This window comes from Streptomyces sp. NPDC050448, from assembly GCF_040655295.1.
Classification (GTDB): Bacteria; Actinomycetota; Actinomycetes; order Streptomycetales; family Streptomycetaceae; genus Streptomyces.
This window is the reverse complement of record NZ_JBFAJR010000004.1, coordinates 1-57671: the sequence shown is the minus strand read 5'-3', so window position 1 is coordinate 57671 and position 57671 is coordinate 1. Positions and strand designations below refer to the sequence as shown.

Sequence of the window (57671 nt, the reverse complement as noted above, 5' to 3'; positions counted from 1 at the left end):
GGCGCAGGCGTTGCGCACCCGGGACACCGCCGCAGGCTCGGGGGGCACGTCCCACTCGGCGATCCGCGCGGGGTCCAGCCGGCGGGTGCGGGCCACCAGCAGCGCGATGTCGTCGCTGGGCCTGGTGGGCAGCATCGCGTCGATCACCGCGGTGCAGGTCTCCTCCGGGGTGCGGGCGGGCCCGGCCAGGGCGGCGCGCAGCGCTGCCAGTCCCGCGTCCGGATCGCGGTCGCGGCTCTCGATCAGCCCGTCGGTGAAGAGCGCCAGCAGGGAGCCCTCGGGCAGGGTCAGCTCCGCGGTCTCCATGGGCAGACCCGCGCCCAGGCCCAGCGGCGGGGAGACCGGCACCTCGGGGAAGGACACGGTGCCGTCGGGGTGGACCAGAGCGGGGCCCGGATGACCGGCGGTGGCGGCCGTCACCCGCCCCGAGACGGGATCGTAGATGGCGCACAGGCAGGTGGCCCCGGTGATCCCCTGCCACTCCTGCTCGTCGGCGTCGATGTGGGCGACCAGCTCGTCCAAGTGGCTCAGGAGCTCGTCAGGAGGCAGGTCGAGGGTGGAGAAGTTGTACACGGCGGTGCGCAGGCGGCCCATGGTGGCGGCGGCGTGCAGACCGTGGCCGACGACGTCGCCGACCACCAGGGCCACCCGGGCGCCGGGCAGCGGGATGACATCGAACCAGTCTCCACCCACCCCGGCTGCCTGCGCCGCCAGATAGCGGTGCGCGACGTCGACGGCGGACTGCTCCGGCACGCCCCGGGGCAGCAGGCTGCGCTGCAGGGTGACGGCCATGGTGTGCTCGCGGGTGTAGCGGCGGGCATTGTCGACGGACAGTGCCGCCCGGGCGGTCAGCTCCTCGGCGAAGGAGACGTCCTCCTCGTCGAACGGCGGAGAGTCCTGCCCCCGCCAGTAGCCGGCCATCCCCAGCACCACGCCCCGGGCCCGCAGGGGCACGGCGATCAGGGAGTGGATGCCGCGGTCCAGGATCCGCAGGGCATTGTCCGGGTCCTGGGTCCGCCAGCGGTGGGCGGTGCGCAGGTCCGCCTCCAGCACCGCATGGCCGCCGGCCAGCCCTGCGGCCATGGGACTGGTGGGAACGAACCGGACGAGCCGGCCGACGGGGTAGAGCGGGTGGTCGCCCTGAAGGCCGACGGCGGCGGTGCGGCGCATCTCGGTGCTCGCTTCGGGCGGCTCCTCGCCGCGCAGCACCGGGTCCAGCAGGTCGACCGTGACCACGTCGGCGAACCGCGGGACCGCCACCTCCGCCAGTTCCTCCGCGGTGCGCTCCACGTTCAGCGTCGTTCCCACCCGCCCCCCCGCGTCGTAGAGCAGCTTCAGCCGCTCGCGGGCCACCTCGGCTCTGCCGGAGAGTGCCCGCAGCTCGGTGGTGTCCCGCAGCGTGACGACGGTCCCGGCCTGCCCGTAGGGGGCGGTGGGCCGGATGTTCACAGCCAGCAGCCGATCGGCCGCCATGTGCAGCTCGTCGGTCGCGGAACGGCCCGACGCGATCGGCCCGGCGATCCCCTCCTCCAGGCCCAGGTCCGTGACGGGGAGCCCTTCCGCGCCCGCCGGCAGATCCAGCAGCCGCCGCGCCTCGTCATTGGCCAGCAGCAGCCGTCCGCCGCCGCCGACGATCAGCACGCCCTCCCGCACCGCGTGCAGCACCGCGTCGTGGTGCTCGTACATCCTCGTCATCTCGGCCGGTCCCAGGCCGTGGGTCCGGCGCAGCAGCCGACCGCTCACCAGAGCGGTTCCGCCCGCGGACAGGGCGAGCACCGCGGCTGCGCTGCCGAGGACGACCGGCAGCTGCCGGTTCACCATGCCCTGGACGTTCTGGACCGTGACCGGGGAGGACACGATGGCGATGACGCGACCGCCGGCGTCCTTGACGGGGACCACCGAGACCACGGACTGCCCCAGGGACCCTTGGAACGTCTCGGTGAAGGACTTGCCGGCCGCCGCCTTGGAGAAGGGGCCGATGACGCGCTTCCCGATCTGTCGCGGGTCGCTGTGGGCGAGGGTGACCCCGTCGAGTGCGTACACGTTGATGCCGTCGACCCCGGCGATCTTCCGGGCCGCCTCGGCGCTCGGCTGCAGCACCGCGCTCGGATGGGAGCTGCGCAGGGCCGCGACGATTCCCGGAGATTCCGCGAACGTACCGGCAGCCGCGAGCGTACGGTGCCGGGCGTCCAGCATGCCGGCGCTCCGGGCCTGCACCACGAGCGCCGCCACCGCGGCGGCGACGAGAAGCACCACGACGGCCAGCTGCAGGAGGAACACCTCGCCGGCCACGCTGCGCACGCTCAGCAGGGAGGACAGGCGCTGCGGCCGCCGCGCGCCTCCGCTGCTTCCGTCGGGGGGCCGGGCGTGCTCCTGACGCTCCTGGTGGCGTCCTGAGCGGGGACGCCGGGGGGGAGGGGAAGAGCTCGTGGTAGAGCCGAGCAGCCGACGCCGGAAGGTTCCCAGGTAGTTGCTCATAATCCATCTTCCAACCTCTGCGGCCCGTCGGCAGCGGGAGCGAAGGTCGCCGAGCGGCCGGCACCGGCACCTGCGCCCCCGCACCCGGCGCGCCCGGAGGCCGTGACGGCGTCGCTCCGCCAGGCCCCGGACCGGCTGGACACCGTGGTGGGGGAGCGGGGCTACCGGCTCTCGGGCGGCGAGCGCCAGCGTCTCGCCCTTGCGAGGCCCCCGGTCGGCTCCGCAGAGCTGATGCGGCTCGGCCGTGCGATACCGCCGTGCTGGTCCAGGAGGGCCATCAGCCTCCGTTTGCGCTTCTGGCCGGCGGTGGCGGAGAGCAGCTCCAGGCGGCGCCGTGGACCGCGATCCTGGTCGGCTGCTCCCGTACCAGGGGCGATCCGGCTCCGGACACCGCCCTTGACCTGTAGAAAGCAGGCAGGGTAGCCCCCGGTCCGCCCTCGATCTCATCCCCGGCTCCGGGCGCACGGACTTCGTCGGGGCTGCACGCGCTGCCATCCGGCCTGCCGGCGGTCCGTTAGGCTCGGACCATGCCGGACCTGGTGATCCTTCGGCACGCCAAGAGCGCCTGGCCGCAGGGCGTGCCCGACCGTGAGCGTCCCCTCGGCCCGCGCGGACTGCGGGACGCCCCCGCCGCCGGGCGGCTGCTGGCTCAGGCCGCCCTGCTGCCGGACCTCGTCCTGTGCTCCCCGGCCCGGCGCACCCGCCAGACCTGGGAGCTGGCCGCCGCGGCACTCCCCGCTCAGCCGCCCGTACGCTTCGCGCCGCAGCTGTACGGGGCCGACGCCGAGGAGCTCCTCGACGTCGTACGGGACACGCCGGCCGAGGTCGCGCGTCTGCTTCTCGTCGGCCACAACCCGGGCCTGCAGGAGCTGATCCTGCTCCTGGCCGGCGAAGCCCCCGACCGGGATCTGGACCGCATCGAGACCAAGTTCCCGACCTCGGCCGTCGCCGCCCTCGGTTGCCCCGCGCCGTGGCCCGCCCTCAACCCGGCCACCGCGGTGCTCACGTACTTCGCGATCCCGCGCGGTTGACCCTTGAAGGACCGGGTCGCTCCAGCGGCCCGGCCCTTCACGCCATCGGTGCGGCTGCATCCGGGCCTGGCCGACCGCGGCGGGCCGCATCACGGTGAGGTGTCCCGGGTGAGGGTGAGGGTGAGCAGGACAGCCCTTGGGCCCGGATCCGGTTGGTGCCCGGTTCGGCGCGGGCTCAGAGAGAGCACCTTCGTGGGGCCGGTTCAAGCGCATCACGCTCCCGCAGCCACCGGTCGCCATGACGAATCACGTCCCTGTGCCCGAAATTCACAGGCGAGCGGGAGGCCCTCCGTGCGCCCCGGGCTGCTTCAGCCGGGATGCGAGCTCCCCGGGCAGGGCGTCCCGGTTGGCCGGCGTGAGGTGGACGACCTCGATGTCGGTGCGTCGCTTGAGGGCGTCGGTGAACGGGTCGTGGTGTGCGTGGACCGTGGCGACGACGTCGATCTCTGCGGCGAACAGCGCGTCGACCGCGTCCCGGAACGCCCTGCACGCCAGTTCCATCCGTCCCAGTTCGTCGATGAGCACCAGCCGGCCTGTCGCCTCCCCGGTTGCCGCCGGCCGCAGCGACGGCAGCGCCAGCCGTTCCATGACGCCCAGGTCGACTCCGTACTTGCCCACCCGCGGTGGACCGGGCAGGTCGACATGGGCGAGCACCTGCCGTCGGCCCGCCAGTGTCTCCAGGGCGAAGCCGACGCGGGCGCCGGACTGCCGGATCTCCTCCGTGGTGAAGCCGGTGGCCGCGCCGGTGGGCAGCAGCGCGGCCAGTCGGCGCACGGCGGTCGTCTTGCCCGCGCCGGGGCGGCCTTCGAGCAGGATCCTTGTCGGCACACGGCCATCCTCGCCCTGCCTGGCGGAGGGGGCCCGATGGGGCTCGGCCGAACGGGGCGTTTACGTTCCGGATCGGTGGTTGTGTCGCCGTTGCGGGTAGGGCGGCGGGTGTGAGCAGAATTGAACTCAGCAGCACCGCGTTCGACGACAATGCGGAGATCCCCCGTCGGTACAGCGGGGAGGGAGAGAACATCTCGCCGCCCCTGACCTGGTCGGGGGTCCCCCACGAGGCCACGGAGCTGGTGCTCCTGTGCGAGGATCCGGACGCACCGGGGCCGACCTTCCTGCACTGGCTGGTGACGGGCATCGATCCGGGGACCACCGGAGCGGCCGAGGGGCAGAAGCCCCACGGCGGCCTGCCGTGGCCCAACGGGTTCGGGCGCGTGGGCTGGGGCGGGCCGATGCCGCCACCGGGGCACGGGCCGCACCGCTACTTCTTCCGCCTGTACGCCCTGTCCGAGCCGTTGCCGCTGCACGCCCGCCCGGGAACCGAGGACGTGCACCGTGCCCTGAAGGGCAGAGAGCTGGCCTCCGGCACCCTCGTCGGGACCTACGAGCGCTGAGCGCGTCAGCAGGTGATCCGGCCGGCGGAGCCCGTCGGCGTCAGGGCGGGGTGGCACCGTCGGCAAGGCCCTGGTCGCGGGGCACTACGGGACGTCGACGTCCTGCCGGCCGGACTCGCCTGGGGACCGGCCCTGGCGGGTCACCTGGTCCTCGAGGCTTCCGCCTGACCGGGCCGAGCCCTGCGGTCGTACGGGTGAACGCGCTGGGGCAGCGGGCTCGGGAAGCCGGTGCGGTGGGGGGCGGCTCGTATAACGGGGTGGATGTCAGCACGCGAGGAAGGCGACGGTGATGGGCGATGACCTGGGAAGTCTGCTGGGCGGACTGCTCGGAGGCGGGCAGGGCGGCAAGGGCGGTGCGCTGCTGGGGGCGCTGCTCACCTCGCTCGGCGGGGCCGGCACGCACGGCGCTGGCAGCAACCCGCTGGGCGCGCTGCTGGACACGCTGAAGGAGGGCGGGCTCGGCGCACAGGCCGACTCGTGGATCGGCAGGGGGCGGAACCAGGCGGTCACTGGCCCCGAAGTCGCGCAGGCGCTCCCGTACCAGGCGCTGGAGCACGTGGCCCAGCAGGCGGGCGTTTCTCCCGAGGAAGCCGCCGACCAGCTTGCCCAGACCCTGCCCCAGGCCGTCGACAAGCTCACCCCTGACGGCTCCGTGCCCGAGGGCTCGCTGGAGGACCTGATCCGCGAGCAGCTCTGACGGGCCGACCGGTCGTCAGGCTCCCGGGGTGGTGGCCGAGGCTGAGACGAGGGTGCCGATGGGCGCAGCCCGCGGCGGGGTGGCGGGCGGCTGACGCGGGCCGGGCCCGGGGGCGCACAACGGCGTCGCCGGCCAGGTCCGAGGTCGGCGGCACGATCAGGGTCTTCAGCCCGTCGGTGCCGCGTGCCGCGGTGCGGCCCGTGAGCCACGCGCCGAGGGCTACGCCGAGGACGGCGGCCAGGCCACCGGGGCGCCGAGAAAGCCGGGCGGGGGCGGCGCCCACGCGGGATCTGCGCCTGGGCCGGGCGTACGACCGCGACCACGAAGGCGCGGTACGCGGCGCGTAGGCCACCGCAGCGACAGGTTGCACGAGCTGGAGAGCCGCGGTGTCGGCGACGGTCTGGCCAGCGGGGCCTCGCTGGCAAGGCGGGGCGGATGGTCGGACAAGGTGACGCAGAGCGGGCATGGTTGCTGCTCGCAAGGGTGTGGGACGGCACATGGACTGCCATCGACTCAGCGTTCCCAGAGCTCGGACGACACGTGCTTGAGCTGCAGCACGGGCCGTTGAAGTGACGGGTCGACGGAGGAGTAGAGGCTGACTCGGAAGGCCCAGGCCCCGCCCTCGGTTGCGGGCTGCTCGCGCTCGCTCCACTCGTCGAGTGCCTGTGCGAGCGTCGGGACGGTTGCCGTGTCGTACGTGCCCAGGGTCGACTGCACGACCGGCAGCAGCGCCGACACCGGCGGCTCCCCGGCGACGAGGGTGTACTCGTACCGCGCGCCGATCGCGATCGTCCGGTTGGACGGGTCGCCGTCGAAGACCGCGTCGAACATCGGCGCGAGCGGATTGTGGTCGGGCGGATCCCAGGGGCCCATGGCGACGGCGCTGGTGATGTCGATGAACGGCACGACCGGCTGGGGGTGGCCGACCTCCGGCGTCCGGTAGACGAAGGACGGTGCGGTGTCCGGCCAGCCCTCGCCGAGAAGTCGCGCGTTGCGGGTGACCCGGGCACTGGCCGACGCACTCTGGTACGCGGCGATGTGGACGCGCGGGAAGGTGAGCTCGAAGGTGAGCAGTGTGAAGGCCTCGACCGCCCGGAGCGCGAACGCGTAGCACCGGCAGTGGTGGGCGTCGGTGCACCCGCACGCCTTGGGATCGCAAGGCGTGAGCTCGTGGCGCTCACCGGCCGCCGTGACGCAGACGATCTTCTCCGGCCAGCCCGTCTCACCCGGGCCGGACCCCACAGTGCGGGTCAGCCGCAGCGTCGTGTACCAGCCGTGCTCGGCGTCGAGTCCGAGCGCATACCGGTAGACGTCCGGAACCGTCCCACCGGCCGCGAGGGGGACCACCGGCACGGGCGCGGGACCATCTGCCCAGCGCGCGGTCCATGCCTGCGCGACAGTGCCGGCGAGCGTCCGGTACGTGCCCAGCGCGTTCGTCATGGCGGTGCGCTTGTCGGGGTCGGCAGCCTCCCATCCGGGCAGCCCGGCGAGCAGGCCGAGCAGCGGAGTGGAGACCGCGGTGTACTGCGCCAGGGCACCGAACAGGTCGTCTGCCGGTGCGACGGCGGGCGTGCGGGGCGGCTGGTTGTACGTGACCTGGAGTTCGACGGTGTCCTGCTCGGCCGATTGATGCTGCACCGAGCACCGGTACTGCCAGTACAGTGCGTCGCTGAGCCCGGCGGCGGAGGTGGGGACGTCGGCGTGCTGGTCGAGCAGGATCGGCATCGGCGGGTACGAGCGCAGCGGGATCGGCACGCGCGGAGCCCCGAGGTCGAAGTCCAGGGCGGGCGGTGAGCCGGAGGCGAGCGGCGCGATGAAGGTGAGCCAGTCGGACCGGTCGTAGCCTTCGACCTCCCGCGCGATCCCGAACTCCAGCTCGACGCCGCCGAAGTCGAGGGTGAGATCGAGCGCGGCGTGCGCGGCCACGTCGGGGACGGCGATCAGGAAATTGATCTGCGAGTCGCCGTCGGCGAGCGAGACCTTGCCGTTCGACACCGTCGCGGTCCGCAGGTGTGCGGGGACCTTCCGGTAGTCGACGACCGGGTTGCCGGACAGCCGCGCGTACTGGTCGGTCCACGGGGACGCCGCGCTGGTGTCGTACTGGACCACGGCCGAGGTCGCGTAGCCGCGGATCAGTGAGACGAGCAGCTCCTGGCGCAGCCGTTCGACAGCCGCCGCGCGCTTGGGATCGGTTCCGGCGTCCGGCGTCTCCCCGGCGAGGACGTAGTCCAGGCCCGCCGCGACAGCACCGGCGAGTGTCTTCTTGATGCCGATGATCCCGTCGAGCACGTCCCGGCCGAGCTCGTATGCACCTTGGACGTACGCGGCCGACAGCAGAAGCTCCACGTCCGCGAGGAACCCCTGCGCCCAGACCTCAAGGTCGATGCCCTGGTAGTCGCGGGTCTGCCCCTCGGTCAGCAACCCTGTCCGGACGTCGAACCCGGGGGTGTACACGTGCTGCCGTGCGATGAGGGTGGTGGTGAGCGGGCGGATCGCGAAGGTGCGCGGCTGCCTGGTGCCGGCGACCTCGAGCGGGGGCTCGATGCTGACGCTCTCGATGCCACTGGTGTCGAAGACGACTGCCCAGACATCGGTGTCGGACGTCCGGCCCGGCGCCGTGGCCAGCCGCAGGACCGGCACCGCGCGCTGGACCTGCTCGGCGAAGGCCGCCAGGGTGAGCGCATCGTTCTGGGCGGGGTCGGTGCTGCGGCCGGCGGGTACGGCGGTCGCCTCGCGCGTTGCGGTCGCGGCGAGTGCCGGGTCGACCAGTGTGGGCTCGCGGAAGAGGTCCAGCGCCACGGTGACCGGGAAGACGGGCTCGGGGAACGACCACTGGACGCCGTCCGGGGTCGACTTGCCGACCCGGCCGGTGAGGCGGGCGGTGGCCGGCGGGACGACCACGCGCGCGCCGGGTCGCAGGAATCCGGTGTCGGCGTTCGCCGTGACGACGGCCTCGATGCCGGTCGTCACGCCGCGGCGACGGAACCTCGCGACCACGGCGGTCAGCGTGTCGCAGGCCGCGGTGGTTTCGGTGGGCACGGTGCCGTCCGTGCCCGGCTGCTGCCCGCGCAGCACCTGCCCCGGCAGCAGCAGGCCCGGTGTGCCGGCGTTCGCGGCGAGCAGGGCGACCGCGGTGACACCGAACGGCCGGGCGCCCTCCTGCGGTGTCACTCCGATCGCTGCGGACCGCGCGGGGAGCACGCCGGGCGGGCAGACCAGCAGGGCTCCGGCCGCGAGCACGTCGGTCCGCCCGCCGATCGCCGCGGCGAGTGCGGCGAGGCCGACCGGCGGACTGAACAGCGCGCAGACCTCGGCGAACGAGGCGGGCGCCGCCGTCGTCACCGACTCGCTGCCGACCGTGATGGTGACGCCGGACGCAATGGTCTGCGGCATCCCGGCGTTGACCTCGACCAGGCCGGCACCGGGGAAGTGTGCGGCGATGCCGTCGAGCGAGTCGTCCTGGCGCACGGTGTACGGCACCCGCAGAGCGTCGGGGTCCGAAGGCCACGCCCACATACCGGGCACGACCGGGGGAGTGCCGGACGAGAGGGCGACCGAGCCGTTGTGCCGCAGCAGCGCGCCGGGTGTGGTGGCGTTGACGGCGGCGAAGCGCCCGAGCGTGTCGCCCGCAGGCACGGGCGTCGGCGTCGTGGTGAGGAACACCGGGGTGCCGGGGGTGAAGAGGTCGACGGTCGTGGTGTTCAGCGGCGCGAGCTGGTCGGGTGTGAGGCCCGCCCGGTTGTCGTGCAGGGTGTCGCCGCTCTCGACGAGGTAGCCGGTGACCTTCAGGGACGCGCCCGCACGGAACATGCCCGGCTTGTCCGCGTTCAGCGACACCACCTGCGCGGCGTCGAACGGGACACCGAGGTCCCGGAACGCCGACTCGACGCCCGCCAGCGTCGCTTCGCTGGCCGGCCGGTCGAACGAGACCTGGACCTTGACACCGTTGCAGTCGAAGACGAACCCCGGGGTGAGCAGCCCTGGGCGGTCCTGATTGGCCGTCACGAGCGTCCTGAGGGTGCAGCGCAGAGCCGCCGCGAGACGGTCCGCCGGCGGCGAGTCGGTCGGCACCACCGCCTCGCGCGGCGGTGTGACGAGCTCGACGGACGGGTTCAGCGGCAGCACGGTGTTGTCCTCGTCGAGCAGCACCTGTACCGGGTCGAGCGAGGGGTCGACCGCGTCACACAACCCGGAGATCGTGTCCCGGTTGCGGAACGCCGCGCTCACGGGTACCGCGAGTTCATCGGCGTCGAGCATGGCGCTGATGGCCGAGTCCGCGTTCGCCGTGCCCAGCTCGTCGAAGCCGACGCCGTAGGTGGTGCACAGGCCGTCGAGGGTCGCGGCGTCGGCGGCGGGTGCGGAAGCGATCTCTGCGAGCGAGCCGAGCAGGGCGTGGGCACCGATGACGTACCGGGTCAGCACGGCCACGTCGACGAGGAGCGGGGTGGGCTCCGATCCGGGCTTCTGCTGGAGCGAGGTGAGCAGCGCGGCCCGGACGTCGGGCTGGATGACCTGGTAGTAGACCGGCACCAGACGGTCCCGGTCGCGCATCGCCGCGTCGGCGGCCGCGCTGCCGGGGTCGGCCGCGCCCGGCTGGTAGGCGACGGCCTGGAGGCCGACGTCGACGGCGAGGTCCGCCAGGACGCCGGACGGCTCGACGGTGTAGTGGAGCGTGGTCGACGGCCAGGCGCCGACGCCGATGACCGGGTCGGTGTAGCGGACGGGCACGGGGGTCTGGCTCGGACTGCCGGACCGGTTGCCGAACACGTCCTCGAACCACACCGAGACCTGGCTTTCCGCGCCTGCGGTGACGCCGGCGTACGGGTCGCCCTCGGGGGGCGGTGCCGTGGGCAGGGCCGGGGCGTGCTGCAGGGCGAACCGGCTGATGTCGACGATCCGGGTCAGGTCCCAGACCTCTTCGGCAGCCTCGCTCGCCACCAGGAACCCGAGTTCGTCGGTACCGTCCGCCGGCTTCGGTGACACCGCCCGGCCCTCGCCGCTGCCGCGGAAGTCCGTCGTCGGGTCCAACTGGAAACCGAGCAGCCCGTACAGACGGCGCAGCCGGCCCTGCGGGGTGTCGTCGGCCAGCGGGTTGGCGAACCGCGCGGTGAACCCGACCTGACCCGGGTCGACCGAGGCGACGGGCCGCAGCTCGGGCGGGTCCACCGCGCGCGCGGCGAGCGCGACCGACGCCGGATCCACCCCGTCCCCGACCACCGCGACGTTGGTGAAGGCGAACAGGTGCCGGTCCGGTGCGGCACCGCACTGCGACGAGAGCTGGACCAGCAGTGACAACTGGGCGAGCCCGTCCTGGTCGAAGATCGAGTCGGGCACCTCGCCGCGGTACTGCATCCAGTAGCCGCCACCGCCCACGACGCTGCACTCCCACAGCAGCGTCAGGAACCGCTCGCAGTCGGTGAGGGCCGCGAAATGCTGCCCCGCGGTGGCGCTTTGGGCCGTGGGACCGCTGCGCGTCTCGGTGGACAGGTTCGTCTGGACGATGAAGGTCCGGTCGGCGACGAGTGGCGCCGAAGTCAGACCCGGGCTGAGGCCGGGTGACGGCGGCAGCTGCCAGAGCAGGGTGAGCAGCAGGTGCTCGCCGGGCGGCGCCGGCGGGAAGGCGCCGGTCGCCGGCTTCTCGGGGATGCTCCGCAGGTACTCCAGAAGCTGCGCGATCCGCTGCCGGTCGGCGGTGTCCGCGCCGAGCACCTCGACCATCCCCGGGAGGCCCGGAACGCGGCGGACGGTGAACGAGACGAGCGTCGCCCACGCGTAGCAGCCGAGCTCCGTGTAGCGGGCGTCCGCGCCGGTGTGTGGTGTCGTCTGCTCCAGCAGGAACTCCGAGCTGCTGCGGTCGGACCCGGCGCGCGCGATCAGGTCGTTCGGCAGCGGCCACAGCGAGGGCGGGCCGGAGGGCTCGGCGGGCAGTCGGACGGTGGTGGTCGTCTGCCATGGGACCACCTGCGTGACGGTGTGGCGCGCGCCGATCTCGTGCGAAAGCGGCAGGGCCGCGAGCGGGCTCTCGACGACGGGTACCAGTCCCGTCGCCGGGTACTTGTCCCGCAGGTCGGCGGCGGTGATCGAGATGACCGCGCTGTCGGCCTCGGTGGCGTCGAGCCGGATCACGCCGTCGTGCACGGCCGAGTCGGCGAAGGTAAGCCAGTCGGCGGGCACAGCCTTGTCGACGGTGATGGTCACGACCGGGTCCTTGGCCCCGGCCGGGGGTGGCGGCGGGCCGGTGACCTGCTGGCCGATCAGCTCGTGGCCACCGGTCATCGGCCCGGTGGCGTGGTACTCGCCGTCGACCCGGACCGGCGCGGGCAGACGCAACCCGCCGAGCGCGAACCGCGCGACCTGGCCGCTCACGGTGGACATGGCCGGGCCGTCGTGCATCGCGGCGATGAGCTCGTCCATGGCCATCACTGGCACGTCGGGCACGGTGAGTCGCCGCTTGGGCTGGGCTGCCAGCACGCCCGTGTCGAAGGCCATCCGCTCGGCGAGGTCCGCGAGCCCGAGCCCGTACCGCTGGGCCAGCGTCAGCAGGGTGAGGCCGGGGGCCGTCGTGCCGACCGCGCCCGGCACCTCGACGGTGACCAGCGGTACGAGCGCGTCCGCGGCGGCGGCGTGGGTGTCGAACCGGTCCGTGGGCAGCAGCAGCCGGTCCTGGAGCGAGCGGAGCGTGTCGCCCGGCAGGACCACGGCCGCGGCGTCGGCCGGAAGGCGGACGCCCTCCGGGTCCACCGGCTCGTTCGCCGTGCGGACCGCCTCCAGCCAGTCGGCGAACGGCGTGCCGGGCACTACGTTCTGGATCAGCGCGGTGTACGCGGCGACATCGAGGACGGTGTCGCCCGGCAGGGTGGTCCAGGTGATGGTGGCGGTGCTCTGGTAGGCGGCGGGCACCTCGAGGGTCGGGGGCAGCGGTTGCGCCGGGTTGCCGCCCAGCCGGTCGATCGCCTGCTGGTACCAGTCGGCGAGCGGTACCTCGTTCGGCAGCGTCAGGCCGAGCCGGACGTAGAAGACCGCCGCGGTGTTGTCGACGGACAGCCCGGCGTGCACGAACCCGGGCAGCGGGACGGTCGCGCCGGTGCGCAGCAGCGGGGTCGCGTCGCGTAGGCGGTCGAGCAGCGCGGTCGGGGCGGCCTGGTAGGCACGGGCCAGCTGACTGAGCGTCTGGCCCGCGCCGAGCCGCACCGGCAGCGTGCCCAGGGTGACCGGGGCGTCCGCGACGACGGGCCAGTCGGGGTTCGCGATGGCGAGCGACTGCGCCGTGACGCCGAGCGTGACCGTGAACGTGTCGCCCGGCTGCGCGGCGGTCAGCCGGTCCGGCAGGCCGGGGTTCAGCGCCAGCAGCTCGGCCGCCGAGACGCCGAGGGACGAGGCCAGGTGGTCCGCGGTGTCCCGGGCGGCGACCTCGTACGGCGTGGTGGCCGTCCCGAAGCCCGCCGCGATGGAGTGGAGAGAGTCCTTCTCCTTCACCTCGTGGGGGAACGCGGTCAGCAGGTTCACGGCGGCCTGCGCGGTGGCACGGGCGACCATGCGCAGGTAGTCGCGCAGCACGAACGTCGCCATGGACTCTCCGGGCTCGTCCGCCACGGCGGGGGAGGAGGCGCGGTCGCGCGGCGGGGCCGGGTCGAGCTCGGCGAAGTACGCGATCGCCTCGGCCTCGTACGTCGCGTCGATCTGCCGGTAGGTCGCGAAGTCGCGGTCCCGGTCGGCCGGGTCGGGCAGGCCGGTGGAGGTCCACTTCAGTACCGGGATCATCGGGAACGGCGTCCCGCAGACATCGTCGGCCGTGTCACCCGCCGGGGTGCCACTGATCCGGAGGTGGATGTTGTTGGTGAGGAAACCCTGGATGTTGGTCCAGGTGAAGCCGTCGTTCTCGGCCTCGACCAGAGCCAACTGCTGGACAAGCTCCAGCATTTCGTCGAGCGTGACCGTCGGCGAGGAGACGCCGAGCGCGTCGAGGGACCAGCGCAGCAGGCCGTCGGCGAGCTGGTTGAACGACGTGTCGGCGGCTGCGTCCGCGCGCGGGTTGCGCGACACGTCGGGCCGCTCGGTGTGGGCGATGGTGACCGCGTCCACCGGGACGGCGTTGTCGGCGAGCAGCATGACGACGAGGCGGTAGTCGGGTTCGTCGTTCGACGGCGGCGTCCGGCCGGTCCAGTCGACCGGGACGTTGGCGATGGTGTAGGCGGGGACGAGCGTGAGGTCCGCGGTCCGCGGCCGGCCGTCGGGGAAGACGTGTACGTCCGGGTCGAAGTGCAGCCGGTACGGAGGCTGCTCCTCCGCCGCGCGCGCAGCGTGTGCTCTCCGGGCCGTGAGGCCACGGCGGGCGACGCCGGGGGCGAGCCGCCACGGCGGCGTGCTGTCGGAGCCGATCGTGAACGAGGTCTCCAGCGTCAGCGAGAACGAGAACGACACCGTGATGAACAGGATCTTCACGCTGGCGCTGGCCCTCACGGAGAGTTTCAGCGCCACGACGGTCGCCCGGTGCGCGGCCAGTTCGACGGTCGCCATCGCGGAGATCTGCAAGTTGAGGTCGAGCCGGACGACCTTGAAGTCGACCGTCGCGTACAGCTGGCCGACGATGCCGACTGTGCCCCGGCACGCGTAGTAGAGCTCGGTGCTCCCGCCGTCCTCGTCCGGGTGGAACCACGCCAGCACGCCCTCGAAGATCACCACGAGGTTGACGTACATGCTGGCCTGGAGCGGGCCGCGTTGGAAGGTGCGTCCGACGCCGATGGACAGGCCGACACCGAGTTCGAGCACCGGGCTGAACGTCCCGTTGGTGATGCGCGGAACCCGGCTGGAGGTGGCGCCGTTCAGCACGCCGAAGTAGATGCCGCCCCGGCCGTTGAAGATGCCGGCCTCGATCGCGAACGAGTTGGTGAAGTCGCGGTCTGCCGGGAATCCGAGGTCGATCCGGAAGTTGCCGTTGGTGAAGATGTCCACGGTGATCACGCCGAGCGTCACGGACACCGCGCCGAACTGCAACTGCCGGTAGGCGTCGGGGATCTGGAGCCGGGCGTGGAAGACTCCGATGTCGTCGGTGACCTTCTTGTACAGCAGCTCGAAGCTCAGCCCGGCGAGCGAGCCGGCCCGCGGACCGCTCAGCGCCAGCAGGATGCCGTACAGGTCCGGGTCGTGCATCACCAGCTTGACCGCGACCGTGTCCATGAACGTGGCATCGATACCGAACAGCCACTGGCTGGACGCGTCGAACACCATCGTCGCCGGGTTGATCGGGGGCTTGCCGGCGGCGGGATCGACCGGTCGCATCGCCGCGACCATCGCGTCGACCACGGCGGAGATACTGGTGTACCGGGTGAGGTCCTTCGGTGAGACGTGTTGGCCCAGGCCCAGGTAGCGCAGCGAGAACAACTTCTGTCCCAGGCCGGCTGGTTGGGGCGGTGCCTGGGTGACCGGATCCCATGTCAGCGGCTTGGCGGCGCTGTCCCCGAGCAGTTGGGCGTCGAGCGCGATGTTCACGGCGGGGCTTCCGGTCGAACGGTCGTAACTCAGGCCGATGGACTGGATCTTGACGAATCCGAGGTCCAGCTTCAGGTCGTGCTTGACGGCGACCCTCTGCTTGGTCGGGTCGATGGTCAGTTCCAGACCGGTGAGGTCGACGCTGTTGAGGAAGTCCCAGGGCGGGTCGAGCCGGAACGTCGCGTTCGGGTTGGCCAGCGAGACGAGGGACGTGACCAGCTCGCCGAGCGTGCCGGTGAGGCGGAGCGTGAGGATCGAGTGTCGGTCGGTCCCTTCGCCGATCCAGGACGTCGCCGCGCTCAAGGAGAGCTCGCCGTAGGCGACTTGGAAGGTGTAGTCCTTGCCCGCGTCGGTGACCGACACCGAGGCGGTGATCTCCAGCTTGTTCAGCGTGAAGGATCCGGACAGGCTTCCGGTCAGCACCGTCAGCGGGTCCACCAGCGTGGTGCCGCGAAGGGCGATCGCCAGGTGCTCGTCGGCGGGCGTGGCGCGCAGGCTGCGCTCGATGTCGGCAGTCAGCAGCAACCGCAAGGGCATGCCGAGCAGCGTCTCGCCGACCGTCACCCGAAGGGTCCCGGAGGCGGTGTACGGGTAGCCGGGTGCTGTGCTGAACCGGACGCCGAGGTCGGCGAGTTCGATCGCGATCTCGTTCACCCACGGGGCCGGCTTCTGGCCCAGCAGGCCGTAGACCAGACGCGGGAGGTCGACCGCGCCGGCCATCATGGCACTGAAGACCCAGGAACCGTCGCCCGGGTACTCCGCTTGAGCCAGGAGCTCGATCGGCGCAGCGTCCGGAACCGCGATCTCGCCCTTGCCGATCACCAGGCCGGAGACGCTGTTCTGCGACACCTGGACCTGCAGCTGCAACCCGATCAGCGCAAGGGTGACGTTGCCGGCCTTGATGGGCCAGTCGCCGCTGACGGCCAGCGCGGCCGAGTACTCGTGGCGCAGCAGCGAGGCGTAGACGTTCAGTGAATCGCAGGTCAGGCCGGCGCCCACGGGCGGTCCGTCACCGCCGAAGAAGGCGCGGAACACCTCCGAGATCGGGATGTCGAACGGCTCCTTGGTGGTCGCCGTGAACGCCAGCTCGGGCAGCGTCAGTTGGACGGCCACCACGATGTCTTCCAGGCCGGCTCCCGTCAGGCTGCCACGTTCCGCCACCGCAACGTACGGCCCCGCGGCGCCCAGCGAGGAGCGGTTCTTCTCGCCGAACCGCATCGTTCCGAAGACCGCACCGGTGACCAGCGTCCGGCCGGCCGGATCGAAGCTGAACACCCAGCTGGTGCCGACCTGCTCGATGGTCAGGAAGGGCACCGGCGGGTCCCACGGCTCCTTCGACTCGATGCGAACCGTGCTGTACGACAGGCCGGCCGGACCAGCGGGGCCGGGGTTGCCGGAAGACGGCACGATGCCGAAGCCGAGGCTTTTCAGGCCGAACAGGTCGATCGGTGCGATGCCACTGGGCAGTGTGAAGTCCGTGCCCTCTGCGCCGGTCATCGCGATCAGCGCCTGGATTCCCTGTTCCAGACCGAGGGGGGTGGCGAAATCGATGGAGAGCGGCCAGACGTGGTCCCCGAAGACCAGCGGGCCGCTGATGGTGACGATCTCCTGCGGCTCGGTCGGCAAGGTGACGTCGGCGAACAGCAGGACTGCCGAGCGGCGCGCCCCCGCGGCGGGCAGCGGGTACGGGTCCGGGTAGTCCGTGGTCAGCGTCAGACCGACCGCGGAGACGTCCAACTGGGCGAGCCCGAGGCGCACGCCCGGTGCGACGGCACGCAGTTCGAGGAGCGGTGGGCCGTCCGCCAGGAACGTCACGGAACCGTCGACGTAGAGCCGGTCGCCCAGGAAGGCGGCGTACCCGGCGAGGAGGTCGCTGCCGGGCACCGAGACACTGCCGCGCATCAGCAGTGCGCCGGACAACCGCGGTTGCGCGCCGGTCGGTACGTTCGTGGCCGTGACCGCGGGCTGGTCCAGGATGAGCGGGCCGAGCACGCCGGCATCGAGGACCAGTCCGCCGGTGGTGCCCGTGGCGGGGCGGCGGCTGTCCGGCAGTTCGCCGAACGCACCCTTGAACGTCCACGGCGTGGTCGCCGCCGTGCTGCCGAGTTCGAGCTTCAGGGCCGCCACGTCGGTCCCGGCCTGCGGAGTCCCGGTGAGCCGCATGGTCCACGGAGTGTTGAGATACTCCGTGGCGGCCGTCAGCCAGACGCTGTCCGGTCCCATGGACACCTGGCCGTCACGGACCCCGAGCTGGCCGACGCCGAGCGAACCCAGCAGATCGGAGAGCCCGGCCAGTGTGTCGCCGCGGAGCCGGCCGGACGATGCGGCGTTTCGAAACGCGTCGTAGATGCCGTCGAGTGACATGTGTCCTGCCTAGGGTTCCGGAGCCTGGACGACGTCCTCATCCGGCCCGTGCATCCCGAACGTCCCGCACGGGCGGAATTCCACCATCTCCTCCGGCCGCAGGCCCAGAGCACCCGAGAGCCGGTACACGATGTGGCCGACAATGAAATCGGTGCCCGCCGCCGGGGCCGGCGCATCGCGTTTTCTCTTCTTCTGCTTCACATTCAGCTTCTGGATGGTGGTGTCCACCGCGCGATCGATCGTGATGGTGTCCCACTGGACCGTGCTCTTCTTCTGGAAGAAGACGAAGGCCACGTAGGTGTGCGACGCGGCAGTGTCAGTCGTCCCGACGAACACCTCGATCACTTCCTTCACGGGGTGATTGTCGGTGTTCCACGGGCCGGCGCTCGCCCCCACCTTCTTCGGCTTCATCACCCTGGTCGCGAAATCTTCGATGATCGTCCAGGTGAAGTCCGTCTTCTTGCCTTTGGCGGCATAGTTCTCGACCGCCGTGCGCAGCGCGCCGTGGTGCGGGATCTCGAGCGCCAGGACCTGGGGCGTCAACGGCGCCCCGCCCAGTTTGGTGTTGATCGCCAGCATTGTCTGGAAGGTAGCGTCGCCGGGAAGTACGACCGTGTTGACCCCGTTGTCCACGACCACTACTGCGGATGACCCGTTCCTCACGATGTCGTCCGTCACGTTGGGGAGGTTCAGGTTCGAGATCAGGATGCGGAATTTCACGTCCTTGTGTTCCGCGATATGTCCGGGTGCTGTGCCCCCGCCAGGGTAGTCGCTCGCTTCCGGCGCACTGAAATTGACTGCACCCCCGGGGTACTGAACGGCTGTGAGGAACGTGTTTACCGTTGCCTGGTTTCCTGGGAGCCAAGAGAGTCCGCCGATGTGCACGCTACCCACGCGGGCGTCGATTGTCTTCAGTTCTTTACCCAATGCGCCGAGCAGGCCGTTGTGGTCGTCGTCCTGGTGCGAGATGACGACCAGATCGAGCTTCTTGGGTGTCGTCGCCCTCTTCGCGACCTTGTCTTTGATGTGGTTGACGGCATCCTTCCCGTAGGTGGGGCTGCCGCCGCAGTCGATCAGCGCGAGGTAGTCGGCCGCATCCTTCTCGACACCGTCGTCGTAGATCTCGACGAGGGTGGTCATGCCCTGGCCGCACCACAGCAGTTTCACCAGTGTCAGACTCGGCACGGTCAGTCTCCTCTGCCGGAACGCAGCACGGCCCGGACCGGCGGTGGCGGCAGGCGCTTCGGGTCGGCGCCCGACGCGTACGCGAGGTACCAGCCCACCTTCGAGGCGCCGCCCTGGTCCGGGTTGCCGAACAGGATCACGTCGTTGTGCCCGGGCGGGAACGCCAGGCCCAGCAGTCGCACCGCGAAGTCCCGCAGCCGCAGGGTGTACGTCCGCGGCAGCTCCGGCTCCTCGGCGACCAGGAACTCCACCGACTTGAATCCCATGGTCACCACGCCCTGCAGCGGCAGGTTGACCCCGAGCAGCCCATCGGCTCCCGGCAGCCGCACACCCAGGTAGATCCCCGGCTCCGTGTCGGCCGTGCCCGGGCTCCACGCGACGAGCACCTGGATGGCGAACGCCTTGCTCCCGGTGAGCGCGCCGAGCGAGCCGAGGTCCACGGTGTAGTCCAGCCCGTACCACGGCTGGGTGAGCGCCGACTGGTCGAGCGGCGCGGTGACCGAGACGTAGCCCATGTCGGCAGGTGTCTGCGGCGGTGCCGGCGCGCCCGTCGCGAGCTGCGGATCGGGCGTGGCGATGAGTCCGTTCAGCCGGATCGGGAAGCGGGCGACCAGCGACTGCGCACGCGCCCTGCTGTTCGCCTGGTCGAACGAGAGGTTGCCGTCCCTCAGCGTGAACCTGGTGGTCCCGGCCGGATCGCCGAGGTCGAACGACATGGCGATCGCCAGGCCGCCGAAGCGGAGGTAGCCGTCCTTTCCGGCCGCGTCCGCGCCCCAGCAGAACGGGTCGAACTTCTCCGGCTCCTGGAACCGCAGGTTGCCCGCCAGCTGGAAGACGGCCTCGACGGTCGCCTTGCCCGACCCGGGGTCCGACGCCTTCGCCGTGACCAGTTGCGTCGACAGCAACTCCGCACTCTGCAGCACGAGTCCGTCGAGCTGGAAGGTGTTCTGCTCGGCCATCGAGAACACGTACGTGTCGTGCGTCGTGCCGTCGGGCAGCTGCTGCCGCTGGAGCGCGCCGTCGAGGATGATGTTGTTCCCGTGCGTGGTCGGCAGCAGCCGGGCGGGCGCCCCGAACAGGCGGTTGACGAGCAGTTCGGCCTTGCTGGTGAACGTCGTGACGACGGAGTTGTGCACGCCGACCGTCAACTGCAGGACGCGGAAGGCGTAGTGGATGTTCTCGCTGAAGTACTGGTCCTCGGGGTTCTGGTAGTCGATCAGCCCGAACATCGCCGAGCGTTCGAAGACCAACTGCCCGTCCGTGCGCCGGTACGGGGTGAGCGACAGTCCGAAGTGGTGCGCGGCGAACTGCGCCGGGTCGATCCCCGCCGCGAGCACCTGGAGCTCGTCCGGCAGCTCGTCCAGCGGCACCTCCGCCGAAAGGGCCAGCACACCCGTCCAGTTCGGGTCCTGGACGACCTGTAGGAACGACGCGTAGGGCGACCCGGACGGCGCGTTCCGCGCCGCCTTGATGACACCGCGGATCGCTTCCTGGGCGTCCGCCGGCCGGTCGGTACGGGAGGCGGCCTCGGGCCAGGCCCAGGTCGACACGTCCTCCACCAGGTCGGCGATGCAGCGGCCCAGTACGAACTTGACGATGAGGTACGTCGACTCCCGCCAGCTGTCCGGGGAGAGCCGGAACGGCCAGCCCCCGGCGACCGGCGTCAGCCGTCCGCCGTAGCGCAGGAAGACGAGCTGCTCCGCCTCGTTGATCTCGGGGCACGCGTCAACCAGTGCGGCGATGAACGCGGTTCGGGTGTCGTACTCGGTGTCGTGCATCGCGCCGCGTACCGCGTTGAGAACATGCTCGGGCACGCCGCCGTGGTCCACGGGGATGGTGGCGATGACGTCGAGCGTCGCCGTGGTGAGCTCGTATGCGACCGAGCCGAACTGGTTGAACTCCGCCGGGTTGCCGAGGACCAGGAAGAGGTTGTTGGTCTGCATCGCCTTCCGGAACCGGCCGGTGACTGTGGTGAAGCGCAGGTCCGGCTTCGCCGCCGCGCCGCCGTCGTGGCCGATGCCGAGCCAGCTCCAGCTGAAGTCGGATGCCAGTCCGACGGCCAGCCCCTGCGGCGTCACGGCCACGGTCGGTTCGGCGTCCGGCGCCGGTTCGCCGTCCTCGCCGTTCGCGCCGGGCAACAGCACCGCGCGGCGGGTCGGTGCGATTGCCAGCTGCTCGACGGCGACCGCGTCGGGAACCGCGTCGTCGGCGAGCCCGTGGAACGGCGCCATAGGGAACGGAGTCCGGGGCGCGGTCGCGGCCGGCACCTCGAAGAAGTCCAGCAGGTCGACCCCGCCTGCCGCAGCCGCATCGCCGGCCGTGTACAGCGGCGCGTCCTCAGGCTGGCTGTAGTACGTGACGACGCCGGTGTCCGCGGCCGACTCGACCGACACCCATGACGTCGTCCCGTGCGACGTGAGCGAGTCGGAGCCGGTCCGGGCCGGGCCGAGCGGTGCGTAGGCCGGCTGCCCGGGCAGGAACGCCAGCGTGCAGCCCTCGGCGGGCAAACCGAGGTATTCCAGACCGGACATGCCGCAGATGACGCGGGAGCCCGCGCTGGCGGCCTCGACGGCGAACGGCCCGTCCGGGACGAGGTAGTAGCCGGCGTTCGCCTCCTCGTCGGAGAAGTACGGCGCGAGATCGAACACCAGTCGGGCCGGGCGTGCCGTACTCGTTCCGGTGGCGAGCGGACGCAGGTCCACGCCGTGGCCGAGCACCGTGGCGTACCCGGACGGCAGCGCCGGTGGATCGCCCTCGCCCGTCGTGCGCGAGAAGAAGCCCAGCGAGGTGCGCTCGCCGTCCAGTGGCCGCAGCGGATCGATCTGCGTGTGGAACTCCAGGCCGACGTCCTCCGGCTGGCGGGCGACGTCGAACCGGACAGTCTTGACGAGGCCCTCGTCCCCGGGCGTGAAGAAGCGCAGCCCGGCACCGAGCCCGGCGAACGCATCGCCGCTGCCGGCCGGTGCGTCGATGACGAACCGCCACGCACCGGTGTGTCCGGCCGCCATGCACAGCAGCGTGGTCGTGCGCCGCGCGGGGAACCGGGCCGTTGGCGAGTACAGCGTTGCGGCGGACCAGTCGGCCCCGTCGGCGACGGCGAAGCCCCAGCCCGCCGCCGTGTCCGCGGGCGCGACCACCCCGCCTTCGGCCAACGCAAGTCGGTAGTCGGCAAGTTGGAAGGTTGCTCCGTCCACCACCCGGGTCCCGTCCCGGTCTGTCCGGGTGGACAGCACGGTTGTCACCCACGCGGTCGGTGCTGCCGTCGGGTCGGCGACCCAGAGGAAGCGCGGCGGGCCCTGGGGCGCGTAGTAGTCGAGCCAGGTCCGCAGCGCCGCCAGGAACACCGTCGAGTCCGTGGCCGGCATGCCGAGGAAGACGTACCCACCACGGCCGTCCGCCCACGTCCGGGTCAGCGTCGGCCGGTCGCCGAGCGCTCCCGGGTCGGAGGCCAGGAAGGCCGCCACCCGGTCCGCCGGATCCGCCCAGTAGAGCGGTGTGTCTCCGGCACGGGTGAACGTGGGCTCGGTCATCAGCCGAGGCTCGTGGCGAGATCGAGACGGTCACCGTGCAGCAGCGGCAACTTGAGCACGGCCGGGTCGCGCGGCTGCCAGCCCGGGACGACCAGCCAGTCGCCGGCCGGCCCGTCGGCCAGTGCCGCCGCCGTTCTCGGCCGGTGCATCGTCACGCCGCTCAGCGGCACGGGGACGGCCGACGGCCTTCGGCCCTCGCTCGCGAGCACGTTGCCGAGCGTCGTCCCCACCGGCACCAGCCGGGGTGCGCCGTTCACACTGATCCGCACCATCGCGCGGACCATCACGCGACCGCGCAGGTAGGCCGCGGCGACGCCGCCGCCGGGCGGGTCCTGTCGGCGGACGTTCTCGGTTGCCGCGTCCAGCGCACCGAGCGTGGCGGCTGCCAGCAGGACGGCGTTCTGCTGGGGCCACAGCGAACCCGGCGTGGTCGTCGCCAGCAGCGTCCTCGGGTAGACCAGGCGCGCGTACGGCAGCCGTAGTGCCTTCGCGAACAGGTCGAATACGCCTGCACTGCCGTACAGCTGCCCTTGCCCCGTGGGCGGCCCCGACGGATTCGGCACATCGACGCCGTTCTGCCGCGCGAGCTCGGCGAGGAACGCGTCCAGTCCGATCGTCCAGGTGCCCGAGTTGTCGTAGGACGCCACCTCATAGTCGGCGATGCCGGCCGTGACGAACCCGGACAACGGGTTGCCCTGGGCTCCCGGCGCGATCTGGTAGCCCTCGTACTCGACGCGCATCACGATGCCGGGGCGCAGGTCGAAGTAGCCGCGGTCGAACCGCAGCCCGTAGGCAAAGTACAGCGTTTCGTCGAACGTCTGGGGCATCGACCGCGACACCGCCTCGGTCAGCGCCGCGACCCCGTACGGGGTGATGCCGAACGGCTGCAGCTGGGCCAGCAGCGCGGCCCACTTGGCGATCACGTCGGCGCGGTCGGTGAAGTTCCACACGGGGCTGGTCGCCGGGATCAGCAGTGTGTACTGGTACGGCCCGGGGCGGGCCGGCGTCAGGACGAAGCCGAGGGGCAGCTCGATGTCGTCGACCTGCCGGGTCAGGAACAGCTCCGGCAGTCCGAGCGTGATGTCGGTCGCCGTCAGCACCGGACCGAGCTGCGGCGCGACGTACGAAGGGCCGGCGAACAGTGCCTCGGTGAACACCGGGACGGGCTCCGACGGTGCCCCGACCGCCAGAGACGCGAGCGCCCGTACGACGACCGTGGTGGAGGTGTCCTCGATCTCCACCGGCCAGCTGCCCGAGGCCGTCGTCGTGTCGCCGAGCGTGGTCACGGTCTTGTCGACGACCGTGCTGACCCGATATCCGTCCACGAGCGGCGAGGGCAGCGCCTCCCAGGACACGCGCAGGTCGGCGCCGTCGTATGCCACCGTGACGCCGGTCGGTGCGACGGTGAGCAGCGCGGCGGCGTTGCCGGGTGGGCCGACGGCGACGCCGGCCAGTCCCCGCAGGGCGATCGTGGCGGTGTTGGGGATGCCGTCCGGCAGCGTCAGGACGATCGGATCGCCGGTGACCCGCTGGGCCTCGAACTCGACCTCGGTGCCGTCCCAGCGCACCATGGGCAGCACGCCGGTCAACGGCGGCGACTTCGGTGGCGTACACGCCAGCGTCACGCTCCGGCCGGCGCCGACGGCCACGCCGGTGAGTCGTGGACCGGCCGTGACCAGGTCGAGAGACGCCACCGGTCCCCTCGCCACGCCAACGACCTGGGCGACCGTGGCCAGGCCGGCGGTGAGCGGCAGGTCGGCGGACTGGCCCGGTGTCAGGAGTGCGGTGGCGCCGACGGTGACGCGGAACGCCCCGTCCTTCGGCCCGCTCCAGACCAGGGCGGCCCGGCCGCCGTCGGCGCGGGCGAGGGTGAAATCAGCCGGCCTGGTGGGCACCGGGAGCGGCACGGACCACGGCCCGGTCGCCATGCCGTCAACGCCGCGGACGGCGACGGCGACGACGTCGCCGACCGGCACGGTGAACACGGCGATGCCGTCCGGGTCCACCCGTCGAGGCGTGCCCGGAACCCCGTCGACGTACAGCACCGCCTCGATCGGCACCCCCTCGGGCAACTCGCCGGCAGTCGCGGTCACGACGAGGTCCGCGTCGCAGACCACCGACGCGACGGTCGGCGTGGCCGGCACGACCGGGGCCGTCACCGTCGGGCCGATCGAACGCCCGACCCGCCCGCGCACCGACACCGCGTATGCCGCGCCGCGCGGCAGCGGCTCGGGAACGGCGAGCGACAGCGTCGGCGCGGGGCTCACGGTCTCCCGGCGGACCGGCACGCCGTCGCGGAACAGCACGGCGTCGTACGCGGTGGGTGCGAAGTCCGGCGGCACCACGTCGACCGAGACCGTAGCGGCGTCCGACGTCACCCGCGTGACGCCCGGCGGCGTGCGCCGGACCTGGAGCGGTGCCGACGGAGGCCCGGAGCCGGCCCTGTTGACGGCTTGGACGACGACGCGGTACGTGTCACGGTCGACGAACCCGGGCTCCAACTCGAGCGTCGTCGCGGGCGCGTGCACCTCGGCGGCCGGGAAGAACACCCCGTCGTCGTTCAGCACGCTGATCCAGTAGGCGTCCGCGGTGGGGACGGCGGCCCAGGCCACCGAGAGCAGACCGGCATCGAACTCGACGGCGAGAAGTTCGGGCCGCTCGGTCGGCGCCGCGAACCCGGGGCCGTGCGGGCCGATGGACACCATGTCCTTGCCGGTCCGGACCCGGGCCAGAGTGGCCGCCAGGGTGGAGCCCGCCGGTGGTGGCTGCTTGACGACGAAGGATCCGCCGGCGACCGGGACTTCCGGGTCCGACGCGGTGCCGTTGACCACGAGCCGGACCAGGAAGTCGTCGCTGTCCGAGGCCTTCCAGGACAGCGTCAGGGCGCCGGTCATCGGTTCCGTCTCGGCACGCTCGACCGCGAAGGTGTCGGTGACGATCGCGACCTCCGGCGAGAGCTCCGGCCCCGCATTGCCGGTGAACATCCCGATTCGGGCGTGGTAGGCCTGACCAGGCGTCACACCGAGCGGCAGTGCGGCATTGGTCGCCGCCCCTGCCCAGGCCTCTGCGACCGTGCGGTCACCGTTCAACACCTGCACCACGTACATCGGTACGGGATTCGGCCGTCCGGGACCGCTCCAGGAGACGGTCAGGACGTCGCCGTCGTAGCGCACCTGCCTGATCACCGGCGGATCTGGTTGTGCGCCGCTTGGTCCACCCATGAACCGCCTCCACGTGCCGACGAGTGTGCCCATGCCGGCAGCACGTACTCACCGGCTGTGGATCGCGACCGCGAGTCCAGACCCGCACAGCACCCTTGTCGGCATCGTCTGAGATCCGGCCCGAGATCGTTGTAGCAGTCAAACGAATCCAGACCATCGCGAGAGCACGCCGTGTCCCACAACTGGCCGTGCACTCCACTCAGCCGGAGCAGCGGCGAGAGCAAGGGACGGAATCTGTACGCTCTCCGACACGGAATGCCGACCGGACATGCGAATCGTTGTCGTCGAGCAGCGGCCCGCCGAGCCGGACCCGGCCGTGCCCAAGGCGCTCGGAGACCCGGCCGAGTCGACTCCAGAGCGGATCGACGACGCGGATGGCGGCCGGGTCGAGACATGTCCGTAGGGCCCGGGAAGCCGGATTCGGAGGTCGGCTCCCCAACGGCCCCCAAGACAGGCGCAAACGCCGGTCAGGGGCCTGATCCACTTCCGCGGATAAGTCCCCTGACCTGGTCTTATTCTGTCCGGGTGGCGGGATTTGAACCCACGACTTCTTCGCCCCGAATGAGGTTCGGGAAAGAATCGTCGAGTTGTGCTGCGCAGGGACGCCTGTATTCCATGCTGGGCTCGTGGGGCTGGGCGATTGAACCGCCCCGGGTTCGTCGACGACGGTCAGGTCCGAGCGGATCCCCTTCGCCAGAGGCCCACATCACTGCGCGTGTCCGGGTCGGTGAGGCCGGTGAGTTCGGCCTTCGGCCCCGAGGGTCGAACGGCGGGTGTAGCCGGTACTTCCGGCAGTGGTGCCGCATTCCACGGCAGGAGGACACCCTGTCGACGCCGCCGGCACGTAGCCAAACCGCCAAGCCGACACGAGCTCATTCTGGAATGACCGGTTACAGCGGCCCGTGGTTCTTCAGGACGCGGCGGGCCTGGGCGAAGAGCATGCCCACGTTCACGGACTTGCGGCACACGACCACGGCGACCACCTCGTCGGCACTGTCGATCCGAAGGAAGAGATGCGTCAGGTTGTCGCTGTTGACCAGAATCTCCTGGAAGTAGTGGCGGTCGCTGACGACCCCGCGGCGTTCCTTGAAGATCCCTTCGATCATCACGACGTTGCGGCCCTGGAAAAGGTCGAGGGTCGCCGCCGCGAGCATGTCGAGGACTTCCGCCGGGTGCGAGTCGACGGTCTCCACCGCCAGCAGCATGCCCGTGGACATGTCGATGACCCCTGTGGCCACGCAGTCCGGAACTTCCGAGCGCAGGCTCTTGACCAAGCTCGAAACCCGCTCGGACATGCTCTGGGTCACTCGGGTTTCTGCTCCGCTCATCGTGCTCCTTGGTTGTGTGGTGTGCCGGAAGTTGGTCAGTTGCCCGGGGGCGGGGGGTCGGCGGAGGTGAGCAGCGCGGTGAGGCGCTCCACCGAGGCCTGCGTTTCGGCGTGCAGGCGTCCGATGTCCAGGCCCGCATCGCCGAGGACACCGATGAGCGCCATCTCGCCGACCGTCTGGGCGACGAGGTAGCCGTCGGTGAACCGCGAGACGGTGTGGTGAAGCAGACCTCTGCCGGTCATGGAGCCGGCGCGGCGGGAGATGCTGAGGGCCGCCGCAGCGAGTGCGGCCAGGCTCTCCGGATCCGCGTCGTCGTCGGCCTCCGCTGTGATCAGCAGACCGTCGACGGAGGCCACCACTACATCGGTGACGCCGACCACCTTCTCCCGAAGCGTCCGCATCTCGGTGACGAGCTGCGCGTTCTTGGTTGTCACGACTCTCCTGTTGTGTTCGTTCAATGTGCTGCCTGCCGCGGGCACTCACTTGTGTCCGCCGGAGGTCAGGTACTTCGCCACGAGCGCTGGCGGGGGCCGCCAGTGGCCACCCACAGGCCGTAGCGGAAGAACCGTGTTGATGCCGCTCGCACCCGGGAGGCGGTGCGGCAACTGCGTCCGAGAGGGTCGGTCGTCGGCGGGGGACGGGCTGCCACCGCTCTGGGGATGGGCCGTCACCACCGTTTCCATCAGGCCTTCGCCCATCAGCCGTGAGACTTCGACGGTGACGGCGTACAGACTTCGGCCGAGCAGGAAGGCGATGTCCCGGACGCTGCGGCGGCCGTTGGCCCGCAGCAGGATCTCCTGGCGCTCGCCCGTGGCCGGGCTGCTCAGCTGGGCTGAGCCGGCATCCGTCCGGGCCAGCCTGCTGCGGAAGGGGGAGAGAGAGTGCCCGAGGGAACCGAGTACCCGGATCCGCCGCCCGGCTTCATATATCAGCCATTCCGGTTCGATTCCCTCCGGCGCGCCCAGACGGCAGGAGCCCGCGTCCTGGTGGACGGTGAATCCATCGATCCGTCCCATCCCTATGGCCAGGGCTCCGTCCAGTGCGGCCATCACGCATATCAAGTGGAGTTCCGCGCTGCCGATCAGGTCCCGGGCGACCAGTTCGAACTCGATGCGGCCGTCCACGGCTGCCGACCGGGTGACCGATGTCCAGTCGGCCTCGCTGACCCGGCCCGAGCGCAGGAGCAGCGTCTCGACCCCCGGGGCGCCGGGTGAAGCCACCTCGACGAGTGCGCCGCACCGCAGGCGGAAGGCTCCTCCGGGGTCCCCTGTCACCAGCAGCGTTCCGGAGAGCCGCTCGCGTGAGGCATCGGTGAGTGCCCTGGCCAGGTCGAGCGTCGCTCTTGATGGTTTCCGGCGTGCCGGTACATCAATTTCTGACATGCCCCTGCAATCAGTCGCATTCTCCGTGGATGCCCGTGACCGGCAATCGCATATGCCGGCCCGGTAGTCGAACTCTAGTCAGCCAGGCTGATCATTCGATCAAAGGTCGCATATTGCTTGCTAATCGATGCTGGATGAAATGTGCATGCATCATGTGTGGTGCATTGGGTTCGCACTTGTTCGCGTCGCTCGCCGGTGTGTGCGCCTTGGGGGCGGTGAAGCCTCAACGAGGGCCGAAAAAAAGCCTGATGGCCTGACCTGACCTCGATTGGTCAGCGGGGCTGGGTCGCCGATTCGTACTGCTCGGCGAGATTGTCGACGGCCTCCAGGACCACTGTGCGGGAGGCCGCGACGAGAGCCGCGTCGTCCCAGCTCTCCGCCACGACGACGCCGGGCGCGACCTTCAGCGTGACGGTGACGTACTCGGCGTCCGCCTTCATCTCCTTCGGGCACCCGGTGGGGAGCTGGACATCGCTCTGCCGGGGGCTCACCCACCCCGAACGGCCGTCGGCAAGCCGAGTGGCACCCTTTACGGGGGCGTTCAGGGTGTTGGCGGGCCGGGCGTCGACGGTGTACTGGAGCCGGTCCGCGGCGTCGCCTTCTTGTTCATGAGCAGCCGGAGATGCGCGCGAGGTTGACAGCGGTTTCGCGCACCACGGTGGCAGCGTTGCGGACTGCCGTGTCCCGGTCCACGATGCCCTTTTTCTCCGCCTGTGAGGGAGCGCTGAGTGTCACGGTGATGTAGGGCGCCGTCGATCCCATGCGTTGGGCGCAGCCCGTCGGCAGCTGGGCCTCGGCCTTGTCGGGGAGCGCCCAGCCGGTGAGTCCGTCGCCGAGTGGCACTGCGCCCTTAGGCAGCCCGGTGCCGCTCTTGGAGTCCTCCATGATCAGCGAGTAGAAGGTTGTGCTGGCATGCGGGTTGGTGCGCTTGGCGATGCACGAGCGGAAGAAGGCGAGGTCGCCCTGCCCCTTCCGTTCGAACTCGTCGAAGTCCACCCGCCCGCCCTGCCCGTCGTCGATGAGTTCCGCGGTCCGCTCGTCGAGCGTCCCGAAGCACAGGCTCCGCGGCGGTTTCGGCCCTTCACCACCGGGCCACAGGGCGACCGTGACGGCCGCCCCGCAGACGATCAGCGCCGCCGGCAGCACGAGGTGCTTCCTGTTCACCGCTCGCCCATCTTCAGATCGGCATCCTTGATGCCTGCCTGGTACCACTGCTCGGCGGTCGGCTGGAGGCCGTCCTCGTACTCGCCGGGGCTCGCGTCCAGCTCCGAGGGGTGGAGCCCCTTGGCCGTCGCCATCTCGCGCATCATGGTGTACATCTGGTTCTCGCCGTTTGCGTAGTGGTTGACCATGTTGTTGCGGGTTTCGGCGTCGACTTTGGCGTTTAGGTCGTTCATGTACTTGGCCGTGCCGACGTCGACGGAGCGCTGGATCGCGTCGCCGACCACGGGGTGGTCTTCATGGCCGAGGCATCGGTCTTGAGCTGCGCCAGCTTGGCGATCATCGCGGTCCACTGAGTGACCGCGGTGTCCATCGGGCCGAGCTTGGCGTTCAGGAGCTGCTCGAACGTCGGCATGGCTGCGGCTCCTTACCGGAAGAACAGGTCGATCTGGGACGCGGACACAGCACCCTCGTTGCCCGGCACGACGGGTCCGACGATGCGCAGCTGCGCCCCGATCCAGTCGTCATTGGCCTTGCTGGACTTCTTCGTGTAGTCGAGGTGGTTGGAGATGTGCGCGCATGCCTGGAGGAGGGTCTTCACCTGCGTCTCCCAGGTCTTGTTCACCTCCGAGAGCGCGGCACCGGCGTCGAAGCCGTCACCCTTCAGGCTGCTCCCGGCGCTCTCGCTCGCCGCGTTCGCGTGCTTGCCCGCGGGTTCCAGGCCGTCGAAGAGGCCGTGGGCGGCATGGCCGATCTCGCCGGGATCGTCGTCCTCGACGACATGGTCGGCCGAGCCCGGCGCCGGCGTCGAACCGCCCGTACTGTCAGCCTGGTTCAACCTCATGGTGACGGCCGCCGTGTCCGTGGCCCACTCTTCTTCGAAGGACATCGTGGACACCCCCGTGTTCGTGGTCGCAATACTGTCCCCGTCCGCCACGCTACCCACCTGGACAACGACCGGCCACAGTTGATCGATCATTCGTACGGGTTGTTCTTCACGTGCGAGCGCCGCCCGGGGCCGGTCAGGTCGCAAGGCTGCCGACGTCCCCAGAGCGAACCGCCTACGCGGGCTCCGAAGAGTCTCCCGGTCCCGCTGCTGCCGCGGGCCTGGACGGCCACCACGACGCAGCAGGCGCTCCTCATCGGTGCCACCTTCGCGGGAGAACTCGCCGGTGCCCTACTGCTCTCCGGCCTGGCGGACCGCTTCGGCCGCCGCCGGATGTTCCAGGTCAACGTGGTCTCCCATGCCCTGCTGTCCTGTTGGCGGCATGCGCACAGGAAGCCGCGTGGCTCGGCCCACCGACCGACGCCGTCGCACTCGAAGCGGTCTGAGCGGTGAGACTGCGCCGACAGGCCGCCCGGCCGGCATCGGACCGGCGCCGTGAAGAACCGTCAGCTTGCATCAGTGGGCCCGAGGAGCCGGTGGAAGTCGGCGAGGCCGCCCCGCCGGTGCTCGGCGAGCACACGCTCGGCAAGCGCTGCGTCGCCGTCCTCCAGTGCGGTGACGATGCCCTCGTGCTCCTTGAGCACGGCCTCGGCCCGGTCCAGGTCGCCCGCGGCGGCGGCGCGCCGGTAGGACAGGGCCCGGTGCGGCTCCAACGCCTCCCACAGCTGCTTCGTGAAGCGCAGCATCCACTCGTTGTCACAACGCTCGAACAGGGTGAAGTGAAAGCGGCGATTAGCGGCGATGGCGGCCCGCGGATCGCCCGCGGCGGTGGCCGCCCGCTGCTCCTCGAGGGCATCGCGCATCGCGGCGACGTCATCCGGGCGCAGCCGGGCCACAGCGTTCGCCTCCGCGGCGCTCTCCAGAAGCTCTCGTGCCTGGAAGATGCCGTCGACGCTGCCCGGTGTGAGTTGGGTGACGGTGAAGCCGCGCTGCGGGATGTAAGTGACGATGCCCTCGCCGGCCAGCGTCTTCAGCGCCTCGCGAACGGGGATGACGCTGAGCCCCAGCTGCTCGGCAGCCGCGTTCTGGCGGATCGGAGCTCCGGCTGGCAGATCACCGCGGACGATCGCGTCGCGCAGCTCGGCCAGGGCCGCCGCCTCGGCGGTACGCGGAAGTGAGGTTCGTTTCAGGGGCACCTCGGCATCCTAGCGAGCACACGAGCGAATGGAGATGTTATAAATTCTAACGTGCGGTCGCTGGAGCGCGGTCGCTTCCGCCCGTTCCGGGCGTCAATCCCCCTGGAGGTGAGCGCGGTGTCCACACCGACGCTGTCAACCGGCCGGCCCCCCACCGCACCGGCCGGCCCTACCGGGCGACTCGCCACATGGCTGGCCGCCACTTCTCTGGACGACATCCCCGCCGCAGTTCGCGAGCGAGCCGCCCACCTGGTGCTGGACGGGCTGGGCTGTGCACTGATCGGCGCCCAGCTGCCCTGGTCGCAGGTCGCCGTCGAAGCCGTCGCCTCCCTGGAGGGCGCGGGCACGAGCCCGGTCATCGGCTGGGGCCGTACGACGAGCGCGCCCGGCGCAGCGGTGCTCAACGGCACCTTCATCCAGGGATTCGAACTCGACGACTACTTCCCCCGAGCCCCCCTGCACAGCGCCTCGCTCGTGCTGCCCGCCCTGCTGTCCACCGCCTCGCAGATGCGGAAGGTCACAGGTGAGGAGTTCCTGCGCGCCACCGTCCTCGGTTTCGAGGTGGGCCCCCGGGTCGGCTTCGCGCTGCACGGCTCCCAGATGCTCTCGCGCGGCTGGCACTCCGGTTCCGTCTTCGGCACGCACGCCGCAGCGGCCGCCGCCGGCACGCTGCGCGGCCTGGACGCGGCCGCCCTGGAGGACGCCCTCGGCCTGGCGGCCACCCAGTCCGCCGGCCTCATGGCCGCGCAGTACGAGGCGATGTCCAAGCGCATGCACCACGGCTTCGCCTCCCGCAACGGCTTCTACGCCGCCGGCCTTGCGGCGGCGGGCTACACCGGGATCAAGAGGGTCTTCGAGCGTCCCTACGGCGGTTTCCTCTCGACGTTCGGCGAGGGCCACGACCCGGACGCCGCGCAGATCACCAGGGATCTGGGCGAGCGGTGGATGACCGAGCAGATCACAGTGAAGATCCACGCCGCGATGGGAGGACTGCATCCGGCCATCGACGCCGCGCTCGGGCTGGCCTCCGACCACCGGATCACCTCGCAGGACGTCGAGGCGGTCACCATCGCCGTCCCCGAGGCGATCTACCACCACGGGTGGTGGCAGCCTGACCGTCCGCTGACCACCATCGGCGCCCAGATGAATATCGGGTACGCCGTCGCCGTCGCCCTACTGGACGGCCAGGTCCGCCCGGAGCAGTTCCACGACGCCCGCATCGACGCGGACGACGTCTGGGAGCTGATCGCCCGGACCACGGTGGTGCTGGAGAACGAGGCTCAGGACCCCTCCTGGAAGGAACCGGGGTACAACACGCGCGTCACCCTCACGCTGCGCGACGGAACGGTCCTGACCTCCGCGCTCCACCAGCCCCACGGCGGACCCGACGACCCGCTCACCAACACCGAGATCCGCGAGAAGTACCGGGCTCTCACCTCGCGCGTGGTCGACCGGGAGCGCTCCGCCGAGATCGAGCGCATCGTCCTGGGCATTGAGGAACAGACCGACCTCGCTCCACTGATCGAACTGCTCGCCGCGCCCGTTCGCGGCGCCCTCGACTGACCAGCCCAGCCGATCGGGAACCGGCCTCCCCACCAGCCAAGGAAGAACCATGACCCCGAACCCCACCCCGCCGTCCTCGCCCCGCCCGTGCCGGGCGTCACCGCCTGCGACACCGGCCGCCCGGTTGCGCGCACTCCTGAAACAGGACGGCCTGATCACCGCTCCGGGCGTGTACGACGGGCTCAGCGCCGCCCTCGTCGCACGCACCGGATTCACCGCCGCCTACCTCACCGGCGCCGGTGTCGCCGTAGCAGGATTCGGGCTGCCGGACATCGGCCTGCTCACCCAGAGCGAGATGGCCGACCGCGCCCGCACCGTCGTCACCGCCCTCGGTCGCGTACCGCTGATCGCGGACGCCGACACCGGTTACGGCGCCCCCCTCAACGTGGTGCGGACCGTCCAGGAGTACGAGAGGGCCGGCGTCGCCGCGATCCAGCTGGAGGACCAGGCCTTCCCGAAGAGGTGCGGGCACCTGCCCGACAAGGAACTCATCCCGGAGGACGACTTCGTCGCCAAGCTCACCGTGGCGCTGGAGGCCCGCCGCGACTGCGACACGGTGATCATCGCCCGCACCGACGCCCGCGCCCCGTTGGGCCTCGACGCCGCGATCCGCCGGGCCGAGCGGTACGCCCGGGCCGGGGCGGACGTCATCTTCGTCGAGGCGCCCGAAAGCCTCGCCGAGATAGAGCACATCGCCGCGTCCGTCGACGCCCCGCTGCTGATCAACATGGTGCAGGGGGGACTCACTCCCGATACGGCCCCCGACACACTCGCCGCACTCGGCTACCGCGTCGCCATCCACCCCGGTGCGCTCCTCGCCCCGTACGTCCTGCACGGCCTCGAGGCCCTGACCCGCCTCGGCGGCACGCTGCCCGAGGTCACTCCCGGCCCGCAGGGCCTGTTCGAACTCGTCGGCCTGCGCGACTGGTCCGCCGTCGGCGAGCGCTACCGCCGCCACACGAAGGACGGTGCCTGATGGGCATGACCATGATCGAGAAGATCCTCGCCCGGAAGGCGGGTCGGGACCATGTCGCACCGGGCGACACCGTCGTCTGCGACGTCGACATGACCGTCATGATCGACCTGCAGTTCGCCACCAGTTGGGTGCAGCCCCTGAAGATCCACGATCCCGGCAAGGTCGCGGTCGTCATGGACCACGCGGTGCCCGCCCCCAACGTCCACGACGCACTGGGCGGCACCCACGCCCGCGCCTTCGCCCGCGACTTCGGCATCGAGAGGTTCTACGACGTCGGCCGACACGGCATCTGCCACCAGGTGATAGCCGAGAACGGACTGGCCCGCCCTGGCGAGATACTCGCCTGCACCGACTCCCACACCTGCGCGGCCGGCGCCTACAACACCGCCGCCCGCGGCCTGGGCCCGGCGGAGGTCTACGCGATCCTGTGCACCGGGAAGACCTGGTTCCAGGCCGCGCCGACGATCCGCTACGAGCTCGCCGGTACGAAGCCCACGGCCGTCTCCGGGAAGGACGTCTTCCTGCACATCGCCGGAACGTGGGGCGACGCCACCAACCACAACCTCGAGTACGGCGGCTCCGGCCTGGACTCGGTCCCGATGAACGACCGCCGCACCATCGCCACCCAGGGCGCCGAGATCTCCGCGGACTTCTCGACCTTCCCCATCGACGACCTCGCCCGCACCTCCCTCGCCGACCGCGGCGCGCACCCTGACACGTACGAGGCGGCAGACGCCGACCCCGACGCCGCCTACGCCGCCGTACGCACCGTCGACCTGTCCGCGCTGGAGCCGTACGTCGCCCGGCCGGGCACCGTCAGCAACAACGCGTTCCCGGTCTCCGCGATCGAGAAGCGCCCGGTCGACCAGTGCTTCATCGGCTCGTGCGCCAACGGCCAGCTGGAGGACCTCAGGATCGCCGCCGGGATCGTCCGCGGCCGCAAGGTCGCGCCCGGAGTCCGTTTCCTGGTCACGCCGGCCTCCCAGCAGGTCTACCGGGAGGCGATGAAGGCGGGCTATCTCCAGGACCTCGCCGATGCCGGCGCTGTCGTCACCAACTCCACCTGCGGGGCCTGCTTCGGGTACCACATGGGCCTGCTCGCACCCGGCGAGGTCTGCCTGACCTCCTCCACCCGCAACTTCACCGGCCGTATGGGCAGCCCCGAGGCGGAGATCTACATGGCCTCCCCGGCCACCGTCGCCGCCTCGGCGCTGGCCGGTCATGTCACCGACCCCCGAGAGGAGCTCGACTGATGGACACGCGCATCACCGGCAGAGTGTGGGTCGTGGGAGACTCCGTCACCACCGACGCCATGTACCCGGCCTTCGCCATGAAGCTGCCCGTGCCGGAGGCGGCGAGGCACATCTTCTACGAGCTGCGCCCCGGCTGGACCGACCGGGTCGCCGCCGGCGACATCGTGGTCGCCGGACGCAACTTCGGCCTCGGCTCCTCCCGCCCCGTCGCCGCGCTGTTCCGTGAACTCGGTGTGGCCGCACTGGTCGCCGAGGAGTTCAACTCCCTGTTCCTGCGCAACTGCATCAACCACGGACTGCCCGCCCTCACCGTTCCCGGCGTCACCGGTGCCCTCGCCGACGGGGACGCCATGCGGCTGGACTTCGCCGAAGGCTGGGTGGAGAACCAGGGCAGTGGCGCCCGGCTCCAGGGCGGCGCCCTGCCCCCACTGGTCCTGGACATCCTCGCCGCGGGCGGCATCCTGCCCAAGCTCGCCCGCGAGGGCTACGTACCCCTGCGCGGCTGACCGGCCCGCCCCTCGGGGTGGCGGGGCCCACGCACGGGCCCCGCCACCCCCGCCCCTGCGATCCGAAAGTCTCCTCATGCACACCCGCATCGCCCCCGGCATCATCCGCGTCGCCACCAGCCGCCGCGACAACGCCTTCCTCGTCGCCGGCGACGACGGCTACACCCTCGTCGACGTCGGCTGGGCCGGCGCCCCGCGCATCATCCTCGACACCGTCCGCGAGCTGGGCGGCAAGCCCGGCGACATCCGCCGCATCGTGCTCACACACGCCCACCCGGACCACGTCCAGGGCGCCGCCGAACTCCGCCGGCGCACCGGGGCTCAGGTCCTCATCCACGGTGACGACCTGCCGTGGCTCGAAGCGGGCCGGGTATCCCCCGAAGGACGCTCCGGGCTCGCCGGCCGCCTCCTCGACCGGCTGCCCAAGCTTCACTGGACTCCCTTGTCCGCCGACGCGACCGTCACCGACGGCGAGTTCGTCGACGGCGCTGACAGCCTGCGCGTCCTTCACACCCCGGGGCATTCACCGGGGCACATCGTCCTGCTGCACGAACCCAGCCGCACGGCCCTCATGGGCGACGCCGTCTTCAACCGCGGCGAACTCGCCCTCGGCCCCGCAGCCCTGGCGGCCGACCCCGCCCTGCGGGCCCACAGCCTGCAAAGGCTTCCGCACGAACTGCAGGCCGTCGGCTTCGCCCATGGGCCCGCCCTCACCGGAGCCGACGTCGAGGACTTCACCCGGTTCCTGACCGGCCTTCCCGGGAGCGACTGAGCACCAGTCACCCGGAAAGCCACTCCGCCGTCCTTCAAACACCCCGCCGGAGAACGGCTCGCCCTGGGGCAGAATCCCGAGCCCTCCCGCTCTGCGGCTGCAGTCGCGGGCGTCGGCCACGGCGGCGGTGACATCGCCGTCGGTCGACTCCGGGCTCTTGTGGCGCTCAGTGGCCTGCCAATTCGTAAGAGCGCGCGAAGGGAAGGGCGCTACTGCGTGGAAAACCTCGAGGAGTAGGCGCCCAGGACCACGTCACGGGGGCGGACACCGGTGGCGATCGAAACGCCTTGGAGCCGAGAGCAGCGCAGTATCGGGTAGTTAGCCTCACCGAACACACCTCCGGTGTATCCGGTGCCGCCATGGGACGGCAGCCATGGCAGCAGCGAGACGTGGGAGTCGTTGACCTTCAGCAGCCCGCCGTTGAAGGTGCGCGCGACGAAGCGCTCGATGACGGCGGGGTCGGTGGCCCACAGAGAGTTCCGCAGGCCGTAGGGGTTGCTCGTGACGTAGGCGATCGCCTCCTGCAGGAGGGACGTGTCGTCTGCCGGTCCGGGCACGACGACTGGCAGCAGCGGGAAGAACGTCTCCTCACGTACCGCCTCGATGTCCCGGGCGCCAACACACCCGTCGATCCGCAAGACGGTAGGTTCCAGGAACATCCCCGTGTCGGATGGCGCGCCATCGACTTCCAGGCGGCGCCCGCCGAACTCGACGCGGGCCCCCTTGGCCACTGCATCACGCAGGTATGCGAAGAAGCGTTCGCTGCGCAGCACTGGCGTGAGTAGGACGTCGCGGCGGTCGGGGGATCCGGGCCGGATACTGGCGGCCTGCTTACGCAGGTACGTGATGAGTTCGTTGGCGATCGCCGGGTGGGCAATGACCTGGTTTGGAACCATGCAGATCTGGCCCGAGCCGAAGAAGCACTCGGACAGCGCTTGGGCGGCCAGTTCTACGTCCGCGTCCCGCCACACCACGACGCAGTCGTTTCCCGCCAGCTCCAGAATGGGTTTCTTGCCGTGGGCGACGCATTCGCGTTCCAGTTCCAGCCCGCGTTCGACTCCACCGGTGTAAAAGATGTCCGCGACGTGCGGGCTATCCAGCCAGGACCGCAGAGTGGGGCCAGGCCGGGCACAGAACGCGTTCAACGTTCCGGCAGGCGCGCCCAGCTCTTCCAGTACTGGAACCACGAACTCGCGCAGCGCGTGCATGACGCCCAAGGGCGCGCTGCGCGGGGCCCGGACGACTACGGTGTTTCCGGCCATCAGCGCGGACACGGCGAACATCGTGCTCGCCGCTGGTGTGTTCTGTGGTGGGTTGACGCACACCACGCCGTCCGGGTTGCGCCTCAGGGTCATGCTTCGTCCCCGCAGCCGAGTCTGCTGGTGCATCTGCGCCGCACACCAGTCCAGTGACTCGGTGGCATAGACATCCAGCAGGCCACAGACCTGCCACTCGGCGAGGGCACGGGGCTGGCCTTCTGACACCAGCACATCGATGAACGCTGCGTGGCCGCCGCGAATCCGCTCACGGATACCCGCGCCCAGACGCATGCGCCTCTCCAACGGTACGGCCGACCATGCGGGAAACGCCGCGGCAGCGGCCTCGGTGGCGGCCTGGACGGTACTCTCGCCCGCCACCGCACAGCGGCCCACCACAAAGTCCGCTGCCTGGGCGGGGTCGGCTCGGCCCTGTTCCAGGTGACGTTTGAGCGTGAGGCTGCGGAAGACATCCTGCAGGATCGAAGTGGTCGTCACCGTGTACACATGCCGGTCGGCGTCGGTGTCGCGACCACCGACATACGACGGGTATGTCGGCACGGGGCAGTAGCGCGGATCGCTCGGTTGGTACGGCACGGGGGCCTCCACAGGTCAGCCGGTGCAGCCGGAGGACGGGTCCCACCAGGCCGGGAAAAGAGCCGGGCCATCGGGCAGACGCAGTTCGGGGCCTCGGCGGGTGAAGCCGAGCCGCCGGTAAAGTCGCAGACTTTCGCGGCTGGTGGCCTCCAAGTAGACGGGGGCCCCGGCGGTGTCCGCCAGCGCGGACGCGACCAGCGCGCTGCCGATGCCCCGCCCCTGGTGGCCGCTGCGCGCGGCAACCAGCGGAACGTACAGGTGCGCCGGGTTGCCCGGGTGATGGGCTGCCAGTAATCGTGCGCAGTCCAGCAGACGGTCTGCGAACTCCTCGGCCCGGTCTGCCAAGCGCTGTGCCGACGCCGCGTCGCCGGACCCGTGCACGTCGTCATGGGCAGGAGTGTTGACTGCGAGCAGGGCCCCGAGGCCGTCTCCGGCCACGTACACGCGCCCATCGGTGGCTGCCGCGCGGGCGAAGGCGCGGAAGACGGAGGGCAGGAGTTCCCGGCGCCGGATGTGGTCGGGGATGATCCACCGGCATACCGGGTCATTGAAGAACGCGTCACACAGCACGGCCACCACGTCGTCCTCGTCGGCTGTGGTGGCGTGACGCACCGGACAGCTTCGGGCGTCATCCACTGGACGTCCTGGGCTCGAAGCTCACCATCAGTGACTCGGGTCCGCACACACCGATGGGGTTGCGCCACACGACCGGTGCGGTCAGTCGAGGTGGCTGGAGGCGGCTCGGCAGCACGGTCAGGATCTCGGTGATCTCAGTCCTCACCGTGGCCGCCCCCAGGCAGTAGTGCGGGCCGGCACCGAATGACAGCAGGGGTGGACGTCGCAGGGTGATGTCGAAGATGTCGGGGCTGTCGAAGATGCGCGGGTCGCGCTGGGCGGCGTGTACGCACAGCATGACGAAGGACTCGGCTGGCACCCGTAGGTCCTCGAACTCGACATCTTCCAGGGCGAACCGGAAGATCGCCGGGGCTGCCGGGCACCAGCGCACCACCTCGTTGGTGGCCTGCTCGGCGAGCTCGGGCCGCTCGGCGAGCAGTTCCCACTGGTCGGGGTGCTCGGTGAAGGTGAACAGCGTCTGTCCGAGCTGATTGCGAGTGGTGTCGTGAGCGGCGAAGAAGAGCCCCACGATGAGGTCGCGTAGTTCCGTGCGGTCCATGCCCCCGCCGTCGTACCCGCTCATCAGCAACGAGATCAGGTCGTCACCCGACCGTGCTGTGGCTTGACGGGAGATGAGGTGATCGGCGTAGGCACGCAGACCGGCCAGGGAACGCTCGACGCGCCCCAGCGCGTCCGGCCGGTGGCCGACGCTGTACACCAGCCCGATATCGGTACTCCACCGAGGCTCGTAGTCGTCCAGGGGCACGCCGAGGATGGCCGACATCACCGAGACCGCCATCGGGTCGGCGAAGGTCTCTCCGAACTCGCACGGTCCGGCTCCGGCCAGTTGGTCGGCCAGCCGCTCGGCGGTCGTCCGCATCGTCACCCGCCACCGCTGCAGTGCTTGGGGAGCGAACGCCTGGAGCACCAGGGCCCGCTGGCGCCGGTGTTCCTCACCGCGCAAGTGCAGCAGCAGGGTGTCGAACCAGTCGTGAACCGTGCCGTGCGTGACACCGTTGAGTTTCAGGAAACGCCGACCGCTCTGGGCCAGGCGCCGGTCCCGCAGCAAGTGCTGCACCTGCGCGTGACGCAGCACCATGACACCGTAGGGTGTGTCGGCGTACCAGTGCGCTTCGCGCGCGGCCGCGACTTCGGGACCGGTGAACATGAATCCGGGATCGGCGACGTCCAGGAATGCCGCCCGGTCGTCCAGCAGTGTGGTCGTAGTCTCGGTCACGTGTATCACCCTGTGCCCGTGTTACGGACAGTGCATCGGGAGAATGACCGATCTGTCACGGCCGCCGAGCCTGCCACCGAGGGGAGCAAACCGCCCGCCGGCGAGGCCGGCGGGCGATTCGTGGTCGTGTCGCGGCGGAAGCTAGATGCGTCCGAGGGCCTTGTTGACCGGCGTGTCGACGTTGGGGTCGGTGTAGTAGCCGTGCCAGGCGTCGCGGTACTCCTGGCGGGAGATTCGGCCGTCGCCGTCCTGGTCCAGGGCCTGGACGGCGTTGTCGATCTCCGACGACGGAACCCCGTACGCTTCCAGCATGCGCCTCAGCTCGTGCTGGGACAGCACACCGTCACCGTCGGTGTCGGCAGCCTTGAACTCGGCATCGCTGGCCTGGTCGAGTACCTTGACGAAGTCCTTGGTGCCGAACACCGCCGCGTACTCTTCCGCCGTCACATGCCCGTTGCCGTTGGTGTCGGCCTGCCGCTGGAGTTCCTCCCAGACCTTCGTGTAGGAGTCCGCCACGCCGCGGCCCTGGGCGGAGCTCGACTGGATGTCCAGCGCGTCGATCAGACGCTTGGCCATCAGGTCGAAGTCGTGCTTGGTGATGGAGCCGTCCTGGTCGATGTCGAAGTTGTTGAAGATCTTCTTGGCGCGGTTCTCGATGACCGTCGCAACCATGGTCCTCTTCCTTTCGTTGTGGGGGCGTAAGGGTGGCGGAGCGTCCCGCCGCCCGCGGGGTTTCCCCTGGAGGCAGGGGAAACGCAGGCGCCCGCAGCAGTCAACCGACGATTGCGCCAGTCGTACCAACCGCTGCCCGGCTGTCACTCGTTCCGACCAGCGAACACGCCGTTGCCTTGATGCAGGGTGGCGGTCCGGCTGCCCTGGCCGGCGGTCCCGGGGACTCGGTTCGGGCACTGGTGGAGAAGGGAACGAAGATGCCGGATGTATCGGTACTGGGAAGCGGCAGTATGGGCAGTGCCCTCGCGCGGGTGCTGGGCGCGGCGGGGCTCGACGTCGCGGTGTGGAACCGGACGGCGGACCGGGCACGCGCCCTTGGCGGGGAAGGGCTGCTTCCGGTGGAGCGGCTCGCCGACGCCGTGCGCTGCGCGCCCGTCGTCCTGGTGTGCCTCACCGACTACGCCGCCACCCGCCAGGCGCTGACGCCTGTCATCGGTGAGACGCGGGACCGGATCGTCGTACAGATGTCGACTGGTACCCCGGCCGACGCCCGTGAGATGGAAGCGTGGTTGCGTCCGCCAGGTTGCCGCTACCTGGACGCGGCGATCATGGCGTATCCACGGCACCTGGGTACCGATCACGCCCGGGTGCTCTACTGCGGCCCTGGCGAGGATTTCGCGGCCATCGGCCACGTGGCGCGCGCGCTGGGCGGTACGGCTGCGTTCGTCGGCGACGACATCACCCTGGCCAATGCGCACGACGCGGCGCTGCTGACCTTCTTGTACGCGGCGACCTGTGGCTTCCTCGAAGGGGCTGCCATCGCGTCGGCAGCCGGGGTTCCCTTGGGCGGGTACGCCGACGGTGTTGTGCACCTGTTCCCAGCGCTGGAGCACACCGTGCGCGTGTCCGTACCGCTGATCGCGGCCGGGCGGTACGACGTCGATGAGGCATCGCTCGCGGTGCACTCGGGGGCGCTGCGTCACCTGGCGGCGGCAGGCCAGGAAGTGGGCGTGTCCGATCCGGTTGCGGCGGTACTGGGGGAGCGGGTGAGGCGGCGGATGGCGGTGGGCACGGCGCGCGAGCACATCGCCGCCGTCTTCGAGGAGCTGCGCGCGCCCTGACGGTGGTCAGCGCGACTGCGGGTAGTACATCGGTGGAACTCCCGATGCCTGGGCACAGGAACGCTGCGATCGTGGGTGGTGCTGCACGAAGCCGTACGAGAGGGGCACCGATGACCTCGGTCAGTCTGGCCGGCACATCGATCGCTGACCGCCACCGAGCCTGTCTGAGCAAGGGGCGGGCCTCGCTGGGTCTGATGTTCGGCGCGGACGTCGAGGTCGCCACCGACGGGGCCTGGATCACCACGGACACGGGGCACCGCATCCTGAACTGCGGAGGCTACGGGGTGTTCCTGCTGGGCGCCCGCCACCCCGTCGTGGTCGACGCGGTAGCCCGGCAGCTCGCGTCCCATCCGATGGCCACCCGGCTACTGCTGGAACCCGAGGTGGTCAGAGCCGCGGAAGCACTGGTGTCCGTGACCCCCGCCGGCCTGGAGAAGGTGCATTTCGCGGGCTCCGGCGCCGAGGCGGTCGAAGCCGCCATCAAGATGGCCCGTACGTGCGGCAAACACTGGCTGGTGTCGATGCATGGCGGTTACCACGGCAAGACGATGGGCGCGCTCAGCGTCACCGGGAACGACGTGTACCGCGAGCCGTTCCGGCCGCTGCTGCCACAGGTGTCACAGGTCCCCTACGGTGATGTCGACGCGCTGGCCACGCAGTTGGCCGCGCACCGGGACGAGGCTTGCGTCGTGGTGGAACCCGTCCAGGGCGAGGGGGGTGTGGTCATCCCGCCGCCCGGCTACCTGCGGGACGTGGCACAGCTGTGCCACGAACACGGCGCGTTCCTCGTCCTGGACGAGATCCAGACAGGCATGGGCCGCTTGGGCGCCTGGTGGGGCGCGGACCTCGCGGGCGTCACACCCGACGCGTTGCTTGTCGGTAAAGGCCTGAGCGGGGGCATCGTACCGGTCTCGGCCGTGGTGGCGACCCGTGAGGCTTACCAGGCCTTCGACCGCGATCCCTTCCTGCACACCTCGACCTTCTCCGGCAACCCTCTGGCGATGGCCGCCGTGCAGGGCGCCATCCGCGCGACCGAGGAGGGCGACATCGTTGAGCGGGCCCGGGTGCTCGGTGCCCGCCTGCGTGATGACCTGGACCGGATCGCCCGGCGGGTACTGGGCGAACAGGTGGTGCAGGTGCGCGGCGTCGGCCTGCTCATCGGCATCGAGTTGCACCGCCCCGGGCTGGTCGGGGACCTGTTGGTCGAGCTCATGGGGGCCGGGGTGCTGGCCAATCACTCGATGAACGCATCGGGAGTCCTGCGGCTGACCCCGCCCGCAGTACTCGACGAACAGGACGTCGAGTTCTTGTACGAGGCGTTCGAGCGTGCGGCCCGCGCCGCACTGGTGTGAGGAGCGCCAAAGATGCGATCCATTCACTTTCACCTGGCGCTGCCCACCGGTGACGGCCCCGCGGCGTTCAACGCCGTCGTGGACTTCACCCGCTACCCGTCGCTTTCACCGGACGTGCGTTCGGTGGTGACCCATGAGATCGCCGCGCCGGGCGATCTGCGCAGCAGCGACTGGGTGATGAACTTCCGCCGCGGCATCATGAGCTGGACCGAGCGGGAACGGCTCGACCACGACCGGCTGCGCGTCGAGTTCGCCCAGGTGGACGGGGACTTCGAGGACTTCCGCGGCAGCTGGCAGTTCATCCCTGGATCCGGCGGTGTCGAGGTGATACTCGACGTCACGTACGACTTCGGGGTCGAGAGCCTGGTCGGGATCATGGACCCGATCGCGGAGCGCGTGATCAAACGCTCGACGCTGCGCGTGCTCACCGGACTCTTCGGCGAGGTCGAGGTCCTGGCTGGAGGGGAGGCCCTCGTCGACTTTCCGGCCGTCGGCCCTTCCGTCCCCCTTTCATCCACATCTATCAGGAGCTGACATGACCGCAGTACCGAGCGCGCTCTCCCACATCCTTTCGTCCAGGTTCGGCGTGCCCGAGGAAGAGATCACCGCCGATGCGACCCTGCGGGCCCTTGACCTCGACTCCCTGGCTATCGCCGAGCTGTCGCTGGTGCTGCGCGACGACCTGGGTGTGCCCTGCACCGATGACGAGATGCGCCCGCAGGACACCATCGGGCAGCTGGTACGGCTGTTGCACAGCAGGGGGCTCAGCGCGTGAGACGAGATCCCGCGGAGCCCTTCCGTGCGGCGGTGACCGGTCTGGGGCTGGTCACTCCTGCCGGTGTGGGGGTGGACGCCAATTGGAAGCGGGTCCTGAGCGCTGTGCCGACGGCCTCCGCGGACCCGGCGCTGGCCGGGCTGCCGGTGGACTTCAGCTGCCGGGTACCAGCGGACTTCGATCCCGGCGCGGTGCTGGGGCGGCGGACCGCCTGGCGCCTGGGACGGCACGTCCAACTCGGCATGGTGGCCGCCCGCGAGGCACTGCGCGACTGCGGCCTGGACCCCCACACATGGGACGGCGCCCGCGTCGGAGTGGTGATGGGCAACTCCCTGGGCGGCACAGAGACATTCGAGCAGCAGTGTCTGGCCTTGCGGGACAGGGGCGCCCAGGCAGTGTCGCCCATGTTCATCTCGATGTGGGGCGCGAACATGGTTGCCGGACACATCGCGATCGACTGTCGCGCGGGCGGGCCCAACCTGGTGGTCACCACCGCGTGCGCGTCCGGTGGGACCGCTCTCGGGGTGGCTCGGGACCTGCTGCGCAACGGCACCTGCGACATCGTGCTGGCCGGCGGCACGGAAGCGGCGCTGAGCCGGACCATCATCGCGGGCCTGACCAGCATGGGTGTCCTCTCCCGCCGGTCCGACGACCCGCCTGCGGCGTTCCGGCCGTTCGACGTTGACCGGGACGGATTCGTGGCGGCTGAAGGCGCGGGCGTGCTGGTACTCGAACGGGAGGCGGACGCACGGGCACGCGGCGCCCGGGTACGTGCCCACATCAGCGGCTACGGTGGTTCCGCCGACGCCGTTCACCAGGCGGCCCCCGACCCGGACGGCAGTGGCTTCGAGCGGGCCCTGCGCACGGCGCTGTCGGACGCTGGGCTGTCCGGTGAGGACGTCGACCACGTCAACGCCCACGGCACCGCAACCGAGCTGAATGACATCGGCGAGACGCGCGTGCTGCGCCGCGTGCTCGGTCCGCGTCCGGCAGTGACCTCGACCAAGGGTGTCACCGGTCACTGCATCGCCGCCGCCGGCGCGATCGAGGCCGTGTACACCGTCCTGTCCATCGAGCACGGTCTGGTCCCGGCCGTCGCCAACCTGGAGCGGCTGGACCCGCGGATCGACGCGGACATCGTCCAGGGCTCGGCGCGCGCCATGCCCGTCGAGGTCGCCGTCAATGTCGCCTTCGGCCTGGCCGGTCAGAACGCCGTCGTAGTCCTCACCGCGGCATGACGCCCCCTCAGCCCTTTCGTGCGGCGGTGACCGGTCTGGGGCTGGTCACTCCTGCCGGTGTGGGGGTGGACGCCAATTGGAAGCGGGTCCTGAGCGCTGTGCCGACGGCCTCCGCGGACCCGGCGCTGGCCGGGCTGCCGGTGGACTTCAGCTGCCGGGTACCAGCGGACTTCGATCCCGGCGCGGTGCTGGGGCGGCGGACCGCCTGGCGCCTGGGACGGCACGTCCAACTCGGCATGGTGGCCGCCCGCGAGGCACTGCGCGACTGCGGCCTGGACCCCCACACATGGGACGGCGCCCGCGTCGGAGTGGTGATGGGCAACTCCCTGGGCGGCACAGCGGCATTCGAGCAGCAACACCAGATCTTGCGCAAGAAGGGCGCATCGAGCGTGTCGCCGCTGTTCCTCCCGTTGTACGGCGTCAATATGGCCGCCGGGTACGTTGCGATCGACTGTGGCGCACAGGGTCCGAATCTGGCCGTGAGTACTGCTTGCGCGTCTGGTTCGACGGCTCTCGGGGTGGCTCGGGACCTGCTGCGCAACGGCGCCTGCGACATCGTGCTGGCCGGCGGCGCGGAGGCCGCTGTCAGTCCATCCATGATGGCCGGGCTCGCGGCCGCCGGTGCGCTGTCCCGCCGCTCCCATGATCCGACCACCGCCTCGCGCCCGTTCGATGTCGGCAGAGACGGGTTCGTAGCCGGTGAAGGCGCGGGCGTGCTGGTACTCGAACGAGAGGCGGACGCACGGGCACGCGGCGCCCGGGTGCGCGGCTACATCAGCGGCTACGGGGCATCAGCCGACGCGGTGCACGACACCGCGCCCGACCCCGAGGGAGTGGGGGCACGGAACGCGGTGCGGGCGGCCCTGGCCGATGCAGGACTGTCCGGGGCGGACATCGGCCACGTGAACGCGCACGGCACCGCGACCCGGCTGGGTGACGCCGCCGAGGCCCGCGTGATCCGCAGGGCGATCGGTCCGACTGCCGTGGTGACCTCGACCAAAGGCGTGACCGGTCACTGCATGGGCGCTGCGGGTGCCATCGAGGCCGTGTTCACCGTGCTCGCGCTGGAGAGCGCTCTGGTACCGCCCACGGCGAACCTCGAACGGGTGGACCCGGAGGTCGACTGCGATCTCGTACAGAGCGCGGCACGGTCCGTGACCAGTGGCGCCGCGCTGAACAACTCCTTCGGTTTCGGTGGACAGAACGCGGTGCTCGTCCTCACCGCGGCGTAGATGGGAGGAAATGTGACCACGGCGTACGTGTGGCACGAGCGCTATGGCTGGTACGACACGGGGAACTTCCATCCCCCCGGTGCCGGCGGCCCGCTGCCACCACACCCGCACTACGACACGCCTGAGCCCAGGACCCGTCTCGCCTCGCTGGTGGAGGCCAGCGGTCTCGCGCGGCACCTGGTGCGGATCACCCCCAGCGAGGCGACACGGGAGGATCTGCTGCGCGTGCACACTGCGGCCTACGTCGATCGTATCGCGCGGGCCAGCGCGACGGGCGGTGGTGACGCCGGGGACGGCTGGACGCCCTTCGGACCGGGCGCATACGACATCGCCGCTCTGGCCGCCGGAGGCGCGATCGCCGCCACCGAAGCCGTGCTCACCGGCCGGGCGCACAATTCCTACGCGCTGGTACGCCCCGCGGGCCATCACGCGCTGCCCGACACCGGCATGGGATGGTGCGTGTTCGCCAACATCGCCGTCGCCGTCGCGTGGGGCCGCGCGCGGCACGGCGTGGAGCGTGTCGCGGTCGTGGATTACGACGTGCACCACGGCAACGGCACGCAGGCCATCTTCACGCGCGATGTAGGCGTGCTGACCGTCTCGGTGCACCAGGACGGACTGTTCCCGTTCGACTCAGGTCACCGGCATGAGCGCGGCGGCGGCACGGCCACGGGAACCGTAGTGAACGTTCCGCTTCCGGCGGGCAGCGGCAATGGTGCGTATGCGGAGGCGTTCAGCCGGGTCGTGGTGCCCGCCGTACGGGCGTTCGCGCCAGATCTCGTCATCGTGGCGAGCGGGTTCGACGCGTCGGCAGCGGATCCGCTGGGCCGTATGGGGGTGAGTGCGGCGGGCTACCGCAACCTGGCCACGCAGTTGCTGGAGCTGGCGGAGGAACTGTGCGGGGGCCGCCTGGTGATGTGCCACGAGGGTGGCTATTCACCAGTGTATGTACCGTATTGCGGACTGGCCGTGCTGGAGGTGTTGTCCGGGCACACGACGGAAATCCTCGACCCGTACGCGGACATCTACGACGCCCGCCCGTATCAGGAGCTGACACCGTGGCAGGAGGCGGCGATCGAACATGCCGCGGCACTCGTAGGGGTTCGGTGAGCGCCGACCGCTACCGTGCGGCGGGCTGGTGGCGGCCGGAACGGGTGGACGACCTCGTGCTGAGGCACTCCGAGGCCCTGGCCGGCCGATGCGCGGTCGTCTGGGAACAGCGGCGCATGACATACCGCCAGCTCATGGTGGCGGTGGACAGCGCCGCCGCACGGTTGCGCCGGCTGGACCTCCGTGCCCCCGAGCCGGTCCTCGTCCAACTCCCCAACACCATCGAGCTGCTGGTGCTCTCCCTTGCCCTGATGCGTGCCGGGTGCCCGCCGGTCCTGGCCATGCCGACGCTGCGCGAACACGAGTTGCGCCCGGTGATCGCCACGCTGCGCCCGGCCGCGATGGCAGTGCCACCCCGGTCCCGGGCCTTCGACCACACGGAGATGGCACGGCGCCTGATCAAGGAACACGACTGTGTCAGGACGCTGCTGGCCGGGGACGACCTGCACGCACTGTGCGCCCCGGCGCACGGAGACCTGGCGCGCGTACACACCTCTCAACCGCAGGACATCGCACTGCACCTGTTGTCCAGCGGCACGACCGGTCCGCCCAAAGGCATCCCGCGCACGCACGAGGCGTTTGCCTCCGTGATCCGTGCCGCCTCTGAAGTATCCGGTCTGGACCGCGACTCGGTCTATCTCGCGGCGATCCCCGTCACGCACAGTTTCGCCTTCGGGCACCCCGGTGTCCTCGGCACTCTCGCTCACGGCGGGCGGGTGGTACTGGCCCGGTCCGCCGACGCCGCCCACTGCCTGGACCTCGTTGAACGTGAACGTGTCACGCACTGCGCGCTTGTCCCCAGCCTGGCCGCCCAGTGGCTCACGGAACTACGGGATCACCCGCGCGACGTGTCGAGCCTACGCGTCCTCCAGGTTGGCGGTGCCAAGCTGGACCCGGCTACCGCCCGGCGTCTGGCCTCCGAACTGGGCTGTGCCGTCCAGCAGGTGTACGGCATGAGCGAGGGCCTGCTGTGCTTCACCCGGCTCGACGACCCGGACGACATCGTGGACACCACCCAGGGCAGGCCCGCCGCGCGCGGGGACGAGCTACGGGTCGTCGACGACGCGGGGCGAACGGTTCCGCCGGGCACGGCCGGTGAGCTGTGGACGCGGGGCCCGAGCACGATCTCGGCCTACGCAGCGGGCGCCCGGCCGCCCGACGCCTTCGGCCCCGGCGGCTTCTACCGCACCGGAGATCTCGTGCGGCTCGATGACGCGTGCAACGTCATCGTGGTCGGCCGGGTCAAGGACGTGATCAACCGTTCCGGCGAGAAGATCCCGGCGGGGGACCTGGAGACGCTGCTCATGAGACACCCGGCGGTATGCGCCGCGGCGGTGGTCGCGATGCCGCACCCGCTGCACGGCGAAGCGGTGTGCGCCGTGGTGGTGTCGTCCGGGCACGACGCGCCGAGGCTGCGCGAGCTGCGGGACTTCCTGCGTGCTCAGGGGGTTGCCCCCTTCAAGCTGCCAGACCGTCTTGAGGTGATCGCGGCGCTGCCCACCACCGGGGTGGGCAAGGTCGACAAAGCCCGGCTCAGGCGCACCATCGCCGCGCTCGTCGCCGCCGAACGACAGAACTCGCCCGGGCAGGCGGCAAAAGTCAGGAAAGCTCGTTGAGCAGCTGATCGGCGGCGGCGGGGGTGTCGAGCTGATAGGTGGCCAGTTGGGGGGCGGTGCGGTGCGCGAGTTTGCTCAGAGTCCTGCCGCACCCCACCTCGACCAGGCCGCGTGCGCCGGCCGCCACCATGTATTCCTGTGACTCGCGCCACCGAACCGGCGAGATCAGGTGCTCTGAGAGCAGCCGCCGCCAGGGGGCGTCGGGTGATGCTGGCCGAGCAGTGGCATTGGACAGGACCGGGCGCACCGGTGCTCCGAACGCCACGGTGTGGAGGTGATCGCCGAAGGCAGCAGCGGCCTCGGCCATAAGCGGAGTGTGGAACGCGCCCGGCACCGCCAGCCGGTAGAACTTCTCCGCCCCCAGCGCCCGGGCCACCTCCGTCGCCCGCACCAGCCCGGCCTCTGTACCAGCCAGCACCACCTGGCCGGGCGCATTGTCGTTGGCCAGCCAGCAGTCGTCCGGCGGCACGCCGCACGCCTTCTCCGCTGCGTCGATCGAGATCGGCAGCACGGCGACCATGCCACCGTTCTGCCCGCGGCACACCGCCTCGGTCAGCTCGCCGCGGTGCGCTGTGAGCCATACCGCATCTTCGAATGCCAGGACGCCCGCGGCCGTCAGCGCGGAAATCTGCCCCAAGGAGTGCCCGGCGAACAGCGCGGGCGGACCGGCTGCCTTCCGGACCGCTTCCCAGGCCAGCATCGAGGCCATGAACACCGCTAGTTGCGCCTCGGCAGTGGTACGCGGTGCGGCGGCCCGGTCCAGCAGCATGGGCGCGACGGGGCGGCCGAGGGCTGCCTCGGCTCGTTCCACCAGTTCCCAGACATCATGGTGACGCCAGGCCAGGCCCATCCGCGGCCCCTGCCCGCCCTGCCCGGGAAACGCCACCACGCACCGGGACCAGACCGGTTCACCAGCACCGTCGCGACCATGCGTGTGGACCTGCATGTCGGGTCTGCCTTTCGTTCTGTCAGTGGCGGCCGCGCAACTCACTGAAGTACTCGTCTTGTCTGCCGGGCGAGGCTGACCGGGGAGCGAGGGATCACCGCCGGCTGTGCGGGCTGAGCGGCATCGGGCGCTGCGGGCAAGCCGACGCGTTCGGTGACCCAAGCGGCGATCTGCACGCGCGAGGTGAACGACAACCGGGCCAGGATGTGCTCGACGTGGGTCTCCACAGTGCGTTGCGCGACAACGAGCCGGCCGGCGACTTCCCGGTTGCTCAGCCCTTCGGCCACCAGCCGCGCCACTGCCCACTGGCGCGGGGTGAGCGGGCCGCCGGTCCCGTCCGCCGGCTCGCGGACGGGGCGATGTGGGACCGGGGCCAAGCCGCCGCCGAGCAGCTCGCCCAGGTCCGCAGCCCCGCCCTCAGCGGTGGCAGCCTCGAACGCGCGAGGCCCCAGACGCCGTCGTACGCTCGCGCACAGAACGGAGTGGTGGTCCCTGATCGCCGCGGTACTCAGCAGCCGAGCTGGGGCCGGGACTCCCGGACATTGCCTGGCAGCGGCACCAAGTAGGCGGGCGGCCTGCCGGTCGTCGCCCCCGGCTGCCGTCGTCCAGGCCAATAGCTCCAGCGTCGCTGCGGTGGCCGGCCGGTCTGCGACGGCCAGGAACGACTGCAGCGCCTCCAAGGCCGATGCGTGGGCGCCGTCGATGTCCCCCTGTCTCAGGGTCACGGCGGCGAGCACCCAGTTCGGGTAACCCTTCCACCGGGGCATTCGGTACTGAGTGCGGCAGCGCTCGGCGATCACGCGCGCCTGGTGGTCGTCCGCGTCCGTCTGGCCGAGCGCCAGGGAGAGGTGCAGCGCGGCCATCATGCCGCCGAAAGCGTCCTCGGGTCCGGTGAGGTGCTCCAGCGCCTCTCGCAGCACGGTGACCGCCGTGGCCGCGTCGCCCTCGACGAGGTCCAAGGTGCCCTGGACGAAGGCGGTGTGCGCCGCCGCGGAGTCGTCGGCGAGCTCGCGCGCCACTGCGCCGCCGTGCCGCAGCACGGCGCGGGCTTTGCGGGTCTCGCCCTGTGCGCCCCGCAACCATGCCAGCACCCACAGGGCGTGGGCGTACGCCACGGTTCCGGTGGCCCGGAGATCACCGGCGGCGCGGACGAAGCATTCGAGCCAGTCGCACGCCTCGGCGGTCGTGCCCTCGGCCAGCCAGTACGGCCACCGGGCCACGGCCAGGCGCAGCCCCGCGTCGCCCGCCTCGGGATCGGTCAGGCATACCTCCAGGGCGGCACGCAGTTCAGCACCGTCTGCGTGCGACGGTGGCAAAGCCGCGTCCGGCGTGTCCCTCATCGTCCGGGCGGCCTCCGCCTCGGTGATCCGCAGCTGGTGGTCCCGATGCAGACGCCGGGCGTGGACGGCGCCACCGCTGTCCTGCAACATCCGGCGGCCGTGGTGGCGCAGTGGCGCGTACAACCGGTAGCAGACCGTGTCCCGAGTGTCCACGCGGACCAGGACCGACTTGTCCACCAGACCCGCGATCAGGTGAAGGACGGCCTCTGGGTCGGCGTCGGCCGGCCCCATCGCCGTGGCGGCGTCCAGCGTGACAGGGCCGCAGAATACGGAGAGGTTGGCCCACAGCTCGAGCTCCTCGGGCGAACACAGCTCGGCGGAGCGCTGCACGCAGCCGAGCAGTCCCGAGGCGGCGGGTCCGATCCCGCGCGCGAACACATCGTAGGACGACACCACCCGGTCCAGCACCTGACGGGGCGCCAACACCCGCATTTGCGCGGCGGCGGCCTCCAGGGCCAGCGGCAGCCCGTCCAGCCGTCGGCACAGTTCGACCAGGTACGGAGCATTCTCGTGGGTCAGAGCAAGCCCGTTCACCACGGCGCGGGCGCGCTCCAGGAGCAGTGCGATCGCGTCGCACGCGCCGATCCGGACCGTGGAACGCTCCTCGGCCGCCGGCAGGTCCATCGGTGGCAGCTGGTACACGTGCTCGCCGGGCACACCCAGGACCTGTCGGCTCGTCACCATGACGTGCCAGGCAGCGGACGAACGCAGTGCCTGCCCAACGAGTCGCGCCACCGACACGCGTGTCGCCTCGCAATTGTCCGCGACGAGCAAGGCCCGGGCATCGGGCGTTGCTGCCAGGGCATCGGTGAGCGCCTCCTCGCCATCGGTGCAATCCGCGTAGTGGATGCCGCCGGGGAAAGCGCGGGTCAGCCTGCCTGCGGTGTGGTAGGCGAGACGGCTCTTGCCGATACCGCCGGCGCCGATGACGGTGACCAGGCGGGAGGTCTCCAGGACTCTGCGGAGTTCACCGGTTTCTCGCCGTCGGCCGACGAAACTGGTCAGCTCTTCGGGCAGCGGTGCCAGGATGTGGGCCGGTACAGGAAGTGGCATGGGGGGACCTTGACGGGAGTGAAAGCGGACTACGGAAATGGCCGACAGAAACTAAGGCATCCGCTTCCCTTCACTTCATCCCAGGACAGCGTCGATTAATCAACCAAGGTGCCACGCGTCGGAGTTTTATGCAAAAGAGCAGCAGATGAAGAAAATATGCTCAGGTGTCAATAAGTTCGCCCCTCGAATATCGGAGAACTTCGGGGCGCCTCCCGAAAGGTTACGGATCCTGCTGGAAACCGGCGTCGGCGGACTGGAATATCCATTGTCGTTCCGTAGCGTGGTCCGCGTACCGCATCAGTATGCCGATGGGCGCTTCGGCCGCAGATTAGGAGCTCGTGATGACGCTCGACACCGCTGCGACGGATTCCATGCCACCGCGCCCCACCGCGTTCACGGTATGCGTGTACTGCGCCGCCTCGCCCGCCGCCAAAGCCGCCGACATCGCCCTCGCCGAGGAGGTCGGCGCTGGGATCGCAGCCAGGGGGTGGGGTTTGGTGTGGGGCGGCCAGAATTGCTCGATGATGGGCGCAATGGCCGCCGCCGTCCGGGATGGCGGCGGCCACACCACCGGGATCGTGCCCCGGCCCTTGGTCCACAAGGCCGACCACGCCGCCGATCAGCTTCTCGTGGTGGACGGGCTGTCCACCCGCAAACAATTGATGTTCCATAGGGCCGACGCCTTCCTGGTGCTCACTGGCGGGCTGGGAACCTGCGAGGAACTCTTCGACACCTGGAGCGCCTTGTCGATGGCCGGCGCTCGCCGCCGACCGCTCGTCGTGCTCGACCCGTACGGGCACTACGCCGGGTTGTCCGCCTGGCTGGCGGAACTGCACATCAATGGTTTCATTAGCGATGAGGCGGCCCGTACGCCAGTATGGGCGACGGCCGTCCAGATGGCGCTGGACGCCTGTTCCGACCGGCTGTTGGATATCGAACCTGCCCGCCACCTCACTCGTTGAGGGTCCGGCGCGGTGGGCGAAGACGCGCCGGCGGATCGAACACGACTACCGCGAACTTCAAGGACTCGACCACTTCGAGGGCGGCACCTGGCGTGGCCGGCACCACCTCGTCACCCTTGTGGCTCAACCCGCCACCGGGGTTTCGCCGGCCGGACGGGCGAGGTCGGCGATCCCCATACCTGGAGGGGCCCTCTTGCCGCTTGCACCCGGGTGGGAGTGTCACCTGATCGGCGGCCCAACGCCCGGGGGACGCGGCTTTCCGGGGCAAGCCTGCGCTCGCTCACGGCGCCGCGGTACACAGATGTCTGAACGCTGCAGCACCCTTCACTCTGGACAGCAACGATGCTTTCAGCGGGTGCAGAAAAGCCGTTACGCGATCTCCACTCCAGCTGGATCATGTTTGTAAAACAGTGTCAGGAAGTCGGGGTGCTCAACAACTTGAGCACCCCTGTTTTCCTTACACTGAGCCTTTTCCAACCTCAGGGTGAGGCGTGGTGGAGGACGACGACGGCCTTGACGATGTCGGTGATCTGGTTGGTGCTGCAGCGGAGCTTGCGTAGCAGGCGCCAGCCCTTCAGGACCGCCATGGCCTGTTCGCCAAGGCGGCGGATCTTGGCGTGGGTGCTGTTGTGCCGCCGCTTCCACGGCTTGAGCCGACGGCCTCTGAACGGTACGCGGACGTGGCGGCCGGCGCCCTGGTACGCCTTGTCCGCCCAGCACTTCACACCGGCATCGGCGAGCGCGTCGATGATTCCGTGCTGCCGTGCGGCGGTCAGATCGTGTGTCGCGCCGGGCAGTGCCGGTGAGGCCCACAGCAGGCGGCCGAACGGATCGGTGAGGACCTGGACGTTCATGCCGTGGCGCTTGTGTTTCCCCGAGTAGTACGGGGTGTCGGCGGCGATCCGGTCGATCGGTAGCAGCGTGCCGTCCAGGATCACGAACGCCTTGGTCCGGATGGTCTTCATCGCTTCGGCCAGGGTCGGGGCGATGGCGGCCAGGACATCGACGGCCTCGCGTATGTAGCGGTAGACGGTCGCAATGCCGATACCGAACCCAGCAGCAAGCCGGGCGTAGGTGTCGCCGCACCGCAGGTGGGCCAGGGCGAGCAGGGCTTGACGGCCGGTGGGAAGGCGCCGCCACCGTGTCCCGATCTCCCTCTGCCGGGAGCGGAGCTGCCCCGCCAGGTACCGCAGAGTCCGGGTGGACAGATCGACTGCGGATGGGTAGACAAGCACACGAAGCTCCTGGCGGACACGGGTGATCTTGGTCGAGAACCCGTCTACCAGGAGCTTCGCTACGTCGTACAGCCCTTCAACACCACAACCACGCTGCCCCACCAGCAGGTTGGAAAGGGCTCACTGAGGCTCCGGAGGGGCGATCCGGGGGACAGGGCCGGCGCGTGTCGACCGTCGACCCGACACCGGTGGATCCGGTCACAGTGACGGTGGCCCTGGACGACTGCCGGTGGTCGTTGCGTAGGCTGGCGTCGTCGTCGCGGTGGGGAGTGAGTGAGCCGACCCAGGCCCTCCGAACCTGCCTGACGATGCGTCAGAAAAGTCAGCAATTGGTCAGCATCAGTCCTCAAAAACATGGGGAAAGCTGACCGAACATGCGACTCGTTGTAGGGTAGGGAAACTGCCCTTGACCTGCAAAAATGCAGGCAGGGAGCCTAGATCCAGGGGTACCTCGATGATGCGTACAATGTTCAAGTCCAAGATCCATCGGGCCACGGTCACCCAGGCCGACCTGCATTACGTCGGGTCCGTGACCATCGACGCCGATCTGCTGGATGCGGCGGATCTGCTGCCCGGGGAGCTCGTCCACATCGTGGACATCACCAATGGGGCGCGGCTGGAGACGTACGTCATCGAGGGCGAGCGCGGTTCCGGGGTCATCGGGATCAACGGCGCCGCCGCACACCTCGTGCACCCCGGGGACCTCGTCATCCTCATCAGCTACGCGCAGGTCGAGGACGCCGAGGCACGGGCGCTGAAGCCCCGCGTCGTGCACGTCGACGGGGACAACCGCATCATCGAACTGGGCGCGGACCCGTCCGCCCCGGTGCCGGGAACGGACCAGGAGCGCAGCCCCCACGCGGTGGCTGTCTGAGGGGAGTCGGGGATCATGTCGCAGACCGGGGCCATCGAGTTCAAGGACGACCGGAAGGCCGGACGGCTGCTCGCCGTCGAGGACGGTGAGGTGGTCGGCCTCATCGCGTACTTCGTGCTCGACGCGGCACCCCACGCTCTGGTGGCGGTGCACACCATCGTCGAGCCGGGGCACGAGGGGCGGGGGATCGCCGGGGACCTGGTGAAGGGCTTCTACGGCATCGCCGCCGCTGAGGGGGTACCCGTGGTTCCGCTGTGCCCGTACGCGGCGAGCTGGGCCGCCCGCCATCCCGACCAGGCGCCCGAGGCGCCGGCCGAGGTCGTGGCGGCGGCGAAGGCGCAGCTCGACGCGAGCGCCGACCTGTGGTGACGAGCCTGACCCTGCTGCACACGTCGCCCGTCCACGTGCCGGTCTTCGACGCCCTGCGGGACCGGGACCACCCGGGCGCCGTGCTGCGCCACCTCGTGGTGCCGGAGCTGCTGGACCGGGCCCGTACGCAGGGCCCGGACTCGGTGGTTCCGGCCCTGTGGACCCTGCTGGACGGCGCCGGCGGCCCGGTCCTCGTCACCTGCTCGAGCATCGGCGGCGTCGCGGAGTCCCTGGCCCCGGAGCTGGGCGTCCCGGTCCTCCGCGTCGACCGCCCGATGGCCGCCGAGGCCGTCCGCACGGGCCCGCGCATCGCGGTCCTGGCCACCGTGGAGTCGACTCTGGCCCCGACGGCCGCCCTCGTGGCGGAGGAGGCCGCGAGGGCCGGTCGACCGGTGTCGATCACCACCCGCGTGATCGAGGACGCGTGGCCCCGTTTCGAGGCCGGGGACACCGCCGGCTACCTCGGCCTCGTGGCCGAGGCGGCCGACGCCGTGACCGGCGCGGACGCCATCGTCCTGGCCCAGGCCTCGATGGCCGACGCGGCGCCCCTGGCCACGACCGCCACCCCGGTCTTCTCCAGCCCGGCCCCCGGCCTCGCCGCAGCACTCGGGGCGGTCCGTTAATCGGTTCGCAGATGTCGATCACGCGTGAGGATCGCGCCGAGCTCTGGGTCTACCCGAACCTCGGCAACGGCGTGGTCAAGGACGACCGCATCGAGCTGATCGTCACCTGCCCCGTAGCGGACCCCGGCCAGGGCTGCGAGAGCGCCGACGACCACTGGTACAACGCCGAGGACCTCGTCGACGCGGGCGACCTCAACGCGGACGGCACCCCCGATCTGCTGGTGAAGCAGGGCAAGAAGCTCTGGGCGTACCACAGCAACGGCGTGAGCCTCCTCGACGGCTCCGGTCCGCCCGTCCTCGTCGGCGACGGCGACTGGGACGCGTACACGGTGGCCGTCCCGGGGGACACCGACGGTGACGGCGTCGCCGACCTGTGGCTGCGGGACGACGTCTCGGGCGACGTGTTCCGCGTGAGCGGCGTCAAGGGCGCCGATGGCAAGGCCGACCCCGCCGGTGGGGCGTGGCCGCGAACCGGGTGAAGATCGGCTCGGGCATCGCACGTGCGGCCTACCCGGCCCTCGGATCGAACGGCGACCTCACCGGCGACGGCCTGGCGGACCTGTGGGCCGTCGCCGCAGACGGGAAGGCCGTGGCTTTCCGCGGCACCGCCGCGGGCATCGACGCGAGCCCCGTCACCGGCGGCTGATCCCGACGCGCGCACGACGGCGCCCCCGGCGGCTTCTCGCTGCCGGGGGCGCCGTTTTCGGTGCGCGTACGGTGCCGGATCCGGGGAAGGTGGTGTATATGGTGCGAAACGAGGAACAGACGCAGCCGCCCGTCCCCGGGCCGGATCCGGTGCCGCCCATGCCCGAGCCGCATCCCTTCCCCGATCCCGAGCCCATTCCGCGGCCCGTGCCGCCCGCGCCCGCGCCGGTGCCCGATCCGGCGCCGCCGCCCGGGCCCGCACCGATTCCGCAGCCCGGGCCGCTCGGCGGGGACCGGAGCTAGGGGGTGTCCGGCGGATCATGGCCGGGCCCGGGCCTCCCCCAGACTCCGTCCGGGGGGACCCCCAGGCACCGCGCCTTGCCGCGTTGTCGTC

44 protein-coding genes and 2 pseudogenes (1 of these 46 running past the window's edge) are annotated in these 57671 nt (G+C 70.6%); 24 read left to right on the top strand and 22 right to left on the bottom strand.

Going from position 1 to position 57671, the window contains the following annotated elements; translation table 11 throughout:
- Nucleotides 1-2301, bottom strand: the 5' portion of a protein-coding gene (locus tag AB0I68_RS06940) for a SpoIIE family protein phosphatase (protein WP_363176164.1). It extends 369 nt beyond the left edge of the window; 2301 of the gene's 2670 nt are visible here — the first part of the coding sequence; it begins with the start codon at nt 2299-2301; its stop codon lies beyond the left edge, outside the window.
- 704 nt (nt 2302-3005) lie between these two features.
- Between AB0I68_RS06940 and AB0I68_RS06935 the strand changes: the two genes are divergently transcribed.
- Nucleotides 3006-3509: a histidine phosphatase family protein gene (locus tag AB0I68_RS06935; protein WP_363176163.1), complete on the top strand. Its 504-nt coding sequence runs from the start codon at nt 3006-3008 to the stop codon at nt 3507-3509.
- 267 nt (nt 3510-3776) lie between these two features.
- Here the strand turns inward: AB0I68_RS06935 and AB0I68_RS06930 are convergent, their stop codons facing one another.
- Entirely contained in the window at nt 3777-4337 is a 561-nt protein-coding gene (locus AB0I68_RS06930) for a nucleoside-triphosphatase (protein ID WP_363176162.1), read from the bottom strand.
- Between the two features lie 110 nt (nt 4338-4447).
- Here AB0I68_RS06930 and AB0I68_RS06925 point away from each other — a divergent pair, with 110 nt between their 5' ends.
- Nucleotides 4448-4900, top strand: a complete 453-nt coding sequence (locus AB0I68_RS06925) for a YbhB/YbcL family Raf kinase inhibitor-like protein (RefSeq protein WP_363176161.1) — start codon at nt 4448-4450, stop codon at nt 4898-4900.
- A 280-nt stretch (nt 4901-5180) separates the two neighbouring features.
- Nucleotides 5181-5597 (top strand): annotated as a pseudogene (locus AB0I68_RS06920) (YidB family protein); the annotation flags it as partial.
- A 513-nt stretch (nt 5598-6110) separates the two neighbouring features.
- Here AB0I68_RS06920 and AB0I68_RS06915 read toward each other — a convergent pair.
- From AB0I68_RS06915 to AB0I68_RS06900, 4 genes are read right to left on the bottom strand one after another with little or no spacing between them, the layout of a single operon-like run.
- A complete protein-coding gene (locus tag AB0I68_RS06915; RefSeq protein WP_363176160.1) occupies nt 6111-17450 on the bottom strand; it encodes a LysM peptidoglycan-binding domain-containing protein in 11340 nt (3779 codons plus the stop codon).
- A 9-nt stretch (nt 17451-17459) separates the two neighbouring features.
- Entirely contained in the window at nt 17460-18635 is a 1176-nt protein-coding gene (locus tag AB0I68_RS06910; protein WP_363176159.1) for an MBL fold metallo-hydrolase, read from the bottom strand.
- Between the two features lie 2 nt (nt 18636-18637).
- Nucleotides 18638-22165, bottom strand: coding sequence for a hypothetical protein (locus AB0I68_RS06905; protein WP_363176158.1), 3528 nt, complete (start codon nt 22163-22165; stop codon nt 18638-18640).
- Nucleotides 22165-25386, bottom strand: a complete 3222-nt coding sequence (locus AB0I68_RS06900; RefSeq protein WP_363176157.1) for a hypothetical protein — start codon at nt 25384-25386, stop codon at nt 22165-22167. Before AB0I68_RS06900 ends, AB0I68_RS06905 begins: the two co-directional genes overlap by 1 nt.
- A gap of 268 nt (nt 25387-25654) precedes the next feature.
- Here AB0I68_RS06900 and AB0I68_RS06895 point away from each other — a divergent pair, with 268 nt between their 5' ends.
- Nucleotides 25655-25789: a hypothetical protein gene (locus AB0I68_RS06895; RefSeq protein WP_363176156.1), complete on the top strand. Its 135-nt coding sequence runs from the start codon at nt 25655-25657 to the stop codon at nt 25787-25789.
- 487 nt (nt 25790-26276) lie between these two features.
- On the opposite strand, the gene AB0I68_RS06890 is transcribed toward AB0I68_RS06895, so the two are convergent.
- From AB0I68_RS06890 to AB0I68_RS06850, 9 genes are all read right to left on the bottom strand, one after another.
- Nucleotides 26277-26714 (bottom strand): hypothetical protein, encoded by a 438-nt coding sequence (locus AB0I68_RS06890; RefSeq protein ID WP_363176155.1) that lies wholly within the window; start codon nt 26712-26714, stop codon nt 26277-26279.
- Between the two features lie 35 nt (nt 26715-26749).
- Complete coding sequence (locus AB0I68_RS06885; protein WP_363176154.1) at nt 26750-27148, bottom strand: roadblock/LC7 domain-containing protein; 399 nt, start codon at nt 27146-27148, stop codon at nt 26750-26752.
- A 45-nt stretch (nt 27149-27193) separates the two neighbouring features.
- Nucleotides 27194-28096, bottom strand: coding sequence for a hypothetical protein (locus AB0I68_RS06880; protein ID WP_363176153.1), 903 nt, complete (start codon nt 28094-28096; stop codon nt 27194-27196).
- A 272-nt stretch (nt 28097-28368) separates the two neighbouring features.
- Nucleotides 28369-28536, bottom strand: coding sequence for a hypothetical protein (locus AB0I68_RS06875; protein WP_363176152.1), 168 nt, complete (start codon nt 28534-28536; stop codon nt 28369-28371).
- 166 nt (nt 28537-28702) lie between these two features.
- Complete coding sequence (locus AB0I68_RS06870) at nt 28703-29260, bottom strand: hypothetical protein (protein WP_363176151.1); 558 nt, start codon at nt 29258-29260, stop codon at nt 28703-28705.
- Nucleotides 29257-29493: a hypothetical protein gene (locus AB0I68_RS06865; protein ID WP_363176150.1), complete on the bottom strand. Its 237-nt coding sequence runs from the start codon at nt 29491-29493 to the stop codon at nt 29257-29259. Before AB0I68_RS06865 ends, AB0I68_RS06870 begins: the two co-directional genes overlap by 4 nt.
- Entirely contained in the window at nt 29490-29672 is a 183-nt protein-coding gene (locus AB0I68_RS06860) for a hypothetical protein (protein WP_363176149.1), read from the bottom strand. The genes AB0I68_RS06865 and AB0I68_RS06860 overlap by 4 nt, the downstream gene beginning before the upstream one ends.
- A gap of 12 nt (nt 29673-29684) precedes the next feature.
- Nucleotides 29685-30146 carry a hypothetical protein gene (locus tag AB0I68_RS06855; RefSeq protein ID WP_363176148.1) on the bottom strand — a complete coding sequence of 154 codons (462 nt, stop codon included), beginning with the start codon at nt 30144-30146 and terminating at the stop codon, nt 29685-29687.
- 503 nt (nt 30147-30649) lie between these two features.
- Nucleotides 30650-31339 (bottom strand): GntR family transcriptional regulator, encoded by a 690-nt coding sequence (locus AB0I68_RS06850; protein ID WP_363176147.1) that lies wholly within the window; start codon nt 31337-31339, stop codon nt 30650-30652.
- A 117-nt stretch (nt 31340-31456) separates the two neighbouring features.
- On the opposite strand from AB0I68_RS06850, the gene AB0I68_RS06845 reads away from it, so the two are divergent.
- The 5 genes from AB0I68_RS06845 to AB0I68_RS06825 all read left to right on the top strand — a co-directional run bounded on the left by AB0I68_RS06845 (nt 31457) and on the right by AB0I68_RS06825 (nt 36409).
- Nucleotides 31457-32902 carry an MmgE/PrpD family protein gene (locus tag AB0I68_RS06845; protein ID WP_363176146.1) on the top strand — a complete coding sequence of 482 codons (1446 nt, stop codon included), beginning with the start codon at nt 31457-31459 and terminating at the stop codon, nt 32900-32902.
- A 49-nt stretch (nt 32903-32951) separates the two neighbouring features.
- Entirely contained in the window at nt 32952-33878 is a 927-nt protein-coding gene (locus tag AB0I68_RS06840; RefSeq protein WP_363176145.1) for an isocitrate lyase/PEP mutase family protein, read from the top strand.
- Nucleotides 33878-35131 carry an aconitase/3-isopropylmalate dehydratase large subunit family protein gene (locus tag AB0I68_RS06835; protein WP_363176144.1) on the top strand — a complete coding sequence of 418 codons (1254 nt, stop codon included), beginning with the start codon at nt 33878-33880 and terminating at the stop codon, nt 35129-35131. Before AB0I68_RS06840 ends, AB0I68_RS06835 begins: the two co-directional genes overlap by 1 nt.
- Nucleotides 35131-35637, top strand: coding sequence for a 3-isopropylmalate dehydratase (locus AB0I68_RS06830; RefSeq protein WP_363176143.1), 507 nt, complete (start codon nt 35131-35133; stop codon nt 35635-35637). Before AB0I68_RS06835 ends, AB0I68_RS06830 begins: the two co-directional genes overlap by 1 nt.
- A 76-nt stretch (nt 35638-35713) precedes the next feature.
- Complete coding sequence (locus AB0I68_RS06825) at nt 35714-36409, top strand: MBL fold metallo-hydrolase (protein ID WP_363176142.1); 696 nt, start codon at nt 35714-35716, stop codon at nt 36407-36409.
- 209 nt (nt 36410-36618) lie between these two features.
- Here AB0I68_RS06825 and AB0I68_RS06820 read toward each other — a convergent pair whose 3' ends face one another.
- The 4 genes from AB0I68_RS06820 to AB0I68_RS06805 all read right to left on the bottom strand — a co-directional run bounded on the left by AB0I68_RS06820 (nt 36619) and on the right by AB0I68_RS06805 (nt 40786).
- On the bottom strand, nt 36619-38262 hold the full coding sequence (locus tag AB0I68_RS06820) for an aldehyde dehydrogenase family protein (protein ID WP_363176141.1): 1644 nt from the start codon (nt 38260-38262) through the stop codon (nt 36619-36621).
- Between the two features lie 15 nt (nt 38263-38277).
- On the bottom strand, nt 38278-38874 hold the full coding sequence (locus AB0I68_RS06815) for a GNAT family N-acetyltransferase (RefSeq protein WP_363176140.1): 597 nt from the start codon (nt 38872-38874) through the stop codon (nt 38278-38280).
- Between the two features lie 16 nt (nt 38875-38890).
- Nucleotides 38891-40114 carry a cytochrome P450 gene (locus AB0I68_RS06810; protein ID WP_363176139.1) on the bottom strand — a complete coding sequence of 408 codons (1224 nt, stop codon included), beginning with the start codon at nt 40112-40114 and terminating at the stop codon, nt 38891-38893.
- A gap of 141 nt (nt 40115-40255) precedes the next feature.
- Nucleotides 40256-40786, bottom strand: coding sequence for an EF-hand domain-containing protein (locus AB0I68_RS06805; RefSeq protein WP_363176138.1), 531 nt, complete (start codon nt 40784-40786; stop codon nt 40256-40258).
- 179 nt (nt 40787-40965) lie between these two features.
- On the opposite strand from AB0I68_RS06805, the gene AB0I68_RS06800 reads away from it, so the two are divergent.
- The 8 genes from AB0I68_RS06800 to AB0I68_RS06765 all read left to right on the top strand — a co-directional run bounded on the left by AB0I68_RS06800 (nt 40966) and on the right by AB0I68_RS06765 (nt 49230).
- Nucleotides 40966-41907: an NAD(P)-binding domain-containing protein gene (locus tag AB0I68_RS06800; RefSeq protein WP_363176426.1), complete on the top strand. Its 942-nt coding sequence runs from the start codon at nt 40966-40968 to the stop codon at nt 41905-41907.
- 110 nt (nt 41908-42017) lie between these two features.
- The gene (locus AB0I68_RS06795; RefSeq protein ID WP_363176137.1) at nt 42018-43259 is read left to right on the top strand and encodes an aminotransferase class III-fold pyridoxal phosphate-dependent enzyme; all 1242 of its coding nucleotides are present in this window, start codon (nt 42018-42020) and stop codon (nt 43257-43259) included.
- A gap of 12 nt (nt 43260-43271) precedes the next feature.
- Nucleotides 43272-43793, top strand: coding sequence for an SRPBCC family protein (locus tag AB0I68_RS06790; RefSeq protein ID WP_363176136.1), 522 nt, complete (start codon nt 43272-43274; stop codon nt 43791-43793).
- A gap of 1 nt (nt 43794) precedes the next feature.
- Nucleotides 43795-44034: an acyl carrier protein gene (locus AB0I68_RS06785; RefSeq protein WP_363176135.1), complete on the top strand. Its 240-nt coding sequence runs from the start codon at nt 43795-43797 to the stop codon at nt 44032-44034.
- Nucleotides 44031-45272: a beta-ketoacyl-[acyl-carrier-protein] synthase family protein gene (locus AB0I68_RS06780; protein ID WP_363176134.1), complete on the top strand. Its 1242-nt coding sequence runs from the start codon at nt 44031-44033 to the stop codon at nt 45270-45272. The genes AB0I68_RS06785 and AB0I68_RS06780 overlap by 4 nt, the downstream gene beginning before the upstream one ends.
- On the top strand, nt 45269-46504 hold the full coding sequence (locus AB0I68_RS06775; protein ID WP_363176133.1) for a beta-ketoacyl-[acyl-carrier-protein] synthase family protein: 1236 nt from the start codon (nt 45269-45271) through the stop codon (nt 46502-46504). The genes AB0I68_RS06780 and AB0I68_RS06775 overlap by 4 nt, the downstream gene beginning before the upstream one ends.
- Nucleotides 46505-46516: 12 nt before the next feature.
- Nucleotides 46517-47614, top strand: a complete 1098-nt coding sequence (locus tag AB0I68_RS06770) for a class II histone deacetylase (RefSeq protein WP_363176132.1) — start codon at nt 46517-46519, stop codon at nt 47612-47614.
- The gene (locus tag AB0I68_RS06765; RefSeq protein ID WP_363176131.1) at nt 47611-49230 is read left to right on the top strand and encodes an AMP-binding protein; all 1620 of its coding nucleotides are present in this window, start codon (nt 47611-47613) and stop codon (nt 49228-49230) included. Before AB0I68_RS06770 ends, AB0I68_RS06765 begins: the two co-directional genes overlap by 4 nt.
- Here AB0I68_RS06765 and AB0I68_RS06760 read toward each other — a convergent pair.
- Together AB0I68_RS06760 and AB0I68_RS06755 are read right to left on the bottom strand one after the other, a co-directional pair.
- Nucleotides 49214-50176 carry an ACP S-malonyltransferase gene (locus tag AB0I68_RS06760; protein WP_363176130.1) on the bottom strand — a complete coding sequence of 321 codons (963 nt, stop codon included), beginning with the start codon at nt 50174-50176 and terminating at the stop codon, nt 49214-49216. The two genes, AB0I68_RS06765 and AB0I68_RS06760, sit on opposite strands and share 17 nt — an antisense overlap.
- Before the next feature lie 41 nt (nt 50177-50217).
- On the bottom strand, nt 50218-52569 hold the full coding sequence (locus tag AB0I68_RS06755; RefSeq protein WP_363176129.1) for a LuxR C-terminal-related transcriptional regulator: 2352 nt from the start codon (nt 52567-52569) through the stop codon (nt 50218-50220).
- Between the two features lie 341 nt (nt 52570-52910).
- On the opposite strand from AB0I68_RS06755, the gene AB0I68_RS06750 reads away from it, so the two are divergent.
- Nucleotides 52911-53531: a TIGR00730 family Rossman fold protein gene (locus AB0I68_RS06750; RefSeq protein WP_363176128.1), complete on the top strand. Its 621-nt coding sequence runs from the start codon at nt 52911-52913 to the stop codon at nt 53529-53531.
- Nucleotides 53485-53652, top strand: a pseudogene (locus AB0I68_RS06745) (IS701 family transposase); the annotation flags it as partial. The gene AB0I68_RS06750 and the pseudogene AB0I68_RS06745, both read left to right, overlap by 47 nt.
- Before the next feature lie 358 nt (nt 53653-54010).
- Here AB0I68_RS06745 and AB0I68_RS06740 read toward each other — a convergent pair.
- Nucleotides 54011-54766, bottom strand: a complete 756-nt coding sequence (locus AB0I68_RS06740; RefSeq protein WP_363176126.1) for a transposase family protein — start codon at nt 54764-54766, stop codon at nt 54011-54013.
- Nucleotides 54767-55220: 454 nt separating this feature from the next.
- On the opposite strand from AB0I68_RS06740, the gene panD reads away from it, so the two are divergent.
- From panD to AB0I68_RS06715, 5 genes are read left to right on the top strand one after another with little or no spacing between them, the layout of a single operon-like run.
- A complete protein-coding gene (panD, locus tag AB0I68_RS06735; protein WP_363176125.1) occupies nt 55221-55640 on the top strand; it encodes an aspartate 1-decarboxylase in 420 nt (139 codons plus the stop codon).
- Nucleotides 55641-55655: 15 nt separating this feature from the next.
- Nucleotides 55656-56009, top strand: coding sequence for a GNAT family N-acetyltransferase (locus tag AB0I68_RS06730; protein ID WP_363176124.1), 354 nt, complete (start codon nt 55656-55658; stop codon nt 56007-56009).
- Nucleotides 56003-56632 (top strand): aspartate/glutamate racemase family protein, encoded by a 630-nt coding sequence (locus AB0I68_RS06725; RefSeq protein ID WP_363176123.1) that lies wholly within the window; start codon nt 56003-56005, stop codon nt 56630-56632. Before AB0I68_RS06730 ends, AB0I68_RS06725 begins: the two co-directional genes overlap by 7 nt.
- An 11-nt stretch (nt 56633-56643) precedes the next feature.
- Complete coding sequence (locus tag AB0I68_RS06720) at nt 56644-57111, top strand: hypothetical protein (RefSeq protein ID WP_363176122.1); 468 nt, start codon at nt 56644-56646, stop codon at nt 57109-57111.
- Complete coding sequence (locus tag AB0I68_RS06715) at nt 57093-57278, top strand: hypothetical protein (protein WP_363176121.1); 186 nt, start codon at nt 57093-57095, stop codon at nt 57276-57278. The genes AB0I68_RS06720 and AB0I68_RS06715 overlap by 19 nt, the downstream gene beginning before the upstream one ends.
- Nucleotides 57279-57671: the final 393 nt, after the last annotated feature.

Excerpts from the sequence above, each read along its gene's own strand:
- AB0I68_RS06750 (WP_363176128.1), top strand. The coding sequence starts at position 52,911 with ATGACGCTCGACACCGCTGCGACGGATTCCATGCCACCGCGCCCCACC.
- panD (WP_363176125.1), top strand. The coding sequence starts at position 55,221 with ATGATGCGTACAATGTTCAAGTCCAAGATCCATCGGGCCACGGTCACC.
- AB0I68_RS06775 (WP_363176133.1), top strand. The coding sequence starts at position 45,269 with ATGACGCCCCCTCAGCCCTTTCGTGCGGCGGTGACCGGTCTGGGGCTG.
- AB0I68_RS06790 (WP_363176136.1), top strand. The coding sequence starts at position 43,272 with ATGCGATCCATTCACTTTCACCTGGCGCTGCCCACCGGTGACGGCCCC.
- AB0I68_RS06720 (WP_363176122.1), top strand. The coding sequence starts at position 56,644 with ATGTCGATCACGCGTGAGGATCGCGCCGAGCTCTGGGTCTACCCGAAC.
- AB0I68_RS06830 (WP_363176143.1), top strand. The coding sequence starts at position 35,131 with ATGGACACGCGCATCACCGGCAGAGTGTGGGTCGTGGGAGACTCCGTC.
- AB0I68_RS06825 (WP_363176142.1), top strand. The coding sequence starts at position 35,714 with ATGCACACCCGCATCGCCCCCGGCATCATCCGCGTCGCCACCAGCCGC.
- AB0I68_RS06915 (WP_363176160.1), bottom strand. The coding sequence starts at position 17,450 with ATGTCACTCGACGGCATCTACGACGCGTTTCGAAACGCCGCATCGTCC.
- AB0I68_RS06895 (WP_363176156.1), top strand. The coding sequence starts at position 25,655 with ATGCGAATCGTTGTCGTCGAGCAGCGGCCCGCCGAGCCGGACCCGGCC.
- AB0I68_RS06835 (WP_363176144.1), top strand. The coding sequence starts at position 33,878 with ATGGGCATGACCATGATCGAGAAGATCCTCGCCCGGAAGGCGGGTCGG.
- AB0I68_RS06730 (WP_363176124.1), top strand. The coding sequence starts at position 55,656 with ATGTCGCAGACCGGGGCCATCGAGTTCAAGGACGACCGGAAGGCCGGA.
- AB0I68_RS06865 (WP_363176150.1), bottom strand. The coding sequence starts at position 29,493 with ATGAACGACCTAAACGCCAAAGTCGACGCCGAAACCCGCAACAACATG.
- AB0I68_RS06840 (WP_363176145.1), top strand. The coding sequence starts at position 32,952 with ATGACCCCGAACCCCACCCCGCCGTCCTCGCCCCGCCCGTGCCGGGCG.
- AB0I68_RS06905 (WP_363176158.1), bottom strand. The coding sequence starts at position 22,165 with ATGACCGAGCCCACGTTCACCCGTGCCGGAGACACACCGCTCTACTGG.
- AB0I68_RS06875 (WP_363176152.1), bottom strand. The coding sequence starts at position 28,536 with ATGAAGGCGGACGCCGAGTACGTCACCGTCACGCTGAAGGTCGCGCCC.
- AB0I68_RS06805 (WP_363176138.1), bottom strand. The coding sequence starts at position 40,786 with ATGGTTGCGACGGTCATCGAGAACCGCGCCAAGAAGATCTTCAACAAC.
- AB0I68_RS06760 (WP_363176130.1), bottom strand. The coding sequence starts at position 50,176 with ATGCAGGTCCACACGCATGGTCGCGACGGTGCTGGTGAACCGGTCTGG.
- AB0I68_RS06785 (WP_363176135.1), top strand. The coding sequence starts at position 43,795 with ATGACCGCAGTACCGAGCGCGCTCTCCCACATCCTTTCGTCCAGGTTC.
- AB0I68_RS06795 (WP_363176137.1), top strand. The coding sequence starts at position 42,018 with ATGACCTCGGTCAGTCTGGCCGGCACATCGATCGCTGACCGCCACCGA.
- AB0I68_RS06935 (WP_363176163.1), top strand. The coding sequence starts at position 3,006 with ATGCCGGACCTGGTGATCCTTCGGCACGCCAAGAGCGCCTGGCCGCAG.
- AB0I68_RS06880 (WP_363176153.1), bottom strand. The coding sequence starts at position 28,096 with ATGTCAGAAATTGATGTACCGGCACGCCGGAAACCATCAAGAGCGACG.
- AB0I68_RS06755 (WP_363176129.1), bottom strand. The coding sequence starts at position 52,569 with ATGCCACTTCCTGTACCGGCCCACATCCTGGCACCGCTGCCCGAAGAG.
- AB0I68_RS06800 (WP_363176426.1), top strand. The coding sequence starts at position 40,966 with ATGCAGGGTGGCGGTCCGGCTGCCCTGGCCGGCGGTCCCGGGGACTCG.
- AB0I68_RS06900 (WP_363176157.1), bottom strand. The coding sequence starts at position 25,386 with ATGGGTGGACCAAGCGGCGCACAACCAGATCCGCCGGTGATCAGGCAG.
- AB0I68_RS06855 (WP_363176148.1), bottom strand. The coding sequence starts at position 30,146 with ATGTCCTTCGAAGAAGAGTGGGCCACGGACACGGCGGCCGTCACCATG.
- AB0I68_RS06890 (WP_363176155.1), bottom strand. The coding sequence starts at position 26,714 with ATGAGCGGAGCAGAAACCCGAGTGACCCAGAGCATGTCCGAGCGGGTT.
- AB0I68_RS06860 (WP_363176149.1), bottom strand. The coding sequence starts at position 29,672 with ATGCCGACGTTCGAGCAGCTCCTGAACGCCAAGCTCGGCCCGATGGAC.